Genomic DNA, 52,814 nt, shown 5'->3' on the forward strand with positions numbered 1-52,814 from the left:
CATTAAAAGTAATCAATGTATATACATCGGTAGAGACGTGAATTTAAATTGGTTAATAGAGCAATTATCAGAAAAACTTAGGTGTTTTACCCATTAATAAGACTAGCAACTTGGTCAGAGGCAGATTTCTCCCCTAATTGCTGGCGAACTTCTGAATAGCCATCCAGCATCTCCCCTTTATAAGTAATCGAACCTAATAGTTGATTGAGCTCTTGGGTTACCTGTTCCGGACTAAATTCACTTTGGATAAGCTCCCTTACCACTTGTCTGCCCGCGATCAGGTTGACAAGCGAAATAAATTCTACCTTAACCAATTGTTTACCTATCCAATAACTGAAAGGACTGGTCTTATATACCACCACCTGTGGCACCCGGAACAGGGCTGTTTCCAAAGTGGCTGTACCTGAGGTCACCACAGCTGCAGTGGCATGATGCAACACATCATAGGTCTGATCAAAGACCACTTTAATCCCTTGCTTAAGCGCTGAAGCATAAAGCTCGCTATCCAAGTTAGAAACACCGGCAACCACAAATTGTGCATTGGGAAATAAAGGAACTACTTCCAACATTACCTTAAGCATATTTTTGACCTCCTGTTTTCTGCTGCCAGGCAATAGAGCGATTATAGGCCGGTAGCTCAGTTCATTCTTTTGATGAAAAAATGGATGTGATTCAAAGTGCTTGATCTCATCTAATAAGGGATTACCTACATAGCGGGCATTGACCCCGAATTTTGTAAAAAATGCTTCCTCAAAAGGCAAGATACAATAAACCTGATCGGTATATTTTCTGATCTTATGCACCCGTTTTTGATTCCAGGCCCAGACCTTGGGAGGAATATAATAATGTACAGGAATTTGGTGGTTTTTGGCAAAAGCCGCCATTTTCATATTGAATCCGCCGTAATCCACCAAAATCAGTACATCAGGCATATAATACAGTATGTCTTTCTGGATCAGGTTGAGGTATTTCAGTACTTTTCTAAAACCAAATACCACTTCCAAAAATCCCATTACTGCCACTTCCTTATAATGGGCACTGAGTTCCATCCCTTCTTGGGAACAATAATCCCCGCCCATTCCTCTGAAAGTTGATGAAGTATCACAAACTTTAAGTGACTTGATCAAATTGGCGGCATGCATGTCACCACTTCTTTCCCCACAAATGATATAATACCTCATTTCAATTTTAGATAGTTCCGTTTCAGGAGCATTTACTTTAGGTCTGCCGGTAAAAACACGCAGGCCTAATCAAAAAATAAAAGTCTTTTCCATTACTCACCCAAATACTCCACAAAGTTCCTTGGCGTTTCATATAAGGTCAACTTATATAACCTTCCTTGAGGAACAATGGCATTGACAGCAGGTTCAAGAATTTTCCAAAACTCCATAACTAAATTTTCACAACTGGCCATTTTACCCAACATAAAGGGGACATCCAAATTAAGATTTTTGTGGTCTACTTTATCAATAACGAGCTCTTTGATCAATACACTAAGGGCTTTTAAATCAACCACAAAACCTGTTTCTGGGTCAGGAAGCCCTTTGACGGTCACAATCAATTCGAAATTATGTCCATGCCAATTTACATTGGCACAAGGTCCAAAGACTTCTATATTTTTCTCCTCTGTCCAATTAGGATTCCAAAGCTTGTGCGCAGCATTGAAATGCTCTTTCCTGCAAACGTATATCATCACTCCATCAATTGAACCGCAAAAATAAGGAAAAAGATGGGATTTGAAGCATGCCTTTTATAGAAGCCATGTTTTAGGTTAAAGGCAAGGCAAAGCCCTATAAAAATGTAAAAACCGGAAAGTTCAAACCGACCTATAGGATCTCCTGCTATCAATACCCTCTGTTCTGATTGAGGTTTCTGTTGTTTTCCACCTCTCGTGTTGGAATAGGAGCCAAAATTCTAAAATCTTCAAACGGTACGATAGCATTTGGACCTAAGTAAGATCTTTTGTCTATGGCCAGCCCGTAACGCTTGAGATCAAAAAAGCGCTGTCCTTCAAAAGCAAACTCCTTAAACCTTTCTTCCAGGATTTCATCCAATATCTCTTGTCTGAATAGTTCCACCCGATCAAGCCCTCTTGATACTTTAAATTGATTGAGCGATTCCAGCGCCTCTGCGTCTCTGCCCAGTTGGAATAGAGCTTCAGCACGGTTCAAAACCATTTCAGAAGCTCTGATAACCGGGATATTATCGCCATAGGCAAAGCCATTTTTCCCCATGAACTTAATACTTTCAATTTGTCTCCTGGCAAACTTTTGGTCATTCCCTGTGGTAAAAAGTTTAGATCGAATGTCCTCATTTCTTGTCACATCCCAGTTGTTATTATCGGATGCCGGATTCCCTGTCTGCTGTGGCGTAAGCCCAAAAAAACCTGTGACTTTAAGACTGGGAATTAAATCACCCCAGCCGCCTCGGATATTTTTATTTTCCAAGTCCAACAACGTATTATAAGTTCCCTGAAGTGATAGGTTTACCCCCAGAGATTCTTCAGGTGTTTGAACCCTGACTTCAAAAAAAGACTCAGGATGTACAGGGGTGGCCCATCCATCTACATATTCCTGACCGCTGAGCAACTGACCGACTCCCGATAGCAGTGCTGCATTTGCCGAATCAGCAGCCAGTTGCCAATTACCTGCATACAGGGCTACACGGGATAAAAGGGCTAATGCTGCACCATCGGATGCATATTGTACCCCTCTCCTCCCGGAGTTACGAAGTATATTGGCCGAGCGAATCAGGTCATTGGTGATTTGAATATAAACTTGCTGGATTGATGCTCTTGGAAATTCATTTAAGAAAGCTACGTCAGCTATCCTTACAGCCAACAGTGGCATTGGGATACCTCCTTGATCCACCACGCCAGGTTGATAAATTGCTGTAGGTATGTAAGCGTAAACCTTGACCAAATCAAAATAATACAGTGCCCTAAGAAACCTAGCCTCGCCTTCCCATTGACGCAAGTGTGCATCAGTAGCGCCCTCGACACCAGCTTCCAATTGATCCAAGATAAGGTTCAGCTCTCCGATTGCAGCGTAACTCTTTTGCCAGAAAGCAGGGCTGAAATGTGCATTGACTTGGTTGTTGTTTTCAGCTACCAACCTACCCGAATTACCTATGGCTCGCACTCCATCTGCCAAAGCATCGGACTTGGCAAACATATCCCTGCCATAGTGTTCCAAAGACCGTAAATTTCCATAAATAGAGTTCAATGCGGACTCTATTCCAGCCGGACTATTAAGGACATCTTCTAAATTACTATTGAACCTCGGTTCAACATCCAGACTGCAGGAATTTAAAAATACCGCTGAAACAAAAATCAGGAATAATACTGTGCTTTTGAACAAATTGATCTTATCCATGACTATCTCCCTTAAAAACTGAGCTGAATACCGATATTGTAACTCTTATGAATGGGAATCTGACCCGTTCCTGTCCCCATAAACTCCGGATCATATCCCGGATAATCCGTCAAAGTCCAGAGGTTAATACCCTGCGCATAAATCCTGGCCTGTTGCAAACCAATGTTTCGCAATAGTTCAGTGCTGAAACTGTAAGCCAATTTGACCTGAGCCAAGCGTATGAAATCGCCCTTCAATAATGAGGCAGAACCAAAGTTTCTGATTTGGCTGCGGGCTGCTTCTCCTCCGGAAAGGGCAAAGTTTCGCGGAATATCAGTCATATCTCCCGGTGCAGTCCAGGACCGATCATTAACATCACGCAAGGCATTGAAAGTAAACCTTGTCCCATTTTCTCTTAAAAAGTTGTATTGGCCATCGGAAACCAATGCGCCAAATTCATAGGTGAAAAAAGTAGTCAATTCGAAGCCTTTAATAAAAAAGGTATTGTTGAACCCACCAGAATAAGGCGGAAAATTAGATCCCAGATATACCCTATCACCATTACCCGGGAGGTAAGTATAATTTCTGTTGGCATCCCACCACATAGGTCTGCCAGTGGCTGGATTCACACCAGCGTATTCCGCTAAATACCAGGCGCCAGGGGCCTGCTGACCGGGAAATGCCGGATTCCCAATAGGCTGACCTATGGCCAATCGTGGATTATCAGGCATCACCTGTAAGTTATTATAAAGCGATGTTACTTCATTTTTAACATAACTGAATACTAAAGAAGAATGCCAAGAGAAATCACCTCGCTGAAGGTTGGTGGTAGAAATTTCCAGTTCAATACCCCTATTCCTCAATTCTCCAATATTTCTTAAAAAATTCTCTCCTCTGTTGATCCAGAGAATAGGTAAATTAAGCAACAAATCCTTTGTCCTACGATCATAAACATCCACACTACCTGTCACTTTCCCCTCTGCAAACCCAAAATCCAAGCCCAGGTTAATGGTTTCATTGGTTTCCCAGCGCAGGTTTGGATTATCAAATGAAATGGGGCGAAGTCCTTGCCCTCCTGAATAGGTATTACCCGGTCCAAATAAACCAATGGCTCTAAAATCTCCGATTTGGTCATTTCCTGACATGCCCCAGGAAGCCCTCAGCCTCAGTAAAGAAAGGAACTCTGAATCTTTTAATCCTTCTTCATTGGAAATATTCCAACCTAATTTGACAAAGGGAAAAATACCATAGGTGAAATTCCTGCCAAACCTTGAAGATCCGTCTACTCTTGAACCAACATGGAAAAGGTATTTTTCCGCCAACTGATAGTTGACACCCAAATAAGCGCCTTGCCTTCGGTAACCGGTCCAAATACTATCCATGGAAACCAATGTAGCGCCTGACAAAAGGTTATTAAGAGTTGGCGTCGAGATTCCGGTTACTTCAGAAAATTTGGATTCGCGTTCTTCCATCAAAAACTCATAGCCTGCATATATGGATAGAACGCTATTATCAAAACGTTTGGTCCAATCTACGGTATGATGGGTCATGTACCTTTCCACAAGATGACTGGCTACTGCATTTCTCCCATTGACCTCTGCCCCATCTGGCGTCCTAGGGTCTCTGAACCTGAACTCTTCCATGTCCCTGTAGTCCACCCCTGCAGTTCCTCTGTAATTCAGGTTTTTTGCTATATTGTAATTTAATCCAACATTACCTACCCCAAACCTACTGTTGTTTTCTCCTGAATTAAATGCATTGACCTGAGCGATATTTTGACCAGCCAACCCACCTATTTGCTCATTAAATGAACCATCTTCATTAAAAATCGGATTATGTCTTAATATCAAAGAGGAAGCATAAGCTGGGTTACCCAAGAAAGATCCATCCAAAGAAAACGGTACATTTTGAGCTATACTGGCTAAATTGGCATTAGCTTCAAGGCTAATTCTTTTTCCAATATTTTGCTTTATGGAAGCCCTGATGGTACCTCTTTCAAAATCTACAGGATCAAAAGAAGAGCCGCTGAAATGATAGGATCCGGAAAGGTAATAAGTTGTGCTTTTAGTACCTCCCGAAACATTCATTTCATAATTATGCAACATACTATTGCCCATCATTTGTCTTTGCCAATCGTAGGTAGGGAGATTGAGACCAATGGCATCCAATTCAGCAGGGCTAAGCTGATTCCAATTATCCGGCAAAACCCCCATATTGGACAATGCACGAGCTTCTGGAATGGAGGCCTCTGAATTCTTAAAAGCATCCCTTCTCATCGCATACCATCCTGGCCCATCTAACAGGTCAAGATATTTTATCGGCATGGTTTCCCCGGCATACGCATTAAGTTCCACACGTGCCCTACCTTGTTTTCCTTTTTTAGTGGTTACCAAAATCACCCCATTAGCGCCCTGATTACCATAAATGGCTGTTGAGGCTGCATCTTTCAAAACCTCAATACTTTCAATTTCATTGGGATTTAAAAAAGCTAAAGGATTGGTTTGTGTGAATTGAGAAAAAGAAATATTATTGATGAGCACACCATCCACAATATAAAGCGGTTCATTTCCTGCAAAAATAGACCCAACACCCCTGACACGAGCATTGACCAGACCTCCTGGAATTCCACTTGCTGCTTTAACAGCCAATCCTGCAACTCTCCCTTGCATAGCCCTATCGAAGGACTGAAAAGGAATGTTTTCAATCAAATCTCCCGGACTTTTGAATCGGGCGGCATCCTTCTGCAATGTTATAGGCTCTTCCTCTATATCTTCCTCCTCCTTAGCCTCTACTGGCTGGACCACCAACAATTCCTCTCCCTCTTCCAGAGGCACTAAATAAACGTCCACCAAATTATCATCTCCAAAATAAACTTCTTCTGGTTGATAACCAAAATAACTGTAAACCAGTGTAAAGCTTTCCTGAGTTACCTGAAGAATATATCTCCCTTCAAAATCTGTAGCTGTACCTATGGCTGTTCCTTTGAGTATAATGGAAGCACCGGAAATAGGTTGATTATCCTTTTTGGAGAATACCTGTCCTCTTACCACCCTGGTCTGCCCAAAAGTAGGTACCGTCGCTAAAAGCAACAGCATGGTGATTAAAGATAAAAATATCTTCATGTCGGTCCTATTTGATCTCATCTCTGCAATTCAATGTGAATCCAAAAATTCACGGAAAAATATTTTTTGTAGCTAACGAATAAGTATTTTGGAATACTTTATCCGTGCTAAAATTATAAAAAAATATGAAAATAAAATATTATTGAATAAAATTTGTTGATTTTAGAATTTGAGGCATATCAAACAAATTCAATTAGCATAAAACAAAATTTTATTTCAAATCTAGTTTTTTATTTTTTGTATACAGTTTTTCTTTTTACAACTTCAAATCTATTTCCTCCATGTTGAACTGCTAAACCCCAAAAAAATAAAAAAGCTTCCCCTTGATGAGGAAGCCTTTTTGTCAAATTATGCTTAATAACCAGGATTCTGCTCTATCGGAGCCGTACTGTTATTCAGTATTTCTTCTTGTGGAATAGGCCAAACAAACCTTGTATCCGTGTAAGGCAAAGCATGGTCTGTTGGAATTTCTCTATCAGTAGTGTAGAAGTCCAAACTGGTAATTGATCTCGAAGTGGCTTTTAAAGGAATTCCATCCATTAAACCTTCACCTGAAAGCCTGTGGATATCAGCCCATCTTCTACCCTCCGCCAAGAATTCTATTCTTCTCTCATTAAAAATCGCGGTCAACAATGCATCAGTATTGGCAAAATCTCCAGCAGTAAATGATGGAATAGAAGCAGGCAAGGCCCTATCTCTTACTGAATTCAACAGTTCAATTGCCTGTGCTGAATTACCCAGTCTAGCATGTGCTTCTGCAGCATTCAAGACCACCTCAGAAAATCTCAAAATAGGATTTGGATCAGTTCTTGTCACTACATCTGTGTATTTAAAGGAGTAGATACCGCCGGCATTTCTGTCCGTCAATTCAGATCTCCTCAGGTCTTCAGGATGCCAGAATTCTGATCTCCAAATCAAAGGACTGACTTTCACCAAACCCCTAGCACCTCTAGCAGGGTTGCCATACATAGCAGGTAATGCGCCATTTACACCTGCATTAGATTCGGCGGTATGTACGAAAGAGAAAATATTTTCAGGACTATTCCAATTTCTGAAAGGTGTGACTGGGCTATCAGTCAAGCCATAAGTACCGGTAAGTTTATTAAGCTCATCCACAACGCCCTGCCAGTTACCCATGTGCAGCAAAACCCTTGATTTTAGACCAATTACAGCACCTCTCCTTACTCTAGAAAAGTTACGCTCAAGCGGTAATAAACCTTCCGCCTCATTCAAATCAGCCAAGAGTTGTGCATAATCATCAGCAACGGTTGTTCTTCCAACAGCCTCATTTTCAGCAACCAATGGCACATCATTAATAGCAACCGTTCGATAAGGAACACCTAGGCTACCGGGATTATCCATGTAAGGTCTGGCAAAATGAACCAATAATTCATGATGGCCCAAAGCTCTCATGAATAACATTTCGCCACGTAACACATCTCTTTGTTGTTGATTGATGACACCGGCCTGCAAAGCTGTTTCCAAATTTTCCAATACAATATTGGCCCTATTGACCATCCTGTAAATGGAAATCCACATACCATTGTTATTGGCACTGAAAGGGGTATGGTTGGCCACATAAGTGATCTCATAAAACAACTGATCGTTGTACATGTCCTCTCCTCGCATATCACCCTGCTGTACATTGGCTGCACCAAAAGGATATCCCCTTTGAACTACTCCAAGATAAAATCCAGCCTGTGCAGATTCATACACACCTAAAACGACTGATTCTACCCTAGCGGCTGTACCAAACGCTTCCTCATCAGGAATTAGGTTAGCTGGGCTAAGGTCTGTCACATCACATGAACTGGCAACGCCCATTATCGCAATTGCGGTAATGGCGAGTTTTATATTTTTAAAATTTATTTTTCTCATCTCTATTACAATTTTTGAAGCGGATTAAAACCCTACATTAAGACCTACAGAGAAAGTTCTGAAAATTGGTGTTACGTTCCAGTCAACACCAAAACTCAATTGTCCCGCAAATACATTGGATTCTGGGTCTAGACCAGAGTAGTTGGTGAATAGGAAAGGATTCTGGGCCTGAGCAAAGAACCTTGCACTCGAGATGGCACCATTAAAGGCGCTCTGTAGTGTAGCAGCAGGAACTGTGTAACCAAGCACGATATTTTGAACCCTTAGGAAATCACCTCTTTCCACAAATCTTGAATTGGAGGTTCCTGTCTGCCACATAACAGCATCTGAACCTGTATACTGTTTAGGAATATCAGTGACCTGACCAGATTCTGTCCACCTGTTCAATACACTTGCATGATTATTCGAGAATCCTTGACCTAACTGCCCCCTCATGGTCTCATTCATGATCACGTTGCCACCAGAAAATCTTAAGAAGACTTCCAAGTCCCAGTTACCATAGGTGAAGTTATTGTTCCAACCTCCCCACCAGGTAGGTAGCGTATTCCCCAGGAAATCCTGAGTTGGGCCGGTTGCTCCAACTGAAACATCAGAAGGATTGGCAGGATCAAATGCTCTCCAACCTGTCGCTCCAGGAACAAGATTAAACTGAACGATATCATCGCCATTAAAATACATAGGGTTTCCGTTGTTAGGATTAACACCAGCCCACCTTACTCCGTAAAGTTGAGCAATTGGTCCACCTTCAACAGTTCTATTATACGTACCTACAATAGGCTGAACCAAATTCGTTACTTCGTTTCGCAATAGGGAGATATTGAAGTCAGTGTTCCAAGAGAAGTTGCCTCTATTGATCACATTACTCATTACACGAAGCTCTATACCTTCGTTGAACATGGCACCAATATTCTGGTTAATGGAATTACCTGGAACCCCCAAAGAAGGAATTGTAGGCGCACTCAAAATCAACCCATCGATATTGTTTCTAAAAACATCAGCTGCTAATGTTACTCTTCCGATAGTCATGTCAACACCGGCGTTGAATTTTTTAGAAGTTTCCCATAACAAGCCTCTGTTGGCAATTCTATTATACCCCAATCCGGCACCTGCACCACCCAAAACCGGATTAAATCCGCCAAAAGCAGCAAAAGTTCCGATTTCAGTATTTCCGACTTCAGCATAAGAAGCCCTTACTTTAAAATCAGAGATCAGGTTTGAATTGAAAAAAGCTTCATCAGAAAGCCTCCATCCCACGGAACCCCCAAAGAAGGTACCTCTTTGGTTTTCTCTGGCCAAATCGGAGATCCCGTCATTCCTTAAAGTAAAGGATAACAAATACTTTCCTCTGTAACCATAGTTTACCCTGCTGAAATACGAATCAAACCCACGTTCTGCAAAACCACCTCCGGAAAACTGATTGTTAAAAGAACCGGAGATCAGATTATCCCTTCTAAAAAAATCATCGGAGAAATCATTACCTGAAGCAGAGAAATTATAGAAATTATCGTACTGGTATTCCATACCTAAGGTCACATTTAAGGTATGGTCATCCGCAATAATGGTCTGATAATTCAAAGTGTTCTGCCAGTTCCATCGCTGCACAGGGTTAAATGCCATGAATACAGAACCGTTAACACTCTGGCCATCTCCATGTCTCGGGTCTAAAGACTGAAAATCATCCGCTAGGGTTAAATCAACACCCACCATGGACCTTGCCGTCAATCCTTTAACAATATCCAATTCACCATAGGCATTACCCAAAACTCTATGTACTCGGTTTCTGAATAAATTGTTAGCCAATACAAAACCGATATTAGGCAGGTTATTATCAGGCCCCGCAAGGTTGGCCCCAAGTCCAGTTGTCCTACCATCAGGGGTTACATTAAAACCATCAAAGGCAATATTATCAGGATCAAAAGGAGAAACATTTGGCAATGCTCTTGTTGCGTTCAACATGACACCGGACAAGGAATTTGCACCTTGGTTCAAGCCATTGATTTCAGTGAATGAATAGTTAAGAGATGTACCTATTCTGAAGGACTTGGATACACTATGATCAACATTGGCCCTGAAAGTATATCTTCTCAAATCGTTCACATCCAACGCAGACTCCTGTTCTGTAAAGCCCATAGAAAAGAAATACTTGGTTGCATCAGAACCACCGGAAATAGAAAGGTTGTGTTGCTGGGTAAACCCTCTTCTCAAGATCAAATCTTGCCAGTCAGTATTGATTCCTGAAGGGTTGGCCAATGGTGATTGATTGGCATTTGCCCTTCTCTCATTCGCGATCGTAACAAAATCATCACCATTCAAAAGATCAAAGCGGTTTTGAGCTTCATTAAAACCAATCGCTGTATTGTAATTTACCTGTGCTTTACCGGAAGAACCCCTTTTGGTTGTAATCAAGATAACGCCATTGGCAGCTCTTGAACCAAAGATGGCAGTTGCTGAACCATCTTTCAACACTTCAAAAGACTCAATGTCCGCTGGGTTGATATTCGCCAAAGGGTTGGAAGCATTAACAGCAGACCTGTCCGCATCTACTACCGGTACACCATCAATTACAATCAGTGGGCTGGCACTACCCGTAATGGAGTTAACACCCCTGATTCTAATAATCGGAGCAGCACCCAATGTCCCATTGGGTGTAGTAATCTGTACACCAGGAGCACGGCCTGCCAATTGGGATTCAAAAGAAGGTGTTACCAGGTTTTCAATGGCCCTGTTATCAATAGAGGTCACTGAACCGGTTATATCTCTTCTTTCTTGGGTACCATATCCCACTACTACAACTTCACCCAATGTCTTTAAATCGGGCTGTAAGACGACATTAATGACCGAATTATTTCCAATTGTCATTTCCCTCGTCAAAAATCCAACAAAACTAAAAACCAACACATTTCTGCCCTCGGGTACAGAAAGGCTGTAATTACCATCAAAATCGGTAACAGTACCGATCGTGGTCCCTTTAACCACGACGTTTACCCCTGGGATACCCTCCGGTTCTTCCGGTGAGGTTACCTTTCCAGAGATCGTCCTACTTTGCGCAAACAATGACACTGCCGTCATCGTCATCAACGCGACAACTAATAAAACTTTCTTCATATTTAAAGATTTAAACTAGTAATTCAATCGTGCATTTTAGCAACAAATCGACTGATTTACAATGAATTAAATATTCTTATGGTATTAATAAACTAAATTTATAAAATAAAAAATTTCGGAATTTAAGCTGCTTAAAAAATCTTATTCAAACTATTCCAATAATTCACAATACAAAAACGTACTCCTTAATTCAAGAAACAATAATTTAACATTTGTTGAAAATTTTTAAAAAAATTAAGTTTTTTTCTCCAACTATAAAATCGATATAGTAATCCGTCTATTCAAGGCTCGGTTCTCTGCGGAATCATTGGGCATTATTGGCTCTTGGTCACCCATACCTTCTGAAAACAATCGGGCTTCAGGAATTCCTTTGGATAATAGAAACTGCCTGACACTTTCAGCACGTCTTTGACTAAGGTTTTGATTATAATTAGCATTTCCAACATTATCAGTATGACCTGTGATAAGAATTTTTACCTGTGGGTTTTCCTTCAGGAAATCTAAAAGACGTGAAAGAGAACTCATGGATTCCTGTCTCAACTCATCTTTATCAAAATCAAAAAATATATTTTCAAACACAAATGCTTCCCCTGCAGCTATCGGTGTCAAAGAAATCTCCAGATTTTCCTGATCTTTTAAATTATCCCGTTCAACATTAAAAATTTTGGGAAGGTAACCCTTCTTTTCAACATATAATCCTGAAAAGGACCGGTCAGGGTAAATCATCATGAATTCACCTGTTTTTCCATCCGAACGAAACTCATAAAGCGTACTGTCATTGCTTAAGCTTACCAAAGATAGCTTCGCATCAATAGGTTGCCCAGTTTTACCATTAAGCACTTTGCCTTGCGAAACAACCAGTTTTTCACCTAAAGCGATCTCATCAGGAAATTTAAACCGGTACAATAAAGACCTTTCCACCTTACCACCTTTGAAATAGCTCTCGGTGTAATAGGCATAATCCCTTTGTGCAGTGATGAATAATGAAAATTGGTCCTGATGATCATTAATCGGGTAACCTAAGTTTTCAGGAGTTGAAAACTCACCTTTCACCACCCGTGAAACAAAAATATCCATTCCTCCAAACCCTTCATGCCCGTTGGAAGCAAAGAAAAGAATTTCATTGTTGAAGTAAATGAAAGGAGATACTTCATCTTTTGGGGTATTGATGACTGGACCTAAGTTTTTTGCTTCTGACCATGAACCATCGGGCATCCTTAGGGAATACCAAATATCATTGCCCCCATACCCTCCTCTTCGGTTGGATGAAAAAAACAAAATCCTACCATCTGCCGATAGGGAAGGCTGGGAATCCCATGATCTCGAATTGACATTTTTCCCCATATTTTGGGAGCGCTGCCATTGACCATTTACCTTGTAAGCTACATAAAGGTCACAACTGCCAAAAGAATCCGGAGCATCACAGGAAGTATAGATCAGAATATTGCCATCAGCTGAAATGGTACATGTTCCTTCATTATAGTAAGTATTGATTTTCTCCGAAATCCCCTCGGGCTTAGACCAACCTAAGCCATCATCAAAATATGAAACAAAAATATCTTCCGTTTGATAATTCTCCAGACCATCCCTTTTGGTAAACAAAAGTTTCTTACTGTCTGCAGTCAAGACTGGAAAATACTGAAGGGTAAAACCATTGATAGGTTCTGGCAACCTTTCTTTCTCGATGAACAGTCTTCTGTCCAACTGACTGCTAATAAAATCTATTCGGGTCTTTATCTGCCCATAATCATGAGACTTTTGAAAGGTTTCATTCAGAAATTGATGCGAACTTTCAAATTCAGAGATGGCTTTGCCAAATTCCCCTGTCGCCAAATACAAGTGCACTTTTAACCAGGAAAAATCTCCTTTGATTCTATCCTGGGCTTTTACTGCCCGCGCTTCTCCCCTATTGACTACCTCCAAAGCCTCCACGGGATTGCCTTTGGTCAACAATACCCTCCCCCATTTGATGTATGACTCTAAAAAATTCGCCTCACGCTGAATTGAAGCCCTATATTTCTCAATGGCTTCATCGTATTGGCGATTTTTAACCAACTCATCCCCTTGCTCATGCAACTTGATCGCCCTTGAATCTATAATAGAATAGGTTTGTCCCAGTGTTACAGTAACACTGAAAATCAAGCAAAAAAGAAGCAGGGCAATTCTCATGTCTTTATGGAATGTCCATAAATTTATGAGTTTGGAGGGAAATTTTCCAATCTGGATGGTTTTTAACATAATTTATGATGCCTTCCAACATCTGAGTGGACTTACTCCATTCCGGTTGAAGAAGCTTTTTACAAGCTTTATTCACCAATGCAGCATGTTTTTCAGCAAATTCAAAGTCAGACTTATGAAAAATAACAACCTTCAATTCATCGGCCTTGGTATAAATGGATGGATGCGGAGCCTTGAATTTTTTAGGTGAAAAACACACCCAATCGAAATTTCCCGAAAAAGGATGTGCTCCGGAAGTTTCTATATGGATGGTAAAGCCTCTTTCTTTAAGTAATGCTGTTAATGGATCAAGGTTATACATCAAAGGCTCCCCGCCAGTGATGACAATCATTCTTCCCGGATAAATTAGAGCTTGATCTACTATTTCTTCAATCCCCAATACCGGCCATTTCTCAGCTTCCCATGACTCCTTGACATCGCACCATACACAACCCACATCACAACCACCTAATCTTAAAAAATATGCTGGATTTCCGGCATGCATGCCTTCTCCTTGTATTGTATAAAAAGCTTCCATGACAGGAAGCATCAATCCTTCTTTGATCTTCAGTTTTTTATCCATCTCAATTTTTGTTGAAGCGGGTAATTGAACCGCCTTAGTTTTTCGGACTGCAAAGGTAGAACAAAAAGTTCCAGCAAAAAAATCCAATAAAAAAACCTCCGTTTCCAGAGGTTTCGAGAAGCGCAATATAAGCTTTATTTTTCCGCCATAACCTGCTTGATAAAGGCTACACTTTGAGGAATCTGTTGTACAGACCTTGAAGATTCATCTTCAATGATCAGGTATTCAGTACCCACTTTCATGGCCTGCTTGATCAAACCGCGTATATCCACATCGCCTGTACCCAGGACCACATTAGTTTCCACATCACCTCTCCCATCAGAACTACCCGGAGTGCCATGGGCCCTGTCTTTTAAATGCAGCAAGGGGAATTTTTTTGGGTATTTTTTCATAATGGCCAAGGGATCTCCTCCCCCCATCTGCACCCAATAAACATCCATATTAAACGCATAATTTTTTGAATGCTTTAAAAGCTCATCGAAAAGCACTCCCTTTCCATGAGGCTTAAACTCATAGCCGTGGGGGTGATAACATAATGTAATGCCAGCATCTTTAAGAATTTTTCCAGCCTCATTGAAGACCTTAATGGCTTCTTGGGTTTCTTTTATACTGAAGTTACCATTCTCATGAGGAATCCAAAAACAGGTAGCATATTTCGCACCATAAGCTTTAGCATTGTCTATGATGGCCTGGGGGTTTTCCTGTAACAATTTAAAGTCCGCTCCAACTCCAATCACTGAAAGCCCAAGGCCAGAAATAAAGGCTTTATATTCCTCTAACTCCATGCCATAAGTGCCTCCACCTTCCAGGTATTTGATTCCCCAATCGGCTACCAATTGGTGAGAACCTTTCATATCTTCCCGCATTTCATTCCTTAAGGAATAAAGTTGCAGGGCGATCTCTTGGGCCATTAGAGAACCTGACAACAAAATCATTAAGCCCACACTCAAAATTCTTGTAATACTTTTCATAGGTTTTAATTGGGTTTGATTTTGAAATTAATGAAAATCCGTCTTCTATCAATAAGTATTTTTTACAAATGGTATTTTACTATGCTGTTTTTTTTAGATATTTTGTTTTGAATTTCTAAAAATCACCATGACAACCATCAATCGGAGAGATTTTCTTAAACAAACCGCCCTTTCGGGTTTAGCCATGAGCACCTTTCCCCTTTCAGCCTTCCAACTAAAAAAAGACACCATCATTGGTCATGGTGATTTCACCTACAAAGTGGATTTAAATTGGGGCGATCTAGACCCCAGTAAATTCCCTGTGAACAATTGCCATGAAATGGTGATGGATAAAAAAGGTCGCCTATTCATGGTCACAGACGAGCCTAAAAACAATATCCTGATCTATGACCAATCGGGAAAAATCCTTGGCTCATGGACCCTAAACCTTGCTTCTGCCCATGGACTTTCTTTGTACCAAGAAGGCGGAGAAGAATTTCTCTGGATTGTAGACAATGGGGGCAGGGTCATCAAAACGGATTTAAATGGAAGAATTATTACTGAAATCCTTAATCCAGTCGGTCAAGGAATTTATGCTGAAGGGATGCGCTATACCCCTACAGAAACGGCAGTAGCTCCTAATGGGGATCTTTACGTTACAGATGGTTATGGCTCCCAATTTGTCCTTCAATATGACGCAAAAGGAAACTTCATTAGAAAGTTTGGTGGTGATGGACATGAAGACCATCAATTTAAAACAGTGCATGGAGTAGCAGTGGATCAAAGAAAAGGAGCTGAGCCCACTTTACTCTGTACATCAAGGGGCCATAATTCCTTCAAAAGATTCACCATGGAAGGAGAGTATTTGGAGACTATTTTTCTACCTGGGGCATTTGTCTGTAGACCGGTGATTCACGGTAAAAACCTCTATGCAGGTGTGTGCTGGTCCAGGAAAAAATACCTCGAACAAATGGATAATTCGGGTTTTGTCACCATACTGGATGAAAATGACAAGGTGGTTTCCAATCCGGGAGGAACGGCTCCTAGATACCTTGATGGTGAACTGCAGCTTATGGTACAACAAGAGACCATCTTCAAGCATTGCCATGATGTCTGTATAGATCAGGACGAGAATATTTATGTCTGCCAGTGGAATGCAAATAAGACCTATCCTATTAAACTTACCCGGGTTTAACTTCCTTTTTTTCTAATTTATTAGCGGTGCAATCTGATCTTCGGTAATCACGCCGGCTGGCAATTCTGTTATCCTAAGATTCCTGAAATGGATTGGCGCTCCTTCTGATTCCAAACAGATATACCCCTTTCTTTGGGTAGACTGACTGATCCCATTGACAAATTTACCATTAACAGAAAGTTTGATGACCCCATCCACACAAACAACCACATAGGTATTCCACTCTCCTTTTCCCAAGCAGCGGTTTTCTATGGATTTGCTTCTGGTTCCCCTTGGATTGTCAGGAACAGTTTCTACTCCCCCAACCCCGAACAATTCGCCATGCACATAGGCGATGGGAGGTAAAACTCCGTCTTTCTTATTTTGATTCACCCAATCCAATTCCAACATCTGTACCTCCACCCCATCGGGGAGCCTATTTTCTCCCGGTACAGCACTGCTCCAGACAAATGTACCTGAGTTCCCACCTGCTTCCATGTGCTTCCACTCGATGTGCATGATGAAATTTTGGTATTGCTTTTCTGAACGGATGACACCTATAGGCAAACCCTTACACACCAGTTCTTCCCCTTCAAAATACCAAGAATCTTTTCCGGTATTGACATCAAACCACTTGATTGGGGTTTCTAAGGGAGTTTCCGATGCCACCAAAGCATCCAAGCCTTTTACTGTACCAAACTCAAATAAATATTCCTGGGCATTGCTTTGAAACACGAAAGCAAGCAAAAACCCAATCAAAATCGCTTTTCTCATATCTACTACTTGGATTAAATATCATTACAAAACTTTCGTGACACCAGGAACCGCCACTGGAGGTACAGGCCAGACCAAATTCCAATCATAATCTTCCATCTTTGGTCCTAGAATCAGATTAGACTTCATGGCATCATCCCAAGAAATCGTCTGTCCACTGTAGGCCGCCATTCTCCCTATGATGGCAAGCATGGTAGAGTTGGCCATCAACTCCCCCTCATTAAGCGGTTTATCGGCCCGGATTGCGGCAAACAATTCCTCGTGCTGTGTTTCATAGGGATTGTTTTTTTCACCTTCATAACTCCAAGAGTTTCGACCGCTGATCAGATGGGTTTGTCTGCCAATATCAATAAGCGCATCCCCTTCTCTTCCCACAATCTCTGCCCGGTTGGTATTGGAACTACCCTGCTGCTGTCTGCTAAAATGTACCCCCTTGACGCCATTGGGGTATTCGTATTCTATAGCAAAATGATCATAGATATTGCCCCACTTTGCTTCTGTCCTTGATTGTCTGCCGCCTGTCCCTGTGACCCTGATCGGCAATTGTCCTCCAAGTGCCCAAGACATCAAGTCCAAGCTGTGCACCATCATTTCCACAATATAATCTCCCGACAACCAATCATAATAATACCAATTCCTCAATTGGTATTCCATTTCTGTCCAGTTAGGCTTTCTTTCCTTGTACCAAAGTCCTCCACCGTTTCTCACCGTCATAATAGACCTCACCTCCCCAATATCCCCTTGATCGATTTTTTCAAAAAGGGCTCTTTTGGGAAAATCATAGCGATAAGTAAAACCAGAAACCACAGACAATCCTTTTTCCTTAGCTTTTTTGGCTGCTTCTAATACTGCCCTGACGCCTGGTGCATCTACCGCAACCGGTTTCTCACAGAACACATGCTTCCCTGCAGCCACTGCTTCAGTAAAATGATGTGGCCTAAAAGCAGGAGGAGTAGTCAAAATGACCACATCCACATCGGAGTCCAAGACCTTCCTGTAAGCATCAAAACCAATAAACTGATGGGCCTTATCCACTTTGACCTGATTTGGATTGACCATCATTAGGTTATTGTAAGATTCTTCCAGGTGATCAGGAAAAATATCCGCCATACAGGTCAATATGGCATCAGGGTCAGCCTTTAAAGCCTGTGCTGCCGCACCTGTTCCTCTGCCACCACAACCTATAAGACCTACTTTCAAAACTTTATTTACCGAGGCATGGGCAGGTTGAAACGAAAATGTCAATGGCAATGCAGCAGTGCCTACAATGGCCACTCCAGTCGATTTCAGGAAATTTCTTCTTTGGTTCATAAGGAAGTTAATTTAACACCTTTTTCTCTATTGATCTGGGGAATCAAAAGCGCATGTGACTGATTTTAGCATCACATAGAAATTTAAGGTTTGAAAAGAGGAAATCAAAAATGAATTACACCAAAGGAAAAATTCTAAAAATTAATCATTAATCCGAATTTTTAAATCAACATAAACCCGATTAACAAAATTTTTCATTATTCAATTCAACAAATTGATATATTCAAGGATTAACAGGGTCTCATCATTCTCCTTACCTTGATAAACAAGTTTTCCTAGCATTATGAAAAACCCAAAAGACTCCAGAAGAGGATTCATTAAAAAATCCTTGACTGCCTCAGCAGCCTTAAGCTTGGGAGGCGTTTTACCTACCTTTGGTGCAAAAAGCTACCGCAATATTTTAGGTGCCAATGAGCGGATCAAGGTAGCGGTGATGGGCGTAAATAGCAGAGGGCTGGCCTTGGCTTTGAACTTTGCTTCGCAGCCAAATGCAGAAGTACTCCATATCTGCGAGGTGGATAAGCATGCTGCAGAAAAATGCATAGCAGCTGTTTCTGATGCTCAGCAAAATAGACCAAAAGACACACCTGATTTCAGAAAAAGTTTGGAAGACAAAGAACTGGATGTTTTGGTTGTTGCAGCCCCTGACCATTGGCATGCACCTGCGGCCATCTTGGCCTGCAAAGCGGGAAAGGATGTTTATCTGGAAAAACCTGCAAGCCATAATCCCCATGAAGGAGAATTGTTGCTTAAAGCCACGGATAAATATAAAAGAATCATCCAAATGGGAAATCAGCGAAGGTCCTGGCCCCATGTGGTTGAAGCCATAAAAGCGCTCCATGCAGGGGTTATCGGCAGACCCTATATGGCAAAAACATGGTACAGTAATAACAGGGCCCCCATTGGTATCGGAAAAAAAGTACCTGTTCCACAACATCTGGATTATGACTTATGGCAAGGCCCGGCGCCAAGAGAGGATTATCGTGACAATATCATCCATTACAATTGGCATTGGTTCTGGAACTGGGGAACTGGAGAGGCATTGAACAATGGCACCCATATGGTAGATCTGGCCCGATGGGGTTTGCAGGTAGATTACCCAACCAAAGTGAGTTCGGCCGGAGGACGCTACCACTATCAAGATGATTGGGAGACACCAGACACCCAGATTATCAACCTGGAATTTGAAAACAAAAGCCTTATCACCTGGGAAGGAAGGAGCTGTAATGGGCTGAATGTGGAAGGCTCCAGTGTAGGGGTAATCTTTTATGGTGAAGAAGGTGCCATCAAAATTGATGGGGGAAATAATTACAGCATTTTGGACCGCCAAAATAAAGTGGTCAAGGAAGTAAAATATGATAGACCCGTGGATCCCAGGAACCTTTCGGATCCTACCCATGAATTGGATAGCATCCATATCCAAAACATGTTTGATGCGATCCGAAAAGGAACCCCTTTGGCTGCAGATATTTATGGAGGGCAGACCAGTACCCTTTTGGTACAATTGGGAAATATCGCCCAACGTGTAGGCCGATCATTGGATATAGATACCAAAACAGGCCACATCCTTAACAACCCTGAAGCTCAGCAATACTGGTCAAGGGAATATGAACCTGGATGGGAACCGAGTGTTTAGCAATCCTGTAGCCTCATGAAGCTTAGCAAACTAGACCTGTTCATCATCGGCCTGTTTTTTTACTCATGCTGGCCATTGGTGTCTATGCCTATTTCAGAAATAAAAATTCAGAAGATTATTTCGTGGCAGGAGGAAATCTTCCATGGTGGCTGTCCGGAATTTCCCACCACGTCTCCGGCTACAGCGGAGCAGTATTTGTGGCTTATGCGGCTTTGGCCTATACCCATGGCATATCGGTTTATTTCTGGTGGGCATTCACCATTGGTATCGGCATCCTGGTGAGTGCCAAAAAATTCCCGGTGCTTTGGATGAAATTAAGGAAAGTTTTCCATATCCAATCGCCTTTGGAGTTTTTAAAAAACAGGTACAATCTCTTTACCCAGCAATTGATGGCCTGGTCAGGCGTATTGCTCAAACTATTCGATATAGGAGCCAAATGGGCTTCGATTGCTATTTTATTGAATGTATTTACCGGAATCAGCCTGCCTGTAGGAATTTTGGTCTCTGGAGGAATTTCCCTGCTTTATATCACCTTTGGCGGGCTATGGGCGGTCGTCATCACGGATTTCGCCCAATTTATCGTTCAACTATTGGCGGGAGTGGTGATGTTTATCGCTGTACTCATGCATCTTGATGGGCTATCAACCCTTTCTAGCCTTTGGCAAAATCTACCTGAAGGAAATAGTCAAGTTTTCAATGAACCTTATACTGTTGGATTTGCCCTGGCTTTCCTTTTCATCAATTTTCTGTCCTATAATGGTGGGCAATGGAACCTGGCTACCCGTTACATTTCAAGCCCTTCTGAACAGCAGGTGGTAAAAGCTGCTAAATTATCCGGGTGGTTGTATCTGATTTGGCCTTTGATCCTCTTTTTTCCGATGTGGGCAGCACCTGTCCTACTACCGGATTTGGCAGATCCCAGCCAATCTTATGGTGAGTTGACCTTGCTTTTACTACCTTCGGGATTGGTAGGTTTGGTTATCGCTTCCCTGTTTGCCAACACCATGTCCATGACTTCTTCCGACATCAACACCATAGCAGCGGTAATCAGCCGGGATATACTTCCAAACCTTTCGAGAAAAATCCATCCAAACTCTCTGAAAACAGCCAGGTCGGTCACCTTTGTCTTTACCTCCATGACCATATTAGTGGCATTACAATATGAATATTTTGGTGGCGTGGTAGGCTTGATCATCTCCTGGTTTGGCGCATTGGTTGGCCCAATAGCCGTACCGTTACTTTTGGGCTTGATACCCACCTTTAGGACATGTGGTCCGGCTGCAGCCATCTCTTCAGTTATTGCTGGACTGTTGGCATTTGTATTGACAAAAAATGTGGAAATTGGTAGCCTTGCCGTTCAGGTCAGCTTGCCATTGATGATTTCATTCCTCACTTATATGACAGTAGGCCTTCTTTCCAAGGGAAAAGTTCCCGAAAAAGTAAGCACCATGTTGTCACAATTATATCAAAATTAAAAATCCATGCAGGTACAAGTTTATCAAAACCGCAGAGAAATGGGTGAGGCTGCCGGAGGTTGGATTGAGAAGAAAATCCTTGAACTCGTCGGGCTAAAAGATGAAATCCGGATAATATTTGCCGCTGCACCCTCACAAAATGAATTTTTAAGTTACCTCAGGAAATCTTCTATTATCCCTTGGGAAAAGGTGGTGGCGTTTCATATGGATGAGTACATAGGACTTGAACCTTCCCATCCCGCTTTGTTCTCCAATTTTTTGAAAGCCGCATTGTTTGACCATGTTCCTTTCAAACAGGTGCATCTAATTGATGGGGATAATTCTATTGAAAAAGAATGTGAAAGGTATGCCACAATTTTAAATGAAAAAGGGATAGATATCGTATGCATGGGCATCGGTGAAAATGGACATATTGCCTTCAATGACCCTCCTGTGGCCGATTTCAACGATACAAAATATGTCAAGGAGGTGGAATTGGATGAGGTCTGCAGACAGCAACAGGTAAATGACGGCTGCTTTGAGAACTTGAGCACTGTACCGACCTATGCAATAACTTTAACCGTTCCTGCCTTATTGAATGCGGAATGCATCTGCTGTGTGGTCCCGGGGCCAAATAAAAAAGAGGCTGTGCATCAAACTCTTTACGGTCCGGTATTTGAATCTTGTCCAGCCTCTATTCTTAGAGGACATTGGAATTGTAAGTTGTTTACTGACAAGGATGCTCTTCCCCAAGTTGACCCATGGACAGCTCAAGAAGACATTTTTGCCAAGGATATACTCACTGGAAAACTTTGCATTTTGGACGATCAGCTGGGCATCCGACCCACTGCCATTAAAATTCTAAAAAATGAAAAAATGCAAATCCCCTATTGCGGACCAGGACTGATAGACCTACAGGTTAACGGGGTTGCAGGTGTAGATTTCAATGAAAGCGGGCTTACTTTAGGAGCTGTCCGTAAAGCGGTCAACGCCTTATTGAAAAAAGGGGTAACTGGATTCTTTCCTACATTGATCACGAATGATCCAGAAATCATTTCACAAAACCTGAAAATCATCAACCAGTCCTGCAAAGATGATGCATTGATCAATTCCTGTATTTTGGGCATCCATTTGGAAGGCCCTTTTATCTCTCCCATTGAGGGTGCCAAAGGTGCCCATCCTGACAAACATATTCAAAAGCCCTATTGGGAATTGGTGGAAAAATACCAAAAAGCCAGCGGTGGCCGCATCAAACTCATCACTTTGGCCCCAGAACTGCAAGGTGCTGAAGCGTTGATCAAAAAATGTGTGCAGGAAAATATCCTCATCGCCATCGGACATTCAAACGCTTCTGCCACAGAAATTGATGTTGCGACAAAAGCCGGTGCCTCTCTTTCTACCCATTTGGGAAATGCTGTGCCACTCATGCTTCCAAGACATCCCAATATTCTCTGGGATCAATTGGCCAATGATGCCCTACATACCAGTCTGATTGCAGATGGTTTTCATTTGGATCCATCATTTTTGAAAGTTGTCCTGAAGGTTAAAGGGGAAAAAGCCTTTTTGATCAGCGACAGCACCAAATTCTGTGGCATGGAACCTGGCGCATACCAAAGCCCCATTGGAGAAGAAATTATTTTGGAAGAAAATGGACGTTTGGCTATGAAACATGGAAAAGGACTTTTAGCCGGTGCCGCCATGAATCTAATAGAAGGAGTGGAATATCTGGTAGAGAAAGAATTTCTTGAACTCCCAGAAGCATGGAGAATGGCATCGGAAATCCCAATGTCCTTTGCGGGATTGAAGCCAAAAAATGATTGGCTAATATTCAAATTGGAAAATGGATCATCCCTGAAAATTGACAAAGTCTTCAAACAAGGGGTACAATTTTCCATTCATAGTTAATCGTTCCTCTTCGGATTTTAGATTTTATTTTTGACGTGAAACTTAAATTTGTCGTGAAAATTTTTTTATAAAAATTTATGACGTAAATTTGTCGTGAATAAGAAAACTTACGACAATGATTAATTCCACCACAAAACATGAGCTTTACGCTATCCAGAATTTGATAGCAAAAAACACTTATGGTGCCTCCATTGAGGACATCATGAGTGGAAGTGGGCTTAATCTGGAATTGAGGACCTTGCAGCGTAGGCTTAAAAAACTAAAAGAGGAAGGAATTATTTACACAACCGGAGGGTCAAAATCCACCAGATACCATCTTTCCTATTCAGACCATCTGGTAAGAGAAAGTGAACAGGAAAAGTTGATACGTCCCAAAAGAGAAGGCCTTTCCATTTCCAAAGAAGGTGAAAAAATCATTTCTTACCTTTCAAATCCCCTATCGGACAGGAAAAAAGTCGGTTACAATATGGAGTTTTTAGATACCTACAGACCCAATATTGATGCTTACCTATCAGATGCAGATATCCATAAGCTGACTTTACTGGGATATACCAATAGTCAGCATCAGCCTGCGGGTACGCATGCCAGAGAAATCCTTAACCGACTGTTGATTGACCTTTCCTGGAACTCCAGCAGGTTGGAAGGGAATACCTATTCTTTATTGGATACCCAAAGACTGCTTGAATTGGGGGAATCTGCTGAGGGTAAGTCCTTAGAAGAGGCGCAAATGATCATCAACCACAAAGATGCCATCGAGTTTTTGGTGGATTTAGGAGAAGAGTTGGACTTTAAGCCTTACATCTTGTTGAACCTTCATGCCCTACTTGCGGAAAACCTCATGAAAGAACAGGCATCATTAGGAAGGTTACGATCCATGCCTGTCGGTATTTACCAGTCAGCTTACACGCCACTATCCATACCCCAATTGATAGCAGCGCAATTTGAGTTAATACTGAAAAAAGCAATGGAAATCAGCAATCCTTTTGAACAGGCATTCTTTATGATGGTGCATCTACCCTATTTGCAGCCATTTGATGACGTTAATAAGAGGACTTCTAGGTTGGCGGCCAATATACCCTTGATCAAAAATAACCTTTCCCCAGTTTCTTTTGTGGAAGTTCCCAGTATGATTTATATGCAAGGGATTCTTGGTGTATATGAATTGAATCAGGTTGATCTGTTAAAGGATGTGTTTATGTGGGCTTACGAAAAATCAGCGTTACGCTATGCGGCCATAAGACAGACCATCAGTGAACCTGATCCCTTCCGGACTAAATACCGGGATAATATCAAAAATCTGATCATGAAGATTGTTTCCGAAAATTTGAGCCCTAATGAGGGCACTAATTTGATTCAATCTACAGCCAATCATCTTCCAAAAATAGACAGTGATAGATTCCGGGAAATGGTGGAAGGTGACCTGCTTGTGCTCAATGAGGGTAATTTTGCCCGGTTCAAGGTTTCTCTGTCAGAGTTCAAAGCATGGAAAGAAAATTGGTCAAGGAAGGCTTAATTCCTTGACCTTTTTGTTACCTCATCCAAAAACACCCTTTCTCCCTTCAGCCTTTTGCTTTCATCTGCCGCTTCCATAAAAGCCAGGATCTCGAGTGTCTCCTCAGGCTGAACAGGAATAAGGCCTGTTTCGAAATATTTGACGATTTCAAGCAGTAACGGCTCGTATCCAGAATAAGGGCCTAATACCACATTCTTTTCTGTGGTAAAGACTGTTCCTCCATAATCATGGACGCCTGATCGGGTTCCTCGAAAAGTTCCAATTCTTCCATCCTTCCAGGTACCGACTACCACATCGGTATTTTCAGTGCTAATTCTGACTAAGGACTCACAACCGGTTCCCATGACGGTATACAAGGTCTCCACTCCATGTATTCCATACCAGAACAAATCAGGGTGGGAAGGTTCAATTGTGGCTGGACTAAAAGTATCTGCTCCGAGCACTTTGCTTTTATCTATTGCCTCAATTCCTTTGACATACCGTAAAGAAGAGGATGAAAAAACAGGAATACCATATTTTTCAGAAGCCTGAAAAATCTTAACCGCATCCGCATAGGATGCGGTAATCGGTTTGTCAATAAACATTCTTTTACCTGCCTTAAACACCTCCAAAGCCTGTTCCAGGTGTAATTTCCCATCATTGGTTTCCAGCAAAACCACATCTACCTGTTCGAGTAATTCAGCAATTGATCCCATAATCCTAACTCCCATTTTTTGAATTTCTTCCGTGTATCCGGGAATCCGGTCCATACTGGATGGGATATCTCTGCTTCCATGAGGATAGGCAGCCACTACATGGTAACCTAAATACTCCCCTGTATACTGATGTTCATTTAAAACTTTGGTGAATGCGATGCTGTGAGAAGTATCTAATCCGATAATACCTACTTTTTTGCCTGTCTGCTTTGATGCCAAGGTCAGGTTTTGCCCCCCTAGAACACTTAAACCTAAAGTGGTCAGGGAAGCCCTCTTGATAAATTCTCTTCTGCTATTGGATAGGTTTTCAGTCATAAAATTTTGTAAAAGTTACATCAGGTAATCTTGCTGAATCTAGTTAAATTTAATCTTTAAACCCAATCAAACCCAAAAAACCAATTTCTCAACCATGAAGCCTTCAAGAAGAAAATTCATTCGCCAAACCGCTCTTTCCACCTTGGGAATCGGGGCATTATCTATAGAGTCAAGTATGGCCTGGAGCAAAAAAAATCCCCCAAGCGATCAAGTGAATGTGGCTTTGATTGGCTGCAATGGCCATGGATTTGGCATTTTGAGACATCACTTACAGGTTCCAGGTGTAAACTGTGTTGCTATTGCGGATGTGGATCAAAATGTTTTGGAAAGGAGGTCCCAAGAAATCAAAAATTCACATGGCCATCAACCCAAGCAATATGCTGACTTCCGAAAATTATTGGAAAACAAAGATATTGACGCGGTGATCATTGGCACACCTGACCACTGGCATTGCCTGCAAATGGTCTATGCCTGTCAGGCAGGTAAAGATGTATATGTGGAAAAGCCACTTGCAAACAGCATCGGTGAATGCCAAATCATGGTGGATGCTGCCAACTATTACAAAAGGGTAGTGCAAGTAGGACAGCAGCAAAGGAGTGGATATACTTTTATGGAGCCTATCCGGCTAATCAAAGAAGGCCATATCGGGAAAATCAGAAAGGTAAATATTTGGTCCAATTTCAATTATGGAACAGGGGCAATGCCTGCCGAAGATGATGAAATCCCCCAAGGTGTTGACTATGATTTTTGGTTAGGGCCTGCTCCGAAAAGGCCATTTAACCGGAACAGATTTCATGGAAGTTGGAGGCATTTTTGGGACTATGGGGGTGGATTGATGTCCGATTGGGGCGTTCATTTATTAGACATGGGAGTTTGGGCAATGAACAACCCCAAGGCTCCAGGAAAGGTAATTACACAAGCTTCCAATACTTCAAGTGATATACGGAATAGGGAAACTTTCGACAGCATGGCTGTATTGTATCCCCATGATGAATTTACGATCCAATGGGACATGTTGGGAGGTATTCAACAGGGCCCTTATGGAAAACCTTATGGCATAGCCTTTATTGGTGAGCGGGCTACCATAGTGGCTGACCGCAGAAGTTTTGAGATTTTTCCGGAATGGGACAGTGACAAAAAAGGACCCAAAATTGATCCATTATCCTTTACCGAAGGAAGAGAGTCCCATAACCTACATGTTGAGAATTTTGTGGATTGTGTCAAATCAAGAAAGTCACCCATCTGCCCACCTGAAATTGGCAGAATTGCTGCGCTTTACGCCCATATCCCCAATATCTCTGGAAGGATAGGGGAAAGTGTTTTAGAATGGGATGATCAGAAGCAGGTTTTTAAAAACAACCAAAGAGCCAATGACTTCATTTTGCCTACTTATCGCTCCCCATGGGAAATCCCTAAAATTCCCAAATAAGCTTTTCTTCCTGAAATATTTGACAAATGGCAGAGCAACCCATTTTCTTGAAGATATTATTCTTCAGTAAAAAGTTTGAAAACAGGATTGGAAGTTCGGGCATTTACAAAAAGTGCTTGCATCTCCCTGATTACTTCGGGGTATTGATCAGACAGATCCAGGGATTCCGTTGGGTCTTTTTTCAGATCAAACAATTCGATCGGTGCATCTGGGTTGTTTTTCACGTTATACCTGACAGCTTTCCAATCCCCCTTTCGAATGGCCTGCCTACCTCCCAATTCATGGAACTCCCAGTAAAGGTAATCGTGTTGCTTTTGCTCCTTTCTTCCTTTCAATGAAGGCAAAAAAGAAACTCCATCCAACTTATCCAAATTCTTCTCCCCTAAAAGGTCAGCGAATGTTGGCAGAAAGTCCCAAAAAGCAGATACATGTCCTGACTGGGCACCTCCTTGGATAACCCCTGGCCATTTGAGGATCATTGGCACCCTAATTCCACCTTCATATAAATCACGCTTGTAGCCTCTAAAAATACCATTGCTGTTGAAGAAATCAGGGTCATTCCCCCCCTCTTGGTGAGGTCCATTATCTGAAGTAAAAATGATGATCGTTTGCTCGGTAAGACCTAACTCATCCAATTTGTCCATGATTTCACCAACCTGCCTGTCCAGTAAAGCCACCATGGCAGCATAGCTGGCTTTGGGGTAAGGATTAGATTGGTAACCAGGAATATTGATTGGCTCATCTCCATAATCTGATCCCCTTGGAGCTATATGAGGTTCTTCCGGTCCAATCTTTTCTCTATAATATGCCAACAATTCTCCATCAGGAACGGCCAATTCCGCATGGGGCATGACCGAGGTAACAAACATAAAAAAAGGATTATTGGCATTATCTCTTATGAATTTTAGCGATTCCTTGTGAATGATATCCGCTGCATAGGTTATTTTTTGTGTCCAGTCATTGCCTTCAAGAAATACTTTTTCAGCGTTGTCCCAAAGGTATTCGGGATAATAACGATGGGCAATCCTTTGACAGTTATATCCAAAAAACTGATCGAAACCTTGGTGATTTGGGTCCCCTTCTGTACCCACAAAACCCAATCCCCACTTCCCAAATGCACCCGTAGCATAGCCTGCCTCTTTGAAGAGCCTTGGTATGGTGAGTATAGTATCTGGTAAGGGGTATTGTCCTTCAGGCTGGATCTCAAAGTTTCCTCTAACCGGTGTATGACCGGTATGCAAGCCTGTCATAAGCGTAGATCTTGAGGGGGCACAGACTGTCGCACCTGCATAATGATTGGAAAAAAATATGCCTTCGGCAGCCAACCTGTCCAAATTCGGGGTTTCGATGATTTTTTGTCCTAAAAAACCCAAATCCCCGTAGCCGAGATCATCTGCCAGAATAAAGATAATATTGGGTTTTGTAATTGTGCTTTCACCAAGCTGTTTGCTTTCTTGGCAGGCAAAAAAGAGTAAAGTGGTGAGAAACAAATTAAACGATATCCACAATCCTTTCATTTTACCTTACTTTTTGAGCGCCCTGAATAATTTTAAAAACAAACCCAACTATAAGAGCTGGAATAAAAGTAAACCCAAACACAGTAAAAGTTTTCGCATTAAGGTCTTTTTTCAACCTTATCTTTCTAAGTATTTCATTTGCTCTTCACTTTCGATAATTACTTCCTCATATTTTAAAGTCCATCCCAAAGATTTGGTGAGTACTAGGATATTGGCCAACTCAGCCATCAATCTTTCCCTACTGTTGTCCATAAGGTTTGACTGATTGACCTTTTCCCTGATACGGGCATTGACTGTATTCTTGATCTTATTGTAATCGGCTGCACCAAACTTATTGAAATAGTCCTGAGTCACGTCATAGTACTCTATATCGGGATAAATATTGACTACTGGTTCAGGAATCCTTTTCAATATAACCGTTTTATTTTCTATGTCCAATTCGGTCTCCAACTGCCTTAAATCGTACTCCACTGTCACCTTAGCATTGGCGACCACCAAAGCTTTTTTATCAGAGCGCAACATGTTTAAGAAAAGATTTTGAGAATTTTTAAAAGTGAAAACCTGTGAAAAGTAACCTTCTGTGACAATGAGCTTCCCAACCTGCTCAATTTGTTGTTGAATCAATGCTGAACTTTCTCTCAGCTCTTCCTTGCTTTCTTTTTTAGTCAATACAAACCAGGCTGCTATAAAAAGAAACGCTCCGAAAATAAAGCCAATAATAAATTTATTCATTACCTATTATACTGATTCCGGCTAAATTGGTTAAAAATAAATAGGCATCCAATTTCCGAAAATCAATTTTACAGAAGAGGTGCAAAAAGCTTTTTAATCCAATTTTCCACCTCATCCATCCAAAAAATGTTTGAATCAGGATTGACCATACCAAAACCATGCCCTCCAGTCTCAAAATAAGTGGTACCCACTTCAATTCCTTTTCCTTTCAAAGCCATTTCGAAAACATATGAATTTTGGATACTGACCCTATCGTCCTTGGCATGGACCAAATAAGTAGGCGGTGTATCTGTGCTAACCTGTTTTTCATTGGAAAACTTATCCAACATTTCTTGGGGCGGATTCTCACCTAACAGGTTCTTGGCTGACCCACTGTGTCCTATGGCTGGATCAAAACTGATGACCGGATAGACCAAAACCATAAAATCAGGCCTCAAACTGGATTCTTTGGGATTTTCAATTTGGACTTGGTGAAAATGGGTCCCTGCTGTGGAAGCCAAATGGCCTCCGGCCGAGAAACCCAAAATTCCCACCTGTTCGGGATTGATATTCCATTCCTTTGCACTTTCTCTCACCATTTGAATGGCCTTTTGAGCATCCTGTAAAGGTCCAATGGTTTTGTTAATCATCGTTTCATCATTGGGCAAGCGGTATTTCAGTACAAAAGCAGCCACTCCCCTTTTGGCAAATTCCTGGGCAACATCTGCTCCTTCATGGCCAGCAGCTAAAATCCCATAGCCTCCCCCTGGGCATATAATAACACCCTGTCCTGTAGCCTTTCCTTTTTCCGAGAAATATGCTGTCAGTGTCGGTCTACTGACTTTGCTGATCCGCAAGATACCTTCATCCCCCATTTCTGTTTTTTCTTCATCCGGTCCATCAATGGAATTAGGAATGGATTGAACCCCATAAAGGGGATAAACGGTCTGGGCTGAAATTAAGGCAGGTAAAAAAGCCATAAGAACAAAAGAAAGCATACTTTTCATACTGAAATCTATTACTTTATTTGATGCATTCAAAACTTGACTCACCTATGATTCATTTGATGGCAAGCTGAAATTCGCCTCAGCTCAAATCTTAAAAAAATCCGCTTTGTCATGTAATACCCTATGGATGGCTCAAAATAACCCTTCTATAACTGGTTAAACTTGGCGTTCCACTGTCCTCCACTTCCAAAATGACATGAAGTTCTTGCCCTGAGCCTAATTGGGGCATTTGAAATACCAATTCCTCACCGAAAGGATTATGAAACTCCAATTGTCCGTTGAAATTCCCAGCCTCCTTGTACACCCACCATTTGTATCTTAATTGATCTCCATCGGGGTCATAGGTTCCTTTGGATGATAACCTTACATAATCTCCTGCTTTTACTTTCCCTTTTCCAAAAGCCTTTCCTTCGTTTCCGTTGAGTACTATTACGGGGTTGTGATTGGCATCTTTATAACTTTCTGCTATATTCCAGTCCATCCTGGCAGCAAAATCATGCTGAAAGGCCTTTCTCCACCTCCAAATCGTGGCCTGATTTGAAGCATCAATACTTCCATCAGGTAAAACCACTTCATCTTGGGTATATACCGATGAAGTCCATATCTTATCCACTTCGCCAACAGACTTATACCACTCATAGCGACCTGCCCAACCTCCCCAAGCAGGGCTTTTATACCAAGCCAGGCCATTTTGAATCAGTCCAAAAAAAGAAGGAGTATCTCCCTCCATAATGTATTCCAACGGAGGGTACAAAGCGCCAAGCGGACCATGATCTTTGGCAATATTTTTCATTAACCATGGATTTTCAACCAATTCATGTTGCCATCCCGGTCCATTCTTATAAAACACATCTCCTCCAATACCAGTCCAAGTCGCTTTGTAATATTCCCTCCAATTATCTCCTGCACTGGCATCTACGATATAGAAAATGCCAGGGAAATTTTGTCTGATCCATTGACCTGAAAAATCCTGATCTGAAATAGTATACACCCGCAATTTTTTGACGAATTTTTTAACTTCCTCTTCAGATCTGGTCTGCTTCACCTTCCATAAGGCCTGTGCCAAACAATTGGCACCACCCCAAGCAGAAACCCACAGTGGACGATTGTCATCTTTGTCAACGGCTTGGATCAACAACTCTGAGCCCGGTGAGTCCTTTCCCTCCCCTACTCCTTCCATGCTAAAAAAGGGGACATGTTCTGTGGTCACACTTAATAAATAAGCTGCACTGGGAAATCCATCGGCATGTTTTTCCAAATTACCGACCACCAAAGCAAATGCATTGACCAACTCACGGATTCTAGCCTGATTTGTAGCATTCATCAAATGGGTAGAGGTAGTGGCCACCAATCCTTCCACGTCATATTCATTGGCATAAACCAAAAACCTCACCAATGACTGTTGATCATCCGGTTCATTCATGATATCTGTTAACACAAAAACGCGCTGTTTGACAGGTTCTTCAAATTCTAAGGTCGTTTGTGCCACTAGAACTAATGTAAAAAAGAGAAAAGGCAAGAAAAGGAAGGTTTTCATTATGATTCAAGATTATTTTAGTGATTATTTCAATCCAATTAAAGATACATTACCCTTGTCAAACAAACAACAAATCAATACGCCATACTTTACCTCCAGCAAGGCGGACAGTGGCAATATCTTTTTGACCAGTATCAATTTTTTCGGCTCCTGAAGGAACCTGTTCGGCTGAGGGAATCTCCAAATGAAGCGTGACGCCCGAAGGAATGGAAAGTATTAACCTTCGATTCCCTTTTGTCCCTTGGCAGTCAAATTCCAAAGGCCCAAAGGCAGTACGGTAAGCCAATTTTAATCTTTCCAAGGTAGCAGGTTGAGGCCTCATACGGATCAGACTTCCACCAGGCCTGATGACTTCGATACCGGCAAAACACATATATGCTGCATAAAAAGGGGCAATACCGGCATGGCTCAATTGGTTCTGGGTATCTTTCTCCGCACGCCAATGCTCTTGAATGGTATTGTTCTCCCTGACAGAAAGCATATTTAACCAGCGCTGATCAAAGTCTTTCAATATAAATTCCGTATTTCCCAAAGCTGACAAAGTCCAATATGTCCAAATGGTATTGGCAGGATAGCATCTCCCTAGCCGCTTTGGTAGGGAGGTCAATTCCTTTAAAACTGTTTTTTTAGAAGCTTCTCGCACAAAACCACCCAACACCCAATGGGCTAAGGAACGTTCACAGGTTCTCTTCTCTCCATCCTGTTCAATCCAAGGCAAATTGATAATCAGTAAATCTTCACTGGCCAGGTAAAATTTGGCATCCACGCTCTTAACCAACTGCATGGAGATTTCAAGCATTTCTTTTTGCAATGCATCAAACCCAAATTCCCCTGCCAAAGGGGCTAAGGCCTGTTTCAGCATAGCAGCCACATACAGGTTATAAGCACATTGTTTGTCCCTGTCGGCTTTATAAGAATCCGTGTCCATCCAGATAGCATTTACCCCTAAATTTTCTACCGGAAGCAGACCTTCTGCACCTATGGAGTTTTTGATCAGATCATAAAACCGTAACAGTCTTGGGAAAGCCTCCTCTAAGTCATCTTTCTTGCCTGTGTAGAGATAATGATGCCAGCAATCATAACAAAAGCCTACGCTGTGATCCAAAAGCACCCCCCAAGGAGTAAGATCCAACTGCCTTTGGGCGAGTCTATTTAACCGGTCATAGGCAGGCCAGCTATCCATAAAAAAGCCGTCTAAAGTAATTCCCTGACTGTAAGTATCCACAAATCGATAAGGAAGCTGCGCTTCTCCAAAACCAAAATGCAAGGCATGGATTATGTGTCCTATATCCCCACTATACTGCTGTCGCTCCCTACCCACACAATCCACAATGGTGTCATGGCTGTTATTCCAAACGGTGTTGATACAAGCTTCCAAAAGTTGATTAAAGCCCTTATGAGATGTTTCTACTATCGGTTGCGAAGAAAAATCATATATCCTTCTTAAAATTCCGAGGTTACTGATTTTGATCGATCCTACTGCATGATGAATATGCAATTGTATCCACTTGACACTCTCATAATCAAATGTCATGAATTGATTTTCCCCTTCTTTACATATAAACCTGGTCCAAGAATTGAAGTTATTATTGATCAGCGCGGGTCCTCCCCTTTTCAATAACTCATGTCCCTGCTGCACCATCATTTCAACTATGGTGCCTTCACTACAATTGATGGTAAAGTACGGCCATCCTATGGCATGCTCTTGCATTTCAAAAGACAGGACCAGTCCCTGACTTTGACTTTGTGGAGCTTCAAAATCCCATTTTCCAACCTCCTCTGAAAATCCTTCTAGGATTCGATCAGCTTCAAAAGCATCCTCTGTTTTAAAATCAAAATATTCTTCAATAGAGGTATTCCATTGTAAGGTATGCGCTTCCTTTAATTGAAATTGGTTAATGGGCTTTTCCAATATCATGGGAACAGATCGCTCTCTAAGCTGAGTATTTTGGTTGCCTCCACTGTCATACAAATAATCAGAAATGGAAGAGCTCAAAGCTGTTTTGTTGGCCTCATTCGAAAAAACCTTAGCTTTCTTCCATGAATGGTCCTCGGAAAAACCTATATCATTCCAACCTTCAGGGTATAATCGGTTGTCAAATTCTTCCTGCAGGGCACGAAGGTACCAGCGTTTATATTTTCCAGCAGGCCAACTTTTAGCTTGCTGAACAGACCAGTTTTCATCACTGATCACCAGTGCTTTTTCACCATCCTGATAAACCAATTCCAGTTTGAAAATAAAACCAGCCTTTCCCGCAGGCCATGCCCCATCTCCAAAACCAAAGTAAACCACAGTTGCTCCTAGGACATTTTCTCCAAGCTTTAAATTCTTGGAAAAATCGATCGGATCAGCTTCTGCATATCTTGGATCGGAAGGGGCTGGTCCAAATTGAACCCTTTTCCCATTCAAAAACAATACATACCTACTTTCTGCCTGAATCCACCCTTTTGCTGATTGGATGGGCCTTTCTAGCCGAAACACCTTTCTGAAATGAAAAAAAGAATTGGGCAGTATCCGCTCCGCAGGAAACCAAATCCAAGAGGCAGGAGAAAGGTCAAGCTCTTTTCGCTTAGGGAGCTCAGTAAGCTTCAGGGGAAAATCAGAGTGTTTTACTGCTTCCACACTTTCTCGGGCTTGAACCCCTGAAAATGAGATAGGCATCAAAGAAAATGCCCCCGTGGTAGATAAAACACGAAGAAAATTCCTCCTGCTTTGATCGCCTGCATTAAACTCGCTCATTATTTTTGAATGAATGGTGGTTTTTGTTTATCCAAAAGCAACACGGTCCTTAACATCAGATTTGCTCCTTTTTCCATATCCGCTTTGGAGGAAAACTCAAGAGGGTTATGGCTGATACCATCTTTACTGGGAATAAAAACCAATCCAATAGGACCTAAAGCAGCCATCTCCTGTACATCGTGCCCTGCTCCACTTTGCATTTTCATATGGGAAATTCCTAAAGTAGCTGCCGCTTCTATCATCTTATCCTGAATTTCTTTACTGGCCATTTTTGGCGCATTGGATAGGTTGGAATGTATGAAGGTGATGCTTGTACCTGTTTCTATTTCAATTTGCCTGGCCCTCTCTTCTATCGCTGAAAACATCAGCATGATCTTTTCAGTGGAAAGATCCCTCATCTGAAGGCTCATCTCCACCCTACCGGGAATTACATTAGGCGCACCTGGCTCAACTTTCATTTTTCCTACGGATCCTACCTGAAAACCTTGAAAACTGTTCACTACCTCATTGACGGCCAAAACCAATTTAGAAGCAGCAATTAAGGCATCCTGTCTATCATTCATAGGGGTACTTCCAGCATGATTGGCTATACCTTCAACAGTGATGTCCCAATCTTCAATGCCTACAATCCCTTCCACGATAGCTACATCAATCCCTCTTCCTTCTAAGACTTTGCTTTGCTCAATATGAATTTCCAAGAAAGCGGTTAAATCACCGGGGCTTCTTACAGCTTCTTCCAACCGCTCTGGATCACCGCCTATTTTGACAATACCCTCTCTGATACTCAAACCACTGACGCTTAACTGGTCCAAGGCCTCTTTTTTTAAGTTTCCGGTCATGGCCCTACTGCCCACCAGACCTCCCTCTTCATTTTGAAAAACCAAAACTTCTAAAGGGTGTCTTGTAAGGTGCTTGTTTTCATTCAATACCTCTATAATTTCTAAGGCAGTAATGGCCCCATAGGCCCCGTCATAATTGCCTCCATTGGGCACCATATCAATATGAGAGCCAAAAGCTATGGGCTTTAAATTTGGATCCGATCCCTCCCTTCTTCCAATAATGTTTCCTGCTGCATCTATCCTCACCTCCAATCCCGCCTGTTGCATCAAATTTATGAAATATGCTCTTCCTGCCAGGTCCCCATCACTGTAAGCCACACGGTACCCTTCACCTCTTTCATTTTTCCCAAATTCAGCCAACTCAAAGATTCGCTTTTCAATTCTATCTGCATTGACCTGTAAATTGGCGCTCCTTTCAACTTGACTATAACCTGGGATTACAAACAACAAGATAAGCAAGAATAATAGCAGGAGATTTTTCATTTATATTTTGGAAGTTTTTGGGAATTAAGAATTTCAATATCGGAAAAAAAACACATAATTATCTATGTAAAATTTTTAATTCGCCAAATATTCCATGTACTAAACTATTGTATTCCTTACTTTCTTTCTATAACTTGAAAAACTTGTCCAGAACCAATAACAAATGAAAAAATACAGCTTTCTCCCTGCGCTACTATTGATTTTCTTTATTTCCTGCGGACCTCAGATTCAAGAACAAGACAGCTCAAGTTCAGTCACAGTAACTTATCTTGATTTTTCCAACAGGGACGACCAATTTGAAGGTGGTATCCGCATGGTTCCAATCCAAACCCCCAAAGGAGAATTCAGGGTATGGACCAAAAGGGTTGGCAATAATCCTACCATGAAAGTTTTACTCCTCCACGGCGGACCAGGGATGACCCATGAACTTTATTCCTGCTTTGATGGCTATTTTCCATCAGAAGGAATCGAATACATTTACTATGATCAGCTGGGTTCTTATTATTCAGACCAACCAGAAGATCAGTCTCTTTGGACCATTGACCGCTTTGTAGATGAAGTAGAACAGGTGAGAAAAGCATTGGGGCTCAATAAGGATAATTTTTTCCTCTACGGACAATCCTGGGGAGGAATGTTGGCCATGGAATATGCCTTTAAACATCAGGATAACCTGAAAGGCCTTGTGATTTCCAATATGATGGCCAGTCTGGATGAATATGAAAAGTACGCCAAGGAAGTATTGGGTCCACAAATGCCCGCAGAAGTTTTTGCAGAAATCATGCAAATCGAAGAAAATGAAGACTTTGACAACCCCAGGTATGAGGAATTACTGCTCGAGCACCATTACCAGCACCATGTCTTAAGGATGCCTTTGGAAGAATGGCCTGAAGCAGTCATGCGTTCCCTAAAGCATGTCAACCCTAATGTCTATGTGTACATGCAAGGGCACTCAGAATTTGGAATCACAGCAGGGGCAACTTTAAAAGGCTGGGATAGAAGGGCTGATCTTAAAAATATAAAAGTCCCTACGCTTGTGGTAGGAGCTGGCCATGATACCATGAATCCTGCGCATATGGAGTGGATGGCTTCGGAGGTACAAAATGGACGCTACCTTTTCTGCCCGGATGGTAGCCATTTGAGTCAATATGATGACCAGAAGGTCTTTTTCGAAGGTTTGATCCGCTTTGTAAAAGATGTGGATCAGGGGAAATTTTAAAAACCTTTTATTTTCCAAGGAAAATGGTGTAACCAAATTTTATTCCAAAAGTATTCTGTCTAGTGTAGAATCCATCAGATTCAAAATTCGCGCTATTGGAACTGTAATTCAATAGCAGATCAAAGCTGCTTCGCTCTCCCAACAACAGCGCAAGCCCAAAGCCTCCGCCAATATTGGTGATACCTGTATTGCCTTCAGTATCTCCAATCATATCAGTCCTTGTTCTTTGGTTGCCAAAAATAGAATTTACCTCAGCAAAAGGAAGAATTTTTCCTTTTGGCACATAATACCTAACAAAAGGCCCTGCTCCAAACAAAGCGTTGTTGGCTTTAACTGAAAAATCTGTTAGGGGTATTTCTGTCTTTCCCCATCCAAAAGCCAAATCGATTCCTGCTGCCAAATTATCTGTTAGAAAATACCCCACCTTCGGTGCAAAAAAGATATTATACGAACTTCTTTCCTCAGAAGTACCATCAGCAAATTCTCTCGTTGTATTGGTGAAGTACATGTCCATCATTCCTATACCATTTGAAAATCCAAAATGGGTACCTGCACCGAGAAGCATTCTCCCTTTTTCAGTTTGGGAATGAACAGAAAAACTGATCAATAGGAAAAAGCTTAAAATTTTTAATATTTTCATAAAGCAAAATTTTTGGTAATGGATTGAGATTTTTTGGATCGAATAATTGAAAATAGCCAGGAATAGAGGAGGAGAAATTTAGCTCAACCCTATTTGGCCAATTTTATATTTCAGGTACCTTCCCAAGAAACATGGTAAAACCTATTTTGATCCCTAAGGTGTTTTCCCTGTCCGTATAGTTCTCTGATTCAAAGTTAATTCGGTTGGAGTTATAATTTAAAACCAAATCAATGCTGCTTCGATTTCCCAATAAAAAAGCAAGACCTACCCCCCCACCAATATTGGTAAACGTTTGTTGATTTTCTGAAGCAAATGCTCCTGTGAATTCAATGTTCCTGCTTCCAAAAAGAGTATTAACCTCTGCAAATGGCAAAACCTTTCCGCTTGAAAAATAGTATCTTACAAATGGACCTATTCCGAAAAGTGAGGTATTTAAATCTGAATTTTGAGAGGCTCCATCCAAAGACGTTGTTCCTTTCCCCAAACCCAATGCCATATCCAGTCCGGCAACCAAATTATCAACGATAAAGTATCCTGCTTTTGGTGCTATAAAAATATTATTGCTGTTTGTTTGACCAGAAAGATCATCATTGATAAAGGTTTTTTGCCTGGAAAAAGAAAGATTCATCATCCCCGCAGACTCAGATATCCCAAAACTGGTACCTGCACCAACCAAAAACCGGCCTTTTTCGGTTTGGGCATTTATTGAGAAACAGATAAGAAAGAAGAAACTTAGTATATTAATTTTTTTCATAGGGAATATCTATTTTGAAAACCGAAAAAATTAATATACTAAAACTAATGCGTTATTGCAAAAAAAATAAGGGGGGGGTTAACCCACCAATGGTTTTAGTTTTACTTATAAATCCCTTGTAAAAATATTCTTTAAAAAATTAATCCTTTACCCCTCTCCTCTTTTACCCACCCAATCCATTAAAGCCAAACCTACAAACCAGCAAAGGGTGCAAATCACCAACCCAGCCTTTAATTGGAAATCATTCAGTAATCCAGTGAAATAAAGGAAAGCAAGGATCAACATCACTACCAAAACCAATATGGGATACCATAGCTTTTTCATTTTTTCTGGAAAATTTTACTGAACACTAAGTACAAAACACCGCAGGCAATCCATGCCGGTAAAGTAAAGAAAGAAAGGAAAACTCCTTGGTATACAGATAGACTGTAAAAAACAGCCATGCTGATCAACCAGGCCAATAAAACTGCCGCATTGAATTGTATACCTTTGGAAGAAGCATAGTATTTCGTCACGCCCAGTTTCTCTGCCCAGTAATGCTCAAAGAAAATTACTGCCCCGATAGGTGCCAGAATGAATCCATAAACTGCCACAAAATCGAGTAACTTCATCGCAAATGCCGGAAACAATCCTGCAATGGTAGCAATACCTCCAGTCACCAAAGTCACTTTCACTGTCGAACTTTTAGGGAAAATGGCCTGAAAAGCCAAACCTGCTCTGTAAATCGTAGGATTGGCTGTTGTCCAACCTGCCACCAATACACAAATCAGTCCTGCAATACCCACAACTTCGTAAGCCAAAGGTCCCGGCGCTACGGGAGGCACCCCTCCACTGGCAAAAATGGCCGCAGCTTCAGGACTTTTCAAATACAGAGCAAACATCAAACATGCTGAAATCCAAGCCATAAAGTGTCCTACATACATCCCTGCAGCAGTGGTCCAACCCACAGAGTTTTTGTCGGCATAGCGCAGGACAGACAGGTCTGACATACCCAAATGCATGGCAGCATTGCAAAACCAAGCAAAGAACAATACATGCCAGAAGGTAAACTTGATCTGTCCGGGAAATGGCTCCGAGCCAGTACCCCATACTGCCCATAAATCAGAAAAACTATCTACTCCCAACCTCTTGGCAGCCACGATTCCTGCAATCAAAAACACCATGACCATCCATGGAGCAGCGATATTAGAAAACTTCGATACCGCATCATAACCTTTGGCAGCCACTATGGAAATTACCGTCCCCACGCCCAATACCACCAAAACCCAGGAGAGGCTGTTAGGAGTGGTATCCGTCAAGGCAGGCATGGGCATGTCAAAAGGAATGCCCACGGCTGTAGCGGAAACGGTGATCATGGCACCGGCCAAAAAACAGAACAGAAGGCCATTTGCCAAATTATACCCGGTTACCAGCTTTCTCCCAGCAATTTTCTCCAGTTTGAAATAAAGGGTCAACCTTTCTGCTGTGGCAATCGGGGTCGTAATATACCTCCAGGTCAGGACGGCCAGAAAATTACCCAGCAACAAACCAACTATCAAATCGAAAGCAGATACGCCAGCTGTTAGGAAAAGCGGTCCTATGACGAACTCTGTTCCAGCTGCATGTTCTCCGGCAAACATCCCCAGAAATTTCCTCCAGTCTTTGAATTGGGAAGATGGAACAGGTTGGCGTTCAAATTCACCTACAGGGGTATTTGTTTGCAGGCCAGTTGAATTTTCCATAGGTCGCTTTGGGTTGGAAGTGAAAAATACAAAAATTCAGGGAAGATTGCTGTCCTGTATTGTCCTGCTGCTTTTAAAAAATTGGATCAGGTTTTTGAAAGTCTATCTGGATCAGGATTGCTTTACTTTCAGAAAAGCAATTAAGTCACGGAAATATTCTTTACCCCAATTTTCAATTTTTTGTGGATCTTTGATAAATCTTCTGATATCATTTTTCGCATATTGAAAATTAACCTCATCTATTCTTTGGATTAAAAGAGTCCTAAACTCTTCTTCTGAAATTTCTTTTTTGGGCCAATCTCCACTATCAAAAGCCCTTAATGCAAAATGCTTAAGATTGACCTTAAAGCCTTTTTTAATATACCACTCCATATCATACCAGTCTCTGCCTTTAACATTTTTTCCCCATCTTCGAAACAACAATGCGTGCATTTTACCTGCAAAAAGGTCCGGTATACTTAAACATTTGACATAAAAAGAAAAGGGCCTCAATAATAAATGATCGGCTGTCTCAAAGCCTAAAGGAGGTAGCGTATCTACTTCAATTTTTATTTTCAAATTCGCGATTTGGTTTATACCATGTTGGGGGATTATACTTTCTAAAACAAGTTCTTTCCACATGGTTTCAGATTTAAGGAATGCAGAATCTATATTACTGTTATTTTGCTTCATTTTTTCTTTAAATGAAACCTTCATTCCTAAGGATTCAAATTCATGGACTATTGCATCTTGGTATTTTCCTAAGGAAAATAACTTATCTCTTTTGAGTAAAGAGAAGTCCAGGTCTTCAGAAAACCTATCGAGCCCATGAAAAATTCTTAGAGCAGTCCCTCCATAAAAAGCAGCTTTTTCAAAAAATCCGGCACGATATAATCCAGCTAAGGCAATTTCATGCATTATTTCCCTCAGTGCATCTTTAGCCTCTTGCTGGTTGGCCGGTTTGTATTCTTTTAACCAATCCCGAATCATAATTTCTCAATCATTTTAATGGTCATTGACAGGCTTTTTGCCTTTGGGGCATCCGGTAACCACAATTTGATACTTTCAAGGTCCATGGTCTTTAATGAATCTTCATCTATTCGCATATTTCCTACTAAGAAATCATAGGCATTTTGTGCGCTTCTAAATGAAATACCCGAGGTAGTCACTATTTTATCACATATAGCCTTTTCAGCAGAAGCCATAATTGCAAACTGATTAGAGGATAATTGTAGCATACGTAAGCCAAATGAATAATAGGGCAAGGGTAGATACCTGTAAGAGAACCTTCCAAGAGATGTTTCAAATGTTCGGGAAGGTTTGGTAGTCATGGAGGTGATTTCATGGACCTTCTCTGGAATTAATCCATAATAAGATAAAGCCGATTCTGTGGAAACATAACTAGGCCCCATAATATGATTGGCAACCAAAAAGGGCTCTGGCTTTTTTTCAGTTAATTCCGGACCAGCATAGTACAATCCTTTTTTTACTGACTTCAAATATCCCTGAGACTTAAGGTAGGCGATTTTATCATTAGGACGTTGATAATCTATTAACCATGAACTGACCAAATGATGTGGCAATAGTTTTCCTGTATTTTTTGCTATTTCCCTGAAAATTTTCATGTTACTAATGTAAAAAAATAAATTGATAATCGGAAATTTTCCGATTATCCTATCAAATTTTTACCTAAACCCAGGTAATCGACCCTTATTTATTGATGAACTGCTTTTCTATTTCCTCCAAGGTTTTGCCCTTGGTTTCGGGTAAGACCCATTTCAAAACAAAAAATCCAAGCAAACAAATCAACCCGTACAGCCAGAAATTATTGGCCCAGCCCAGGTTTTCTTTGATGGTCGGAAAACTGAAAGTCAGGGTGAAATTACCCACCCAATGCGCCAAGGCTGCAATGGACATGGTAGCCCCTCTCACCCTTGTCGGAAAAATCTCTGACAGCACCACCCAAAGCAATGGAGCAAGGGTAAAAGAATAAAACATCACATTGGTCAAGACCAAGAATACGACGACTGCCCCTCCTATATCCTGATAAAAAGTCAATCCTATTAGCAGATACAGAAAGGCCATGGTGGAAGTACCGATCAGCAATAATTTCTTCCTTCCAAATTTATCCACTGTGAAAATGGTAATGAATACTGAAAGCACCATGACCGAACCGATCACTACGATGTTTAGCATCATCTGCTTCAAAGTATAACCTGCTGCCTGAAAAATATCAGCCGCATAATAGATGATGACATTCACCCCACTCCACTGTTGAAGAAAAGAAAGGAACACACCGATACCAATAAATTTCAGGATGTTTTTCTGGAAAAGCTCTTTGAAGTTCACCCTGGCAAGATTTTCTTTTGTCAGAGTAGCATTGATTTCAGAAATCGACAAATCCGCATAAAACTCCCCTCCTATCTTGGTCAGGACTTCTTTGGCTTTCTGAACTTCTTTATTCTTGACCAACCACCGGGCACTTTCAGGGACAAAGAACATCAACACAAAAAAGAGAAAGGCAGGGACAAACTCAGCAGCAAACATCCACCGCCAACCATAATTCCCTGCCCAACTAGTGGCGATCTGTTCAAAGGTCGCCGTATCTGAAAGATCTTTATCCACTAAGGAAATCTGCCAGTTGATCAGTTGTGCCAACAACACCCCAATCATTACCAAAAGCTGATTAAAGGTGACGAGCATGCCTCTTTTTTCAGGTGGGGCAATTTCAGCAATGTAAAGCGGAGAAAGATTCAAGGCAATTCCCATGGCTACCCCGCCCATTATCCTGTAAAAATTAAACCACCAAAAGGTATCCGCTAAGGCTGTTCCCAATGCGGACAGGGAAAATAGCAAACCTGCAAAAATCAAAAGCCGCTTTCTTCCAAATTTGTCACTTACCCATATGCACAATGCAGCACCAATCATACAGCCAACCAAAGCAGAACTGGTTCCCCAACCTTGCTGACTGGGTAGTGTGATATTGAAATAAGGTTCATAAAAAGGCTTAGCCCCACCGATGACTACCCAATCATAGCCAAAAAGAAATCCACCCAAAGCGGCGGTCAGGCTGATTAACCAAATGTATCTTTGATTGTACTTAATTTCGGTGGCCACGAATCAGAAGTCTAAAGCGGTTAAATAGGTTTCCGTAAGCTAATTATTTGGATGCTATCAAGCAATATAATGGTTTTGGTAAGTTTTTGAGAAAATAATGATGCAAAACTTTTTTTATCAGGCTTTTAAAAATAATTTAAAAGCATATTCAAAACACAACCTATGAACCACGTGAACATGCCCAACCCGATTAAGGCATTAATGATGCTTTGCATGGCCTTTTTTATATTGACAGACAACAGTTGTATAGCACAGGAGGGAAAAACTTGGCTACGGTTTGAAGGAAAGGAAGGGCCCGGTAAAGGCAAACACATTGTACTGGTAAGCGGGGACGACGAATACCGTTCTGAAGAAGCTATGCCCATGTTGGGTAAATTGCTGGCCCAACATTATGGTTTTACCTGTACGGTACTATTTCCCATTGAGCCTGAAACAGGCCATATAGTTCCTTCCTATCAAAACAACATCCCTGGTCTCGAACATTTGGAAAAAGCTGATTTAATGATTTTGTCAACCAGATTCAGGGAATTACCCGATGAGCAAACCCAATACTTCCATAATTTTCTTCTGGCTGGAAAACCGATAATTGGCTTGAGGACTGCTACCCATGCTTTCCATTATGAAAAAAACAAAAACAGTCCCTTTGCCAAATACCATTGGATGGGTAAAGAACCAGGATGGGAAGGTGGATTTGGACAGAAAATCCTTGGCGAAACCTGGGTAGCGCATCATGGTAACCATGGTACTGAAGGAGCAAGGGCATTGATTGATGGCATCGCCCAACAGCAGGACCACCCGATATTAAGAGGTGTAAAAGATATCTGGGCTGCATCAGACGTATACACAGTAAAAAATATCCCCAAAGAAGCAGAAGTATTGATCTATGGGGTACCGACTTCGGGAATGACTCCTGAATCGCCCATCAACTGGGAGAAATCCATCATGCCTATGGCCTGGACTAAGGATTACCAAATCGAAGGTGGGAAGAAAGGAAAAGTATTCACCACCACCATGGGCGCTTCCATTGACCTAATCAGCGATGACCTGAGGCGATTAATTGTCAATGCTGCTTTTTGGGCCTTGGATATGCCTGATAAAATTACAGCAGATATGAATGTCTCTGTTGTGGGGAAGTATGAGCCATCCATGTTTGGATTTGGAACATTTAGGAAAGGAATGAAGGTGGAAGATTTCAAGTAAATAGATACAAGACGCTAGACACTAGACTTAAGACTTGCGCTAGAATACAACCTTGGTATTCGAAAGATTGAGTTCAAAGTCCATATTTTATTGTGAACAAATAAACCAAAATAACCTATGAACAAAATCGGATTCAATGTCCTAGCCTGGTCAGCCAATATGTCAGATGAGCTCAAACCTATCCTGGACAGACTCAAAAAAATCGGATATGATGGGGCTGAATTTTTTGTTGGCTCCCCAGATGAAGCAGCTTACAAAAACATAGGAAATTATTGCCGGGAGATTGGTTTGGAAGTCACTACTGTTTCTGTGCTTAGTCCGGAAGAAAACCTGATCAGTGCTGATGCAGCTGTCAGACAAAAAGGATTGGAAAAGATCAAGTGGATCATCGACAGATCGCATGATTTAGGTTCGCAGGTCTTATGTGGCCCTATTCACTCTGCCTTTGCTACTTTTTCGAAAGCTGCCCCACAGGAAATAGAGTATGAGAGAAGTGCCGAAATGCTCCATCAGGCAGGAGATTATGCGGCACAGGCAGGAATCCTGCTGACCCCTGAGGCATTGAACCGCTTTGAATGCTACCTCTGCAACACCATGGAGCAATTGGGTTATTTGCTGGGCATAGTCAATCATCCCAATGTAAAAGCGATGTTTGATACCCATCATGCCAATATGGAAGAAAAAAAGTTGGGTGATGCCATCCGGCAAATCGGTCCAAGGTTAGCCCATTTCCATATCAGCGAAAACGACCGTGGCACGCCTGGTTCAGGACATGTGCCTTGGGATGAAACTTTTGCCGCCTTGGCAGAAATCCAATACAAAGGTTGGCTGACCATTGAAGGCTTTACACGAAACGATCCCGACTTTGCCAATTCTATTGGCGTTTGGAGACAATTTTCTGAGCCTTGGGATATGGCAGAAAACGGATTTGCCCATATCAAAAAAATGATGGCAAAACATGGGTTGTAGATTGAACTCGAAAGTAAACACAGTCTTAAAAATGGTAAGATTCATTTCGTTATCCTTCTTTGTTTTCCTTCACCTGAGTTTTAATTGTTTTTCTCAGGAAAACAGGCCAAATATCATTTTCATTTTGACAGATGATCAAAGGTGGGATGCTTTAGGATTTGCAGGAAATGAATTGATCCATACACCTGAAATGGATAGGTTGGCCGAGGAAGGAGTATTTTTTGAAAATGCTTTTGTGACCACCCCCATCTGTGCAGCAAGCAGGGCAAGTATTTTAACAGGAACTTATGAAAGAACACACGGCTATACTTTTGGTCAGGGAGAAATAAAGCCCGAGTTTATTGATCAATCTTATCCAGCTTTGATGAAAGACAGTGGCTACTACACTGGTTTTTTCGGGAAATTCGGTGTCAATTATTCAGGGTTTGAATCCTTATTTGATGTGTGTGAAAATTACGACAGGCTGGACCGATTTAAGGACAGGCGGGGTTATTTTTATAAAACAATTGATAGCGACACTGTCCATTTGACCCGATATACCGGCCATAAGGCCATTGAATTTATCCGGCAAGCGCCAAAGGATAAACCATTTATGCTTTCCATAAGCTTCAGTGCCCCACATGCCCATGATCCTTCAGAAGAACAGTTTTTTTGGGATAAGGAATTCGATTCCATGTATGAATCATCCTTGTTTCCTGAACCTCCTTTAAGCAGCCAAGAGTATTTTGAAGCTCAACCTTCCTATGTGAGGGAAGGAGAAAACCGAAACCGTTGGCACTGGAGGTTTGACACTGAAGAAAAATACCAAAGCAGCATGAAAGGATATTACCGGATGATTTCAGAAATCGATCAGGAAATTAAGCTGATAAGGGAGGAGTTGGTCAAGCAGGGCAAGGATAAGAACACCATCATTATCCTGACCAGTGATAATGGCTATTTTATAGGAGAGCGTCAGTTGGCCGGAAAATGGTTGATGTATGACAATTCCCTTCGGGTTCCCATGATTATTTATCAACCTGGATCGGTTCAAGGAGTTAGATTTTCTGACATCGTATTGAATATTGACATTGCTCCTACGATTTTTGATCTGGCTGGTATTCAGATTCCCAAATCATGGGAAGGGCTAAGTCTGGCTGGATTTTTAGATGAAAAGCCAGATGTATTTCCCCGGAAAGAATTTATTTGCGAACACCTATGGCAGGTGGATATCATCCCGCCAAGTGAAGGGTTAAGGACTGAAAAATGGAAATATTTCCGGTACATCAATGATCCACAGCATGAGGAGCTTTATGATTTGGAATCGGATCCATTGGAGACCAGGAATCTTTCTTTGAATCCCGAGTACCATGATCAATTACTCGATATGAGACATCGGTTTGAGGAAAAAGAAAAGGAAATGAGACACTGGAAACCTTATTACTATTAATTTGATTGTAGAGATAATAGCTCCTTATATAAATTAAATGAGTAGGTGCTATTCAAATTGAACAAACACTGATTCAAGCTAGGGCTTTTCGCTTTTTTAACCGGCATTATTACTTCTATACAAAAAAAGTGATATTGCTAAAGCATGTAAACCAATTTTTATTTTATTCACAGTGAAGTGAATTGGTGCTGAATAAAAAGTCCTGTGAGGATACCTAATTCTATTGTTTAAAGTCTTATTTTGAAGAATCCAACACTTTTTCCTGCCTGATGACAATGGGTACATACCCAGCCTCCATCCCCACTGGAGGGCTTACAATCAGTTCAGGATCTATGGTTACCAACTTTCCAGTACTGGGTGGAGCCATATATTCCTGTTCGATCGTCCAGTGTATATGAATTTGCTCAACAAATTTCTGAAGTCGATCCTTTTCCTCTTCACTCCAATCAAATTGCTGGAAGGAAGGCTGATCAATAAATCTATACCATTTATAGGTGACAGTTGACCCATCTTTCAATTTTGATTTATAGGGCTGGGAAACAGGGCCAGGATTTGCCCAAGCTCCTTCATTAGGTGAAGTATAGGGCAGGCTTTTATCGATGATAAAATTCCCCTCAACAATTTCATTTCCGTTTCTCCAATTGACATATTGACTTTCAGATTCTGCCTTGGGGAACTCCATATTTTTTAGAATTTCAGGAATTTCTTCGTGGCTTACAGCCCGACGTTGATCACCCACTTGTTTGAAATATTGGGGGAAAAGACCTTGTTTGGTAATTTGATTTTCTTTCCATTGCAAACCAAAAGCATTTGAATCTGTGATTGTGGTTTGCAAAACATCTTCCAGACCGGTGATTTTATACCCCCCGTTGTTTAAACCTGCTCCTTGATCCAGAGATATATCTCTTGGATTTAATTCCGGTTTCCAGGTATGTGTTTCATCAAATTTACCGGGATAGACTTTACCGCCTTTCTTCCATTCCAGAAGATAATTAAATAGTGCGCCTTTTGAGTAATAAGTGACATCCTGGACAAGGACTGATTGGCCATGTTCATTCACGGGGAATTGAAGCTCGGGTATTTTGATATACAAATCTCCCTTATTGTCTCTCATTTCAAAGGAGGGTACTGTATTGATTTCCATGGCTCCTCCGCCACCCATTTTTCCTGGCCTGACATCCAAGCCCATTCCTTCTATGGCTTTATAATCTTTAGAAAGCCTGCTCCACATTTCCGGGATATAAAAAGCCACAGGACCTTTGAAGTTTTCTGAATTTAAAAAAAGTGTCCAACTCTGATCCCCAGTTGGAGGTGGACCTGGCTTTGCATCCGTCAGGGGAAGCGCCATGTGGGTATATCCTAAAAACCTACCTTCCAGATCTCCTTCAAACGTAATACCATCGGGGGGGACCAAAATTCTGTTGCTTAGCTGGGCAATTCCCAATTGGCCATCCGGCAAAGCTTCCGCTCTGTAAAAGAAGGGCCAACCTGGAGAAGCTATTTCTGAATTATAGCAATCCGGAACCCCGTTCATGCTGAATTTTGGAGATCCATAATGGTACCTGTTTCCTCTCCAATATCCCAATCCCCCTTCCTGCGTCTGAAAGACACTTTCCCATGTTGGCCCCCTTGGTTCCCATGTTCGGGCAATCGTACCTTCAGGGCAGCAGGGGATATCTTTGTTTTCGGGATTGTCAGGGGTGATCCAATTGCCGGGAAGTCCTATCTGGAATCCAGCCAGGGGTTGTTCCACTAAAGGCCATACAGCTGTATAAAAGCCAATTCCGGCCCCAAAACCTTCCGGGCGTTTTTGAGTACTATAGCCAATATAGCCATGCAGGCCATTGCTATTTGCTGTAATGTCTTCGGAGCCATAAGCCATTTCTTTTATATCGGCGCTGCATCCAAGAGATAAAAAAATTACAATTGAAATTCCAAAACGTGTCAGCATAGCGCTATTTTAAAGTTTGTTCAAAATATGATTTCAAATCCTCGTACTTTGTACATGGTACCTAGTACTTGGCACATCTTGTCTGCAGTGGCGGATGGTACATGCTACCTAACCCTTCTAGATTTTTTCTTATGTCTTGCTTCTTGGTCTCGTCCTGAAAATACTTGACACTTATTTCATTTTCTTATCTAGAGTTCGACTCCCTTGGAGTCGGGATTGCCGAATATCAAAATCACCTCTCAACCCCGGGTTGCACCCGGGGCAAATACCCTTAAGGGATTAAACCCCTATCGGGGTTGTTTTGTCACAATTTCAAGGAATTACCTTAATGAATCCCTAAATTATCTAAAGTCTTGCTTCTCGACTCTCGCATCTAGCATCTCTCTCCTGCTTGCAGCAGGCAAGTCTAAAATCTCATTTCTCCATCGGGTGTTCTTTCAACAACTCAGCTGGCGAATAAAATCCCCGCTTATTTTCAATCGATGTCCTGACTGCTTTTACCTTTTCCGGACGGATAGGAGAGGCTTGATTTCCAAAAGAGTTTCTCACATAGGTCAATACCGCTGCAATTTCATTGTCATTAAGCATGCCTTCATAAGGCGTCATAGGCACATGGCCAGGGTATTCCCTACCCAGCACCTCTATAGGCCCCAATAAGCCTTTCAATACCAATTTGATCAAGCGTTCTTCACTGCCCAAAACCCATTGGGTGCCTACAATTGGTGGAAATTGAGAAGCTGAAAGCCCCCTGCCATCGGGCTGATGACAGGTAGCACAAAAACCATCTCTATTGTAAATTTCTTTCCCTATGAGGTACAGTTCCAGATCCCCCCCAGTCAAATTGGACCTGATGTCTTCTTCTTTCTTTTCCCTGACTGAAATCCCATTGATATGGGCTACCGCAGTCTCATGGGCATGTACCATCCAGTTGTCCAAAGGTTTCTTTGTTGCTTCTTCTAAAATGGGCAGGCCTTTTTCCTTTTGAAGCCAAGACGCTGCTGTAATAGCTTCCAGTCTTACCCGTCCATGCTCATCTCTTACAGCTTCCATCATTAGATCTGCCTGATCAGCCACTTGGTGACCGGTATACCTCAGTACCCTCACAGCCGCAGCCCTAACCCTGAAATCTTTCGCTTGAAGTAATTGCCGGAGTAATGACTGATCGACCTTATTTAAACCCCAACTTACCCATAGTGCTTCCAACAAATAAGCTTCATATTTCGGGTCATTTTTGTCTAAAGAGGCAGTCCACGATGTGATGGCTTGCAAAACCTGATCTGCATCTCTACCTCTTAATTCCCTTTTGGTCCTGTACTTTGTCCTGAATTCCGGTAATTTCAAATTGTCCAAGAGCTCTGGGATACTGGCACCATGGACTTTTGCCGGCTCCACTAAGGGTCTGGACGGATAGGTAATGCGATAGACCCTGCCATGAACGTGGTCCCTCAAGGGATCTCGGGCATTGTGCTGCATATGGCCTATCAGCACATTGTGCCAATCAATAAAATAGAGCGAACCATCGGGAGCGAATTCCATGTCCACAGGGCGGAAATTCCTATCGGTACCCTTTACCAAATCCAATCTATGACGGGTCTTAAAACCTGTGCCATCATCTTCTATGGCATGTTGCTTCATACCCAAAAATCCGATCGTATTGTTGATCAAAAGGTCTCCTTGCACTTCATCTGGGAAGTGCCTGCTAGACACAAACTCCAAACCTGAAGTTGGCCTCACCCTATGGTCATCTTCAATGAGGTTGTAAGATTTATGGGTGGCTTCCCCGTATCTGGGCAAAACCGTACCTGGCATCATCCACATCACGTCAGGACCAGAAGTTTCGGCAAAGAAGTTCTGCCCCCATTCATCAAAAGCTATCCCCCATGGATTGGGAATGGACAATTGCGCAGTTCTTTCTAATTGGTGTCTGGAAGGGTTATACCTGAAAAATCCTCCATTGGTAGCCCGAACAGGACCATAGGAGGTCTCTACATTGGAGTGTAAAAATACGCCCTCTCCCATGTAAATCGCCCCGGAAGGATCTGCTGCAAAGGCAGAAATCACATGGTGGGTATCGTGGTCATCGAAACCACTGAGCAAGATTTCAACCTTATCGGCCCGGTCATCTCCATTGGTATCAATGAGTATTTTTAGATGCGTACCCTGGGAAACATATACTCCTTCTGGAGCTATCTCGAATCCCATAGGGAGGTGAAGTCCATCCGCAAAAACAGTTTGCTTATCTGCTTTTCCATCGCCATTGGTGTCCTCTAGGATGATGATTTTGTCATTGGGTTTTTCATTGCCTGGCTTGTAATGGGGATAACTGGGACAGGTTGCTATCCACAACCTCCCTTTGTTGTCAAAACTCATTTGCACCGGATTGGCCAAATCAGGAAATTCAACCTCTGAAGCAAAAAGTTCAATTTTGTATCCCTCTGGCACTGTCAATTGATCCAAGGCGTCTTGACCATAGAGATAAGTCAGGTTACCATTTTGCTGTGGATTGTAATTGGTCTCTACAGGTGGCAGTTCTATGGTATTTTTGTCAGCTGCTTCAATATCCATGATTTCCCCTTTTGCTGCCTTCCAGATGGCTTCATCCCGAATGGCGGTCATTTGTCTTATTTTTTCCAGTTCGTAGGGATAATTGTCCGGTCCAAACGGTTTGTACCTTCTTCCATAGACATGCACGCCATTTGGAATTTTGTAATCATTATGCCACATCCAGTTTTTCCGCATCACCATCTCATGGATCAAATCCCTGTTTTGAGCAGCTTTAAGTTTAGCCTTGCCAAAAACCTGATCGGCCAACAAAACCGCTAATTTTTGATAGCCCAATTCATTGAGTTGGGAACCGTCTATGGTTAAAGGATCGGTATTGGATGCGTACCATTTTTTGGATGGATTAAAAGCATCCACGAAAAGGACTTGGTGTTTTTCAGCGACCTCTTTCATCGCTAAAGTGTATAATTCAAGGTTTTTGTTTTCCTTCACCCCATTAGGCAGATCCTTGGTTGCCGATAAGTCCTCAAAGGCTATGGGGGAAATGAGGGCCAATTTAGGCGGAGTGCTTCCATTATAATTTTGCTGTAGGGTATGTCTGATAAAAGCGTCTAATTCTGCTTTATAATTTTCCAGGCCAGCTTCCCCTTGAAAGGATTCATTATACCCAAAAAAGGCCAGAATGATGTCTGCTTTATGCCGAAACAACCACTCATCCGGGCTTTCATAATGACCTTCACTTCCAGAGGAATTGGCAAATTCAGTCTGAAAGTCTTCTGCCCCAGGAAATGCCCATGGGGAAACCCTTCCGGAATGTGGACGGAAACCCGGGGTATTCCCTCCATCGCACATATTCCTGATATAGAGCAGGCTATCTGGGTAACGGACATACATTTCCGTTTCAAAAAGCCCATAATCCATCATTCTCGAGCCTAGATTGTTGCCGATAAGGATGATATGATCGCCTTTATTAAGTTTAATGCCCTCTTTTTGGGAACATTGAAAAAGGGGTATCAAAAAACTAAGTATTGCTAAGTGTTTGAGTAATCTTTTAGCACGGGGGATTAATAGGTTTTTCATTCGTTTATTGT

Annotated in this window: 37 protein-coding genes; 10 read left to right on the forward strand and 27 right to left on the reverse strand. The window is 41.7% G+C overall.

Annotated elements, in window-relative coordinates:
- Positions 1-86 precede the first annotated feature (86 nt).
- The 9 genes from lpxB to B879_RS09480 all read right to left on the reverse strand — a co-directional run bounded on the left by lpxB (position 87) and on the right by B879_RS09480 (position 15,229).
- Entirely contained in the window at positions 87-1,181 is a 1,095-nt protein-coding gene (gene lpxB, locus B879_RS09440) for a lipid-A-disaccharide synthase (RefSeq protein ID WP_009184944.1), read from the reverse strand.
- A gap of 92 nt (positions 1,182-1,273) precedes the next feature.
- Positions 1,274-1,693 (reverse strand): 6-pyruvoyl trahydropterin synthase family protein, encoded by a 420-nt coding sequence (locus B879_RS09445; RefSeq protein WP_009184945.1) that lies wholly within the window; start codon positions 1,691-1,693, stop codon positions 1,274-1,276.
- A 151-nt stretch (positions 1,694-1,844) separates the two neighbouring features.
- Positions 1,845-3,374, reverse strand: coding sequence for a RagB/SusD family nutrient uptake outer membrane protein (locus B879_RS09450; protein ID WP_009184946.1), 1,530 nt, complete (start codon positions 3,372-3,374; stop codon positions 1,845-1,847).
- 11 nt (positions 3,375-3,385) lie between these two features.
- Positions 3,386-6,475 carry a SusC/RagA family TonB-linked outer membrane protein gene (locus B879_RS09455; protein WP_040400405.1) on the reverse strand — a complete coding sequence of 1,030 codons (3,090 nt, stop codon included), beginning with the start codon at positions 6,473-6,475 and terminating at the stop codon, positions 3,386-3,388.
- A gap of 354 nt (positions 6,476-6,829) precedes the next feature.
- Positions 6,830-8,353, reverse strand: coding sequence for a RagB/SusD family nutrient uptake outer membrane protein (locus B879_RS09460; protein WP_009184948.1), 1,524 nt, complete (start codon positions 8,351-8,353; stop codon positions 6,830-6,832).
- Between the two features lie 24 nt (positions 8,354-8,377).
- The gene (locus B879_RS09465) at positions 8,378-11,458 is read right to left on the reverse strand and encodes a SusC/RagA family TonB-linked outer membrane protein (protein WP_009184949.1); all 3,081 of its coding nucleotides are present in this window, start codon (positions 11,456-11,458) and stop codon (positions 8,378-8,380) included.
- A 252-nt stretch (positions 11,459-11,710) separates the two neighbouring features.
- The gene (locus B879_RS09470) at positions 11,711-13,627 is read right to left on the reverse strand and encodes an OmpA family protein (protein WP_009184950.1); all 1,917 of its coding nucleotides are present in this window, start codon (positions 13,625-13,627) and stop codon (positions 11,711-11,713) included.
- Between the two features lie 4 nt (positions 13,628-13,631).
- A complete protein-coding gene (locus B879_RS09475; RefSeq protein ID WP_009184951.1) occupies positions 13,632-14,258 on the reverse strand; it encodes a 7-carboxy-7-deazaguanine synthase QueE in 627 nt (208 codons plus the stop codon).
- A gap of 134 nt (positions 14,259-14,392) precedes the next feature.
- Positions 14,393-15,229, reverse strand: a complete 837-nt coding sequence (locus B879_RS09480; protein ID WP_009184952.1) for a sugar phosphate isomerase/epimerase family protein — start codon at positions 15,227-15,229, stop codon at positions 14,393-14,395.
- Positions 15,230-15,356: 127 nt separating this feature from the next.
- On the opposite strand from B879_RS09480, the gene B879_RS09485 reads away from it, so the two are divergent.
- Positions 15,357-16,403, forward strand: coding sequence for a twin-arginine translocation signal domain-containing protein (locus B879_RS09485; RefSeq protein ID WP_009184953.1), 1,047 nt, complete (start codon positions 15,357-15,359; stop codon positions 16,401-16,403).
- Between the two features lie 12 nt (positions 16,404-16,415).
- Here the strand turns inward: B879_RS09485 and B879_RS09490 are convergent, their stop codons facing one another.
- Both B879_RS09490 and B879_RS09495 read right to left on the reverse strand, forming a co-directional pair.
- Entirely contained in the window at positions 16,416-17,156 is a 741-nt protein-coding gene (locus B879_RS09490; RefSeq protein ID WP_009184954.1) for a 3-keto-disaccharide hydrolase, read from the reverse strand.
- A 24-nt stretch (positions 17,157-17,180) separates the two neighbouring features.
- Positions 17,181-18,467 carry a Gfo/Idh/MocA family protein gene (locus B879_RS09495; protein ID WP_009184955.1) on the reverse strand — a complete coding sequence of 429 codons (1,287 nt, stop codon included), beginning with the start codon at positions 18,465-18,467 and terminating at the stop codon, positions 17,181-17,183.
- Between the two features lie 283 nt (positions 18,468-18,750).
- On the opposite strand from B879_RS09495, the gene B879_RS09500 reads away from it, so the two are divergent.
- The 4 genes from B879_RS09500 to B879_RS09520 all read left to right on the forward strand — a co-directional run bounded on the left by B879_RS09500 (position 18,751) and on the right by B879_RS09520 (position 24,975).
- Positions 18,751-20,103, forward strand: a complete 1,353-nt coding sequence (locus B879_RS09500) for a Gfo/Idh/MocA family protein (protein ID WP_009184956.1) — start codon at positions 18,751-18,753, stop codon at positions 20,101-20,103.
- A 65-nt stretch (positions 20,104-20,168) separates the two neighbouring features.
- Positions 20,169-21,578, forward strand: a complete 1,410-nt coding sequence (locus tag B879_RS09505; protein ID WP_009184957.1) for a sodium:solute symporter family protein — start codon at positions 20,169-20,171, stop codon at positions 21,576-21,578.
- Between the two features lie 6 nt (positions 21,579-21,584).
- Positions 21,585-23,462 (forward strand): 6-phosphogluconolactonase, encoded by a 1,878-nt coding sequence (locus tag B879_RS21785; RefSeq protein WP_009184958.1) that lies wholly within the window; start codon positions 21,585-21,587, stop codon positions 23,460-23,462.
- Between the two features lie 115 nt (positions 23,463-23,577).
- Positions 23,578-24,975, forward strand: coding sequence for a Fic family protein (locus B879_RS09520; protein ID WP_009184959.1), 1,398 nt, complete (start codon positions 23,578-23,580; stop codon positions 24,973-24,975).
- On the opposite strand, the gene B879_RS09525 is transcribed toward B879_RS09520, so the two are convergent.
- Positions 24,972-25,985, reverse strand: a complete 1,014-nt coding sequence (locus B879_RS09525) for a Gfo/Idh/MocA family protein (protein WP_009184960.1) — start codon at positions 25,983-25,985, stop codon at positions 24,972-24,974. The genes B879_RS09520 and B879_RS09525 overlap by 4 nt on opposite strands.
- Before the next feature lie 94 nt (positions 25,986-26,079).
- Between B879_RS09525 and B879_RS09530 the strand changes: the two genes are divergently transcribed.
- Positions 26,080-27,414: a Gfo/Idh/MocA family protein gene (locus B879_RS09530; protein ID WP_009184961.1), complete on the forward strand. Its 1,335-nt coding sequence runs from the start codon at positions 26,080-26,082 to the stop codon at positions 27,412-27,414.
- Positions 27,415-27,470: 56 nt separating this feature from the next.
- On the opposite strand, the gene B879_RS09535 is transcribed toward B879_RS09530, so the two are convergent.
- From B879_RS09535 to B879_RS09560, 6 genes are all read right to left on the reverse strand, one after another.
- On the reverse strand, positions 27,471-28,931 hold the full coding sequence (locus tag B879_RS09535) for an arylsulfatase (protein ID WP_009184962.1): 1,461 nt from the start codon (positions 28,929-28,931) through the stop codon (positions 27,471-27,473).
- Positions 28,932-29,048: 117 nt separating this feature from the next.
- The gene (locus tag B879_RS09540) at positions 29,049-29,663 is read right to left on the reverse strand and encodes a DUF4230 domain-containing protein (protein WP_009184963.1); all 615 of its coding nucleotides are present in this window, start codon (positions 29,661-29,663) and stop codon (positions 29,049-29,051) included.
- 68 nt (positions 29,664-29,731) lie between these two features.
- The gene (locus tag B879_RS09545; protein WP_238542115.1) at positions 29,732-30,694 is read right to left on the reverse strand and encodes an alpha/beta hydrolase; all 963 of its coding nucleotides are present in this window, start codon (positions 30,692-30,694) and stop codon (positions 29,732-29,734) included.
- Between the two features lie 76 nt (positions 30,695-30,770).
- Positions 30,771-32,186, reverse strand: coding sequence for a DUF1593 domain-containing protein (locus B879_RS09550; protein ID WP_009184965.1), 1,416 nt, complete (start codon positions 32,184-32,186; stop codon positions 30,771-30,773).
- 58 nt (positions 32,187-32,244) lie between these two features.
- A complete protein-coding gene (locus B879_RS09555; protein WP_009184966.1) occupies positions 32,245-34,926 on the reverse strand; it encodes an alpha-L-rhamnosidase N-terminal domain-containing protein in 2,682 nt (893 codons plus the stop codon).
- Entirely contained in the window at positions 34,926-36,248 is a 1,323-nt protein-coding gene (locus tag B879_RS09560; protein ID WP_009184967.1) for a Zn-dependent hydrolase, read from the reverse strand. The genes B879_RS09555 and B879_RS09560 overlap by 1 nt, the downstream gene beginning before the upstream one ends.
- Positions 36,249-36,411: 163 nt before the next feature.
- On the opposite strand from B879_RS09560, the gene B879_RS09565 reads away from it, so the two are divergent.
- A complete protein-coding gene (locus B879_RS09565) occupies positions 36,412-37,464 on the forward strand; it encodes a proline iminopeptidase-family hydrolase (RefSeq protein WP_009184968.1) in 1,053 nt (350 codons plus the stop codon).
- A gap of 7 nt (positions 37,465-37,471) precedes the next feature.
- Here the strand turns inward: B879_RS09565 and B879_RS09570 are convergent, their stop codons facing one another.
- The 7 genes from B879_RS09570 to B879_RS09595 form a co-directional block, all read right to left on the reverse strand.
- Positions 37,472-38,104 carry a hypothetical protein gene (locus B879_RS09570; protein WP_009184969.1) on the reverse strand — a complete coding sequence of 211 codons (633 nt, stop codon included), beginning with the start codon at positions 38,102-38,104 and terminating at the stop codon, positions 37,472-37,474.
- A 103-nt stretch (positions 38,105-38,207) separates the two neighbouring features.
- Positions 38,208-38,858: an outer membrane beta-barrel protein gene (locus B879_RS09575; protein WP_009184970.1), complete on the reverse strand. Its 651-nt coding sequence runs from the start codon at positions 38,856-38,858 to the stop codon at positions 38,208-38,210.
- 147 nt (positions 38,859-39,005) lie between these two features.
- Positions 39,006-39,182: a hypothetical protein gene (locus B879_RS22630; RefSeq protein ID WP_009184971.1), complete on the reverse strand. Its 177-nt coding sequence runs from the start codon at positions 39,180-39,182 to the stop codon at positions 39,006-39,008.
- A complete protein-coding gene (locus B879_RS09580; protein WP_009184972.1) occupies positions 39,179-40,579 on the reverse strand; it encodes a purine-cytosine permease family protein in 1,401 nt (466 codons plus the stop codon). The genes B879_RS22630 and B879_RS09580 overlap by 4 nt, the downstream gene beginning before the upstream one ends.
- A gap of 111 nt (positions 40,580-40,690) precedes the next feature.
- On the reverse strand, positions 40,691-41,548 hold the full coding sequence (locus B879_RS09585; protein ID WP_009184973.1) for a nucleotidyl transferase AbiEii/AbiGii toxin family protein: 858 nt from the start codon (positions 41,546-41,548) through the stop codon (positions 40,691-40,693).
- Entirely contained in the window at positions 41,545-42,183 is a 639-nt protein-coding gene (locus B879_RS09590; protein ID WP_009184974.1) for a type IV toxin-antitoxin system AbiEi family antitoxin domain-containing protein, read from the reverse strand. The genes B879_RS09585 and B879_RS09590 overlap by 4 nt, the downstream gene beginning before the upstream one ends.
- Before the next feature lie 85 nt (positions 42,184-42,268).
- A complete protein-coding gene (locus B879_RS09595) occupies positions 42,269-43,675 on the reverse strand; it encodes a sugar porter family MFS transporter (protein WP_009184975.1) in 1,407 nt (468 codons plus the stop codon).
- A 162-nt stretch (positions 43,676-43,837) separates the two neighbouring features.
- On the opposite strand from B879_RS09595, the gene B879_RS09600 reads away from it, so the two are divergent.
- The 3 genes from B879_RS09600 (at position 43,838) to B879_RS09610 (ending at position 47,270) form a co-directional block, all read left to right on the forward strand.
- On the forward strand, positions 43,838-44,875 hold the full coding sequence (locus B879_RS09600) for a ThuA domain-containing protein (protein ID WP_009184976.1): 1,038 nt from the start codon (positions 43,838-43,840) through the stop codon (positions 44,873-44,875).
- Between the two features lie 117 nt (positions 44,876-44,992).
- Positions 44,993-45,844: a sugar phosphate isomerase/epimerase family protein gene (locus B879_RS09605; protein WP_009184977.1), complete on the forward strand. Its 852-nt coding sequence runs from the start codon at positions 44,993-44,995 to the stop codon at positions 45,842-45,844.
- 31 nt (positions 45,845-45,875) lie between these two features.
- On the forward strand, positions 45,876-47,270 hold the full coding sequence (locus B879_RS09610) for a sulfatase family protein (RefSeq protein WP_202949614.1): 1,395 nt from the start codon (positions 45,876-45,878) through the stop codon (positions 47,268-47,270).
- A gap of 235 nt (positions 47,271-47,505) precedes the next feature.
- On the opposite strand, the gene B879_RS09615 is transcribed toward B879_RS09610, so the two are convergent.
- Together B879_RS09615 and B879_RS09620 are read right to left on the reverse strand one after the other, a co-directional pair.
- Positions 47,506-49,221: a hypothetical protein gene (locus tag B879_RS09615; RefSeq protein WP_009184979.1), complete on the reverse strand. Its 1,716-nt coding sequence runs from the start codon at positions 49,219-49,221 to the stop codon at positions 47,506-47,508.
- Positions 49,222-49,635: 414 nt separating this feature from the next.
- Positions 49,636-52,803 carry a PVC-type heme-binding CxxCH protein gene (locus tag B879_RS09620; protein WP_009184980.1) on the reverse strand — a complete coding sequence of 1,056 codons (3,168 nt, stop codon included), beginning with the start codon at positions 52,801-52,803 and terminating at the stop codon, positions 49,636-49,638.
- Positions 52,804-52,814: the final 11 nt, after the last annotated feature.

The sequence above is a fragment of the Cecembia lonarensis LW9 genome (assembly GCF_000298295.1).
Lineage (GTDB): Bacteria > Bacteroidota > Bacteroidia > Cytophagales > Cyclobacteriaceae > Cecembia > Cecembia lonarensis.

What these genes read in the sequence shown, in the direction of transcription:
- B879_RS21785 (WP_009184958.1), top strand. Translation starts at nt 21,585, where the DNA reads ATGCAGGTACAAGTTTATCAAAACCGCAGAGAAATGGGTGAGGCTGCC.
- B879_RS09450 (WP_009184946.1), bottom strand. Translation starts at nt 3,374, where the DNA reads ATGGATAAGATCAATTTGTTCAAAAGCACAGTATTATTCCTGATTTTT.
- B879_RS09470 (WP_009184950.1), bottom strand. Translation starts at nt 13,627, where the DNA reads ATGAGAATTGCCCTGCTTCTTTTTTGCTTGATTTTCAGTGTTACTGTA.
- B879_RS09560 (WP_009184967.1), bottom strand. Translation starts at nt 36,248, where the DNA reads ATGAAAAATCTCCTGCTATTATTCTTGCTTATCTTGTTGTTTGTAATC.
- B879_RS09605 (WP_009184977.1), top strand. Translation starts at nt 44,993, where the DNA reads ATGAACAAAATCGGATTCAATGTCCTAGCCTGGTCAGCCAATATGTCA.
- B879_RS09460 (WP_009184948.1), bottom strand. Translation starts at nt 8,353, where the DNA reads ATGAGAAAAATAAATTTTAAAAATATAAAACTCGCCATTACCGCAATT.
- B879_RS09445 (WP_009184945.1), bottom strand. Translation starts at nt 1,693, where the DNA reads ATGATATACGTTTGCAGGAAAGAGCATTTCAATGCTGCGCACAAGCTT.
- B879_RS09565 (WP_009184968.1), top strand. Translation starts at nt 36,412, where the DNA reads ATGAAAAAATACAGCTTTCTCCCTGCGCTACTATTGATTTTCTTTATT.
- B879_RS09490 (WP_009184954.1), bottom strand. Translation starts at nt 17,156, where the DNA reads ATGAGAAAAGCGATTTTGATTGGGTTTTTGCTTGCTTTCGTGTTTCAA.
- B879_RS09580 (WP_009184972.1), bottom strand. Translation starts at nt 40,579, where the DNA reads ATGGAAAATTCAACTGGCCTGCAAACAAATACCCCTGTAGGTGAATTT.
- B879_RS09575 (WP_009184970.1), bottom strand. Translation starts at nt 38,858, where the DNA reads ATGAAAAAAATTAATATACTAAGTTTCTTCTTTCTTATCTGTTTCTCA.
- B879_RS09500 (WP_009184956.1), top strand. Translation starts at nt 18,751, where the DNA reads ATGAAAAACCCAAAAGACTCCAGAAGAGGATTCATTAAAAAATCCTTG.
- B879_RS09505 (WP_009184957.1), top strand. Translation starts at nt 20,169, where the DNA reads ATGCTGGCCATTGGTGTCTATGCCTATTTCAGAAATAAAAATTCAGAA.
- B879_RS09535 (WP_009184962.1), bottom strand. Translation starts at nt 28,931, where the DNA reads ATGAAAGGATTGTGGATATCGTTTAATTTGTTTCTCACCACTTTACTC.
- B879_RS09455 (WP_040400405.1), bottom strand. Translation starts at nt 6,475, where the DNA reads ATGAAGATATTTTTATCTTTAATCACCATGCTGTTGCTTTTAGCGACG.
- lpxB (WP_009184944.1), bottom strand. Translation starts at nt 1,181, where the DNA reads ATGAGGTATTATATCATTTGTGGGGAAAGAAGTGGTGACATGCATGCC.
- B879_RS09615 (WP_009184979.1), bottom strand. Translation starts at nt 49,221, where the DNA reads ATGCTGACACGTTTTGGAATTTCAATTGTAATTTTTTTATCTCTTGGA.
- B879_RS09540 (WP_009184963.1), bottom strand. Translation starts at nt 29,663, where the DNA reads ATGAATAAATTTATTATTGGCTTTATTTTCGGAGCGTTTCTTTTTATA.
- B879_RS09525 (WP_009184960.1), bottom strand. Translation starts at nt 25,985, where the DNA reads ATGACTGAAAACCTATCCAATAGCAGAAGAGAATTTATCAAGAGGGCT.
- B879_RS09480 (WP_009184952.1), bottom strand. Translation starts at nt 15,229, where the DNA reads ATGAAAAGTATTACAAGAATTTTGAGTGTGGGCTTAATGATTTTGTTG.
- B879_RS09570 (WP_009184969.1), bottom strand. Translation starts at nt 38,104, where the DNA reads ATGAAAATATTAAAAATTTTAAGCTTTTTCCTATTGATCAGTTTTTCT.
- B879_RS09585 (WP_009184973.1), bottom strand. Translation starts at nt 41,548, where the DNA reads ATGATTCGGGATTGGTTAAAAGAATACAAACCGGCCAACCAGCAAGAG.
- B879_RS09530 (WP_009184961.1), top strand. Translation starts at nt 26,080, where the DNA reads ATGAAGCCTTCAAGAAGAAAATTCATTCGCCAAACCGCTCTTTCCACC.
- B879_RS09495 (WP_009184955.1), bottom strand. Translation starts at nt 18,467, where the DNA reads ATGAACCAAAGAAGAAATTTCCTGAAATCGACTGGAGTGGCCATTGTA.
- B879_RS09620 (WP_009184980.1), bottom strand. Translation starts at nt 52,803, where the DNA reads ATGAAAAACCTATTAATCCCCCGTGCTAAAAGATTACTCAAACACTTA.
- B879_RS09485 (WP_009184953.1), top strand. Translation starts at nt 15,357, where the DNA reads ATGACAACCATCAATCGGAGAGATTTTCTTAAACAAACCGCCCTTTCG.
- B879_RS09600 (WP_009184976.1), top strand. Translation starts at nt 43,838, where the DNA reads ATGAACCACGTGAACATGCCCAACCCGATTAAGGCATTAATGATGCTT.
- B879_RS22630 (WP_009184971.1), bottom strand. Translation starts at nt 39,182, where the DNA reads ATGAAAAAGCTATGGTATCCCATATTGGTTTTGGTAGTGATGTTGATC.
- B879_RS09465 (WP_009184949.1), bottom strand. Translation starts at nt 11,458, where the DNA reads ATGAAGAAAGTTTTATTAGTTGTCGCGTTGATGACGATGACGGCAGTG.
- B879_RS09550 (WP_009184965.1), bottom strand. Translation starts at nt 32,186, where the DNA reads ATGAAAACCTTCCTTTTCTTGCCTTTTCTCTTTTTTACATTAGTTCTA.
- B879_RS09590 (WP_009184974.1), bottom strand. Translation starts at nt 42,183, where the DNA reads ATGAAAATTTTCAGGGAAATAGCAAAAAATACAGGAAAACTATTGCCA.
- B879_RS09555 (WP_009184966.1), bottom strand. Translation starts at nt 34,926, where the DNA reads ATGAGCGAGTTTAATGCAGGCGATCAAAGCAGGAGGAATTTTCTTCGT.
- B879_RS09610 (WP_202949614.1), top strand. Translation starts at nt 45,876, where the DNA reads ATGGTAAGATTCATTTCGTTATCCTTCTTTGTTTTCCTTCACCTGAGT.
- B879_RS09520 (WP_009184959.1), top strand. Translation starts at nt 23,578, where the DNA reads ATGATTAATTCCACCACAAAACATGAGCTTTACGCTATCCAGAATTTG.
- B879_RS09475 (WP_009184951.1), bottom strand. Translation starts at nt 14,258, where the DNA reads ATGGATAAAAAACTGAAGATCAAAGAAGGATTGATGCTTCCTGTCATG.